59 protein-coding genes, 2 tRNA genes and 1 pseudogene are annotated in these 55,562 nt (G+C 54.7%); 34 read left to right on the plus strand and 28 right to left on the minus strand.

The window, feature by feature from the left end; genetic code table 11:
- Window positions 1-351 precede the first annotated feature (351 nt).
- Together G9X48_RS04130 and G9X48_RS04135 are read left to right on the plus strand one after the other, a co-directional pair.
- A complete protein-coding gene (locus tag G9X48_RS04130) occupies window positions 352-663 on the plus strand; it encodes a type II toxin-antitoxin system HigB family toxin (RefSeq protein WP_007705726.1) in 312 nt (103 codons plus the stop codon).
- The gene (locus G9X48_RS04135) at window positions 660-1,079 is read left to right on the plus strand and encodes a helix-turn-helix domain-containing protein (protein ID WP_007705727.1); all 420 of its coding nucleotides are present in this window, start codon (window positions 660-662) and stop codon (window positions 1,077-1,079) included. The genes G9X48_RS04130 and G9X48_RS04135 overlap by 4 nt, the downstream gene beginning before the upstream one ends.
- A 166-nt stretch (window positions 1,080-1,245) precedes the next feature.
- Here the strand turns inward: G9X48_RS04135 and G9X48_RS04140 are convergent, their stop codons facing one another.
- Together G9X48_RS04140 and G9X48_RS04145 are read right to left on the minus strand one after the other, a co-directional pair.
- Window positions 1,246-1,602, minus strand: coding sequence for a nuclear transport factor 2 family protein (locus G9X48_RS04140; protein WP_007854402.1), 357 nt, complete (start codon window positions 1,600-1,602; stop codon window positions 1,246-1,248).
- A 79-nt stretch (window positions 1,603-1,681) separates the two neighbouring features.
- Window positions 1,682-2,125, minus strand: coding sequence for an NUDIX domain-containing protein (locus tag G9X48_RS04145; protein WP_097641099.1), 444 nt, complete (start codon window positions 2,123-2,125; stop codon window positions 1,682-1,684).
- Between the two features lie 149 nt (window positions 2,126-2,274).
- Between G9X48_RS04145 and G9X48_RS04150 the strand changes: the two genes are divergently transcribed.
- Window positions 2,275-2,760, plus strand: coding sequence for a DinB family protein (locus G9X48_RS04150; RefSeq protein WP_097641100.1), 486 nt, complete (start codon window positions 2,275-2,277; stop codon window positions 2,758-2,760).
- A 40-nt stretch (window positions 2,761-2,800) separates the two neighbouring features.
- On the opposite strand, the gene G9X48_RS04155 is transcribed toward G9X48_RS04150, so the two are convergent.
- A complete protein-coding gene (locus tag G9X48_RS04155; RefSeq protein WP_032989726.1) occupies window positions 2,801-3,712 on the minus strand; it encodes an ABC transporter six-transmembrane domain-containing protein in 912 nt (303 codons plus the stop codon).
- A 100-nt stretch (window positions 3,713-3,812) separates the two neighbouring features.
- Between G9X48_RS04155 and G9X48_RS04160 the strand changes: the two genes are divergently transcribed.
- The 3 genes from G9X48_RS04160 (at window position 3,813) to G9X48_RS04170 (ending at window position 6,775) form a co-directional block, all read left to right on the plus strand.
- Window positions 3,813-4,370, plus strand: a complete 558-nt coding sequence (locus tag G9X48_RS04160; protein WP_081225700.1) for a TetR/AcrR family transcriptional regulator — start codon at window positions 3,813-3,815, stop codon at window positions 4,368-4,370.
- Between the two features lie 298 nt (window positions 4,371-4,668).
- Window positions 4,669-5,976 (plus strand): MFS transporter, encoded by a 1,308-nt coding sequence (locus G9X48_RS04165; RefSeq protein ID WP_007873133.1) that lies wholly within the window; start codon window positions 4,669-4,671, stop codon window positions 5,974-5,976.
- The gene (locus G9X48_RS04170; RefSeq protein WP_097641101.1) at window positions 5,969-6,775 is read left to right on the plus strand and encodes a substrate-binding domain-containing protein; all 807 of its coding nucleotides are present in this window, start codon (window positions 5,969-5,971) and stop codon (window positions 6,773-6,775) included. Before G9X48_RS04165 ends, G9X48_RS04170 begins: the two co-directional genes overlap by 8 nt.
- On the opposite strand, the gene G9X48_RS04175 is transcribed toward G9X48_RS04170, so the two are convergent.
- Together G9X48_RS04175 and G9X48_RS04180 are read right to left on the minus strand one after the other, a co-directional pair.
- A complete protein-coding gene (locus tag G9X48_RS04175; RefSeq protein WP_097641102.1) occupies window positions 6,750-7,649 on the minus strand; it encodes a LysR family transcriptional regulator in 900 nt (299 codons plus the stop codon). The two genes, G9X48_RS04170 and G9X48_RS04175, sit on opposite strands and share 26 nt — an antisense overlap.
- 135 nt (window positions 7,650-7,784) lie before the next feature.
- Window positions 7,785-8,105: a darcynin family protein gene (locus tag G9X48_RS04180; RefSeq protein ID WP_097641103.1), complete on the minus strand. Its 321-nt coding sequence runs from the start codon at window positions 8,103-8,105 to the stop codon at window positions 7,785-7,787.
- 23 nt (window positions 8,106-8,128) lie between these two features.
- On the opposite strand from G9X48_RS04180, the gene G9X48_RS04185 reads away from it, so the two are divergent.
- On the plus strand, window positions 8,129-8,791 hold the full coding sequence (locus tag G9X48_RS04185; protein WP_237728434.1) for a TetR/AcrR family transcriptional regulator: 663 nt from the start codon (window positions 8,129-8,131) through the stop codon (window positions 8,789-8,791).
- 21 nt (window positions 8,792-8,812) lie between these two features.
- Window positions 8,813-9,124 (plus strand): hypothetical protein, encoded by a 312-nt coding sequence (locus tag G9X48_RS04190; RefSeq protein ID WP_007854431.1) that lies wholly within the window; start codon window positions 8,813-8,815, stop codon window positions 9,122-9,124.
- 34 nt (window positions 9,125-9,158) lie between these two features.
- On the opposite strand, the gene G9X48_RS04195 is transcribed toward G9X48_RS04190, so the two are convergent.
- From G9X48_RS04195 to ycgZ, 4 genes are all read right to left on the minus strand, one after another.
- Entirely contained in the window at window positions 9,159-9,899 is a 741-nt protein-coding gene (locus G9X48_RS04195) for a metallophosphoesterase (RefSeq protein WP_097641105.1), read from the minus strand.
- 133 nt (window positions 9,900-10,032) lie between these two features.
- Window positions 10,033-10,299 carry a biofilm development regulator YmgB/AriR family protein gene (locus G9X48_RS04200; RefSeq protein WP_032805870.1) on the minus strand — a complete coding sequence of 89 codons (267 nt, stop codon included), beginning with the start codon at window positions 10,297-10,299 and terminating at the stop codon, window positions 10,033-10,035.
- Window positions 10,300-10,351: 52 nt separating this feature from the next.
- On the minus strand, window positions 10,352-10,651 hold the full coding sequence (locus G9X48_RS04205) for a hypothetical protein (protein WP_038859211.1): 300 nt from the start codon (window positions 10,649-10,651) through the stop codon (window positions 10,352-10,354).
- 169 nt (window positions 10,652-10,820) lie between these two features.
- Window positions 10,821-11,060 (minus strand): regulatory protein YcgZ, encoded by a 240-nt coding sequence (ycgZ, locus tag G9X48_RS04210; RefSeq protein ID WP_007670514.1) that lies wholly within the window; start codon window positions 11,058-11,060, stop codon window positions 10,821-10,823.
- A 400-nt stretch (window positions 11,061-11,460) separates the two neighbouring features.
- Between ycgZ and G9X48_RS04215 the strand changes: the two genes are divergently transcribed.
- Both G9X48_RS04215 and G9X48_RS04220 read left to right on the plus strand, forming a co-directional pair.
- Window positions 11,461-12,678, plus strand: coding sequence for a diguanylate phosphodiesterase (locus tag G9X48_RS04215; RefSeq protein WP_032989718.1), 1,218 nt, complete (start codon window positions 11,461-11,463; stop codon window positions 12,676-12,678).
- Window positions 12,679-12,912: 234 nt separating this feature from the next.
- On the plus strand, window positions 12,913-13,656 hold the full coding sequence (locus G9X48_RS04220) for a MerR family transcriptional regulator (RefSeq protein ID WP_007873161.1): 744 nt from the start codon (window positions 12,913-12,915) through the stop codon (window positions 13,654-13,656).
- 78 nt (window positions 13,657-13,734) lie between these two features.
- On the opposite strand, the gene G9X48_RS04225 is transcribed toward G9X48_RS04220, so the two are convergent.
- Window positions 13,735-15,645 (minus strand): methyl-accepting chemotaxis protein, encoded by a 1,911-nt coding sequence (locus tag G9X48_RS04225; RefSeq protein WP_097641930.1) that lies wholly within the window; start codon window positions 15,643-15,645, stop codon window positions 13,735-13,737.
- A gap of 432 nt (window positions 15,646-16,077) precedes the next feature.
- Here G9X48_RS04225 and G9X48_RS04230 point away from each other — a divergent pair, with 432 nt between their 5' ends.
- Complete coding sequence (locus G9X48_RS04230) at window positions 16,078-16,464, plus strand: hypothetical protein (protein WP_063265859.1); 387 nt, start codon at window positions 16,078-16,080, stop codon at window positions 16,462-16,464.
- Window positions 16,465-16,500: 36 nt separating this feature from the next.
- On the opposite strand, the gene G9X48_RS04235 is transcribed toward G9X48_RS04230, so the two are convergent.
- Window positions 16,501-17,016, minus strand: coding sequence for a GNAT family N-acetyltransferase (locus G9X48_RS04235; protein WP_105629502.1), 516 nt, complete (start codon window positions 17,014-17,016; stop codon window positions 16,501-16,503).
- 101 nt (window positions 17,017-17,117) lie between these two features.
- Between G9X48_RS04235 and G9X48_RS04240 the strand changes: the two genes are divergently transcribed.
- The 4 genes from G9X48_RS04240 to G9X48_RS04255 all read left to right on the plus strand — a co-directional run bounded on the left by G9X48_RS04240 (window position 17,118) and on the right by G9X48_RS04255 (window position 19,433).
- On the plus strand, window positions 17,118-17,441 hold the full coding sequence (locus tag G9X48_RS04240) for an antibiotic biosynthesis monooxygenase (RefSeq protein WP_097641929.1): 324 nt from the start codon (window positions 17,118-17,120) through the stop codon (window positions 17,439-17,441).
- Window positions 17,434-17,832 (plus strand): hypothetical protein, encoded by a 399-nt coding sequence (locus G9X48_RS04245; RefSeq protein WP_007873169.1) that lies wholly within the window; start codon window positions 17,434-17,436, stop codon window positions 17,830-17,832. The genes G9X48_RS04240 and G9X48_RS04245 overlap by 8 nt, the downstream gene beginning before the upstream one ends.
- Window positions 17,805-18,530 (plus strand): winged helix-turn-helix domain-containing protein, encoded by a 726-nt coding sequence (locus tag G9X48_RS04250; protein ID WP_097641928.1) that lies wholly within the window; start codon window positions 17,805-17,807, stop codon window positions 18,528-18,530. Before G9X48_RS04245 ends, G9X48_RS04250 begins: the two co-directional genes overlap by 28 nt.
- 81 nt (window positions 18,531-18,611) lie before the next feature.
- Window positions 18,612-19,433, plus strand: coding sequence for an alpha/beta hydrolase (locus G9X48_RS04255; protein WP_007798787.1), 822 nt, complete (start codon window positions 18,612-18,614; stop codon window positions 19,431-19,433).
- A 46-nt stretch (window positions 19,434-19,479) separates the two neighbouring features.
- On the opposite strand, the gene G9X48_RS04260 is transcribed toward G9X48_RS04255, so the two are convergent.
- Window positions 19,480-20,856, minus strand: a complete 1,377-nt coding sequence (locus G9X48_RS04260) for a PTS transporter subunit EIIC (protein ID WP_097641927.1) — start codon at window positions 20,854-20,856, stop codon at window positions 19,480-19,482.
- Between the two features lie 279 nt (window positions 20,857-21,135).
- Between G9X48_RS04260 and G9X48_RS04265 the strand changes: the two genes are divergently transcribed.
- Complete coding sequence (locus tag G9X48_RS04265) at window positions 21,136-22,335, plus strand: enolase C-terminal domain-like protein (RefSeq protein WP_097641926.1); 1,200 nt, start codon at window positions 21,136-21,138, stop codon at window positions 22,333-22,335.
- Here G9X48_RS04265 and G9X48_RS04270 read toward each other — a convergent pair.
- A complete protein-coding gene (locus G9X48_RS04270) occupies window positions 22,323-23,042 on the minus strand; it encodes a GntR family transcriptional regulator (RefSeq protein WP_007873181.1) in 720 nt (239 codons plus the stop codon). The genes G9X48_RS04265 and G9X48_RS04270 overlap by 13 nt on opposite strands.
- A 197-nt stretch (window positions 23,043-23,239) precedes the next feature.
- Entirely contained in the window at window positions 23,240-23,533 is a 294-nt protein-coding gene (locus G9X48_RS04275) for a TM2 domain-containing protein (protein WP_085662552.1), read from the minus strand.
- A 138-nt stretch (window positions 23,534-23,671) separates the two neighbouring features.
- Between G9X48_RS04275 and G9X48_RS04280 the strand changes: the two genes are divergently transcribed.
- Both G9X48_RS04280 and G9X48_RS04285 read left to right on the plus strand, forming a co-directional pair.
- The gene (locus tag G9X48_RS04280; protein WP_032989705.1) at window positions 23,672-24,019 is read left to right on the plus strand and encodes a DUF4440 domain-containing protein; all 348 of its coding nucleotides are present in this window, start codon (window positions 23,672-23,674) and stop codon (window positions 24,017-24,019) included.
- A gap of 149 nt (window positions 24,020-24,168) precedes the next feature.
- Window positions 24,169-25,746 carry a sensor domain-containing diguanylate cyclase gene (locus G9X48_RS04285; RefSeq protein WP_011998962.1) on the plus strand — a complete coding sequence of 526 codons (1,578 nt, stop codon included), beginning with the start codon at window positions 24,169-24,171 and terminating at the stop codon, window positions 25,744-25,746.
- A gap of 82 nt (window positions 25,747-25,828) precedes the next feature.
- On the opposite strand, the gene G9X48_RS04290 is transcribed toward G9X48_RS04285, so the two are convergent.
- Window positions 25,829-26,644 (minus strand): hypothetical protein, encoded by an 816-nt coding sequence (locus G9X48_RS04290; RefSeq protein ID WP_097641925.1) that lies wholly within the window; start codon window positions 26,642-26,644, stop codon window positions 25,829-25,831.
- Between the two features lie 585 nt (window positions 26,645-27,229).
- Between G9X48_RS04290 and G9X48_RS04295 the strand changes: the two genes are divergently transcribed.
- From G9X48_RS04295 to G9X48_RS04310, 3 genes are all read left to right on the plus strand, one after another.
- Window positions 27,230-27,712 carry a type VI secretion system tube protein Hcp gene (locus tag G9X48_RS04295; RefSeq protein ID WP_015387242.1) on the plus strand — a complete coding sequence of 161 codons (483 nt, stop codon included), beginning with the start codon at window positions 27,230-27,232 and terminating at the stop codon, window positions 27,710-27,712.
- An 18-nt stretch (window positions 27,713-27,730) separates the two neighbouring features.
- Window positions 27,731-28,669 carry a hypothetical protein gene (locus tag G9X48_RS04300; protein WP_097641924.1) on the plus strand — a complete coding sequence of 313 codons (939 nt, stop codon included), beginning with the start codon at window positions 27,731-27,733 and terminating at the stop codon, window positions 28,667-28,669.
- Window positions 28,670-29,108: 439 nt separating this feature from the next.
- Window positions 29,109-30,584: a TrkH family potassium uptake protein gene (locus G9X48_RS04310; RefSeq protein ID WP_097641923.1), complete on the plus strand. Its 1,476-nt coding sequence runs from the start codon at window positions 29,109-29,111 to the stop codon at window positions 30,582-30,584.
- 52 nt (window positions 30,585-30,636) lie between these two features.
- Here the strand turns inward: G9X48_RS04310 and arsC are convergent, their stop codons facing one another.
- From arsC to G9X48_RS04335, 5 genes are all read right to left on the minus strand, one after another.
- Window positions 30,637-31,050 (minus strand): arsenate reductase (glutaredoxin), encoded by a 414-nt coding sequence (gene arsC, locus G9X48_RS04315; protein ID WP_097641922.1) that lies wholly within the window; start codon window positions 31,048-31,050, stop codon window positions 30,637-30,639.
- Between the two features lie 44 nt (window positions 31,051-31,094).
- Window positions 31,095-32,378: an arsenic transporter gene (locus G9X48_RS04320; RefSeq protein ID WP_097641921.1), complete on the minus strand. Its 1,284-nt coding sequence runs from the start codon at window positions 32,376-32,378 to the stop codon at window positions 31,095-31,097.
- 87 nt (window positions 32,379-32,465) lie between these two features.
- On the minus strand, window positions 32,466-32,801 hold the full coding sequence (locus G9X48_RS04325) for a metalloregulator ArsR/SmtB family transcription factor (RefSeq protein WP_097641920.1): 336 nt from the start codon (window positions 32,799-32,801) through the stop codon (window positions 32,466-32,468).
- An 89-nt stretch (window positions 32,802-32,890) separates the two neighbouring features.
- Window positions 32,891-33,778: a dihydrodipicolinate synthase family protein gene (locus G9X48_RS04330; RefSeq protein WP_097641919.1), complete on the minus strand. Its 888-nt coding sequence runs from the start codon at window positions 33,776-33,778 to the stop codon at window positions 32,891-32,893.
- Window positions 33,779-33,802: 24 nt separating this feature from the next.
- Entirely contained in the window at window positions 33,803-34,681 is an 879-nt protein-coding gene (locus G9X48_RS04335; protein WP_097641918.1) for a DMT family transporter, read from the minus strand.
- A gap of 92 nt (window positions 34,682-34,773) precedes the next feature.
- On the opposite strand from G9X48_RS04335, the gene G9X48_RS04340 reads away from it, so the two are divergent.
- The 12 genes and pseudogenes from G9X48_RS04340 (at window position 34,774) to G9X48_RS04390 (ending at window position 45,890) form a co-directional block, all read left to right on the plus strand.
- Window positions 34,774-36,108 (plus strand): PLP-dependent aminotransferase family protein, encoded by a 1,335-nt coding sequence (locus G9X48_RS04340; RefSeq protein WP_069683263.1) that lies wholly within the window; start codon window positions 34,774-34,776, stop codon window positions 36,106-36,108.
- Between the two features lie 693 nt (window positions 36,109-36,801).
- The gene (tssB, locus tag G9X48_RS04345) at window positions 36,802-37,299 is read left to right on the plus strand and encodes a type VI secretion system contractile sheath small subunit (protein ID WP_007849582.1); all 498 of its coding nucleotides are present in this window, start codon (window positions 36,802-36,804) and stop codon (window positions 37,297-37,299) included.
- A gap of 34 nt (window positions 37,300-37,333) precedes the next feature.
- A pseudogene (gene tssC, locus G9X48_RS04350) lies at window positions 37,334-38,593 on the plus strand (type VI secretion system contractile sheath large subunit); the annotation flags it as partial.
- Window positions 38,582-39,256 (plus strand): type VI secretion system baseplate subunit TssG, encoded by a 675-nt coding sequence (locus tag G9X48_RS21410; RefSeq protein ID WP_347877705.1) that lies wholly within the window; start codon window positions 38,582-38,584, stop codon window positions 39,254-39,256. The pseudogene tssC and the gene G9X48_RS21410, both read left to right, overlap by 12 nt.
- A gap of 25 nt (window positions 39,257-39,281) precedes the next feature.
- Window positions 39,282-39,803: a type VI secretion system lipoprotein TssJ gene (gene tssJ / locus G9X48_RS04355; RefSeq protein WP_012124938.1), complete on the plus strand. Its 522-nt coding sequence runs from the start codon at window positions 39,282-39,284 to the stop codon at window positions 39,801-39,803.
- A 3-nt stretch (window positions 39,804-39,806) separates the two neighbouring features.
- Entirely contained in the window at window positions 39,807-42,275 is a 2,469-nt protein-coding gene (gene vgrG, locus G9X48_RS04360; protein ID WP_097641595.1) for a type VI secretion system Vgr family protein, read from the plus strand.
- Window positions 42,276-42,279: 4 nt separating this feature from the next.
- Window positions 42,280-43,281: a DUF6402 family protein gene (locus tag G9X48_RS04365; protein ID WP_166499913.1), complete on the plus strand. Its 1,002-nt coding sequence runs from the start codon at window positions 42,280-42,282 to the stop codon at window positions 43,279-43,281.
- Window positions 43,265-43,654 carry a hypothetical protein gene (locus tag G9X48_RS04370; RefSeq protein ID WP_129560329.1) on the plus strand — a complete coding sequence of 130 codons (390 nt, stop codon included), beginning with the start codon at window positions 43,265-43,267 and terminating at the stop codon, window positions 43,652-43,654. Before G9X48_RS04365 ends, G9X48_RS04370 begins: the two co-directional genes overlap by 17 nt.
- A gap of 323 nt (window positions 43,655-43,977) precedes the next feature.
- Window positions 43,978-44,346 carry a DUF6402 family protein gene (locus G9X48_RS04375; RefSeq protein ID WP_104677365.1) on the plus strand — a complete coding sequence of 123 codons (369 nt, stop codon included), beginning with the start codon at window positions 43,978-43,980 and terminating at the stop codon, window positions 44,344-44,346.
- A 154-nt stretch (window positions 44,347-44,500) separates the two neighbouring features.
- On the plus strand, window positions 44,501-44,839 hold the full coding sequence (locus G9X48_RS04380; protein WP_105551955.1) for a hypothetical protein: 339 nt from the start codon (window positions 44,501-44,503) through the stop codon (window positions 44,837-44,839).
- Window positions 44,840-44,883: 44 nt separating this feature from the next.
- Window positions 44,884-45,174: a Tox-REase-5 domain-containing protein gene (locus G9X48_RS04385; RefSeq protein WP_256130605.1), complete on the plus strand. Its 291-nt coding sequence runs from the start codon at window positions 44,884-44,886 to the stop codon at window positions 45,172-45,174.
- A complete protein-coding gene (locus G9X48_RS04390) occupies window positions 45,171-45,890 on the plus strand; it encodes an Imm52 family immunity protein (protein WP_097641597.1) in 720 nt (239 codons plus the stop codon). The genes G9X48_RS04385 and G9X48_RS04390 overlap by 4 nt, the downstream gene beginning before the upstream one ends.
- A 425-nt stretch (window positions 45,891-46,315) precedes the next feature.
- Here the strand turns inward: G9X48_RS04390 and G9X48_RS04395 are convergent.
- From G9X48_RS04395 to mdtK, 3 genes are all read right to left on the minus strand, one after another.
- A tRNA-Val gene (locus G9X48_RS04395) sits at window positions 46,316-46,392 on the minus strand.
- A 9-nt stretch (window positions 46,393-46,401) separates the two neighbouring features.
- Window positions 46,402-46,478: transfer RNA gene (locus tag G9X48_RS04400), tRNA-Val, on the minus strand.
- A gap of 188 nt (window positions 46,479-46,666) precedes the next feature.
- A complete protein-coding gene (gene mdtK / locus G9X48_RS04405) occupies window positions 46,667-48,040 on the minus strand; it encodes an MdtK family multidrug efflux MATE transporter (RefSeq protein ID WP_014729006.1) in 1,374 nt (457 codons plus the stop codon).
- A gap of 236 nt (window positions 48,041-48,276) precedes the next feature.
- Here mdtK and G9X48_RS04410 point away from each other — a divergent pair, with 236 nt between their 5' ends.
- On the plus strand, window positions 48,277-48,927 hold the full coding sequence (locus tag G9X48_RS04410; protein ID WP_007849599.1) for a riboflavin synthase: 651 nt from the start codon (window positions 48,277-48,279) through the stop codon (window positions 48,925-48,927).
- Between the two features lie 16 nt (window positions 48,928-48,943).
- On the opposite strand, the gene G9X48_RS04415 is transcribed toward G9X48_RS04410, so the two are convergent.
- From G9X48_RS04415 to punC, 5 genes are all read right to left on the minus strand, one after another.
- Window positions 48,944-49,864: a LacI family DNA-binding transcriptional regulator gene (locus tag G9X48_RS04415; protein ID WP_097641598.1), complete on the minus strand. Its 921-nt coding sequence runs from the start codon at window positions 49,862-49,864 to the stop codon at window positions 48,944-48,946.
- 44 nt (window positions 49,865-49,908) lie between these two features.
- Complete coding sequence (locus G9X48_RS04420) at window positions 49,909-51,294, minus strand: glycoside hydrolase family 1 protein (protein ID WP_097641601.1); 1,386 nt, start codon at window positions 51,292-51,294, stop codon at window positions 49,909-49,911.
- Window positions 51,295-51,347: 53 nt separating this feature from the next.
- Window positions 51,348-52,667 (minus strand): PTS sugar transporter subunit IIC, encoded by a 1,320-nt coding sequence (locus tag G9X48_RS04425; protein ID WP_007891828.1) that lies wholly within the window; start codon window positions 52,665-52,667, stop codon window positions 51,348-51,350.
- Window positions 52,668-52,861: 194 nt separating this feature from the next.
- Window positions 52,862-54,010: a cyclopropane fatty acyl phospholipid synthase gene (cfa, locus tag G9X48_RS04430; RefSeq protein ID WP_007891825.1), complete on the minus strand. Its 1,149-nt coding sequence runs from the start codon at window positions 54,008-54,010 to the stop codon at window positions 52,862-52,864.
- A 288-nt stretch (window positions 54,011-54,298) separates the two neighbouring features.
- Entirely contained in the window at window positions 54,299-55,474 is a 1,176-nt protein-coding gene (punC, locus tag G9X48_RS04435; protein ID WP_038880692.1) for a purine nucleoside transporter PunC, read from the minus strand.
- Between the last annotated feature and the right edge of the window lie 88 nt (window positions 55,475-55,562).

The raw sequence follows: 55,562 nt of genomic DNA on the forward strand, positions 1-55,562 counted from the left end.
ACATGACTTTAAATAGACAGTCAGGCAGAAAATATCCGCCATTGTGCTCTCGCCAGGTTAAGAGAACATTAAGCACACGCGCAGCGTCAGCCGCTTGCATGACATCGCGTGTTTTATGTGGTCAATCAGAAGGTATCCGTTACACAGAAGTCGTCTTCTGAGCAGCTTGTGCTGGTTGTCGGTTCGCCAGTGGGGGGCAGGAGGCGGGCTGGGCGACTATCGCGATGAATATGCCCTTAAAGGAGCATTACTATCAGCGACCTCCTCAGCCGCACCATAAGCTGTGTTGTCGACAAGGTTATAGTGCGTTATAGTGTTTACATAATGTGAACGAAAGAAGGGAATCTCTCAATGCACGTCATTTCCAAAGAGCCATTTGAACAAGCGGCACGGCTCTTTCCAAACGACGCCACAGCCATAAAGGCGCTGTTTCGCCTGGTATGCGAAACAGATTTTAAATCGCCTGATGAACTTCGCGCCGCCGTGCCAAGTCTGGACAATTTTAAGTACCGTAACAAATGGTGGGTGTTAGATGTGGGTGGCAACAACCTGAGGGTTATCGCCTACATCAATTTCGTGAATAAACGCTTCTACGTGAAGCATATCGCTACCCACGCCGAATACGATAAGCTGACTCGCTACTATCGGGAGAACAAAGAATGATCGCCGACACCACTAAAGCTATTGAAGCAACAAAACAACTGGTAGCGGCTGTCCCTCTGCTGGGGGGAAGCTCTTCTGAGAAGGACTACCGTGACGCGCTGGCGCTGGTGGATTACCTGATTGACCACGACGACGAAAACCCGCTGATCGACTTACTGGCAGCCAAAATTGCCGATTACGAAGACAACAGCGAACGCTTTGCAGAGTTCAACAAAGAAGTTGCAGAAATGCCGGTGGGCGTCGCGCTGCTGCGCACGCTGATTGACCAGCATAAGCTGTCCTACGCCGATCTGAAGGAAGAAATTGGCTCTAAATCGCTGGTCAGCCAGATCCTTTCCGGTCAGCGCTCCCTGACGATCTCGCACATTAAGGCACTTTCCGCTCGCTTTGGCGTTAAGCCGCAATGGTTTCTGTGATATAGCCATTTCCAGCCCGCGTAACGGCGGGCTTTTTATTGCCACCCACCAAAAGCATTGACTCATGTGAAATGACTTTCGGCAGAATTCTCGCATGCCCGGCGCTGATAAAACGCTTTTGACTTTTCCATGGACGGCACAAGCCCGCGCGCCGGGCAAATGCGCGTCAGAGTAGCGTGGTTTTTAAACCGAGAACCTGCCAGTCACCGTGGCGTTTAACCCAGGTGCGAAAGTGGTGAAACCGACCATTCAGCGGCTCACCGGCGTAAGTGCCGGTGATGACCACGCAGGTATCGATAATAATACAGTGCTCATCTTGCCGGGATTCAAAGGATTCACGCTCGATCGCCTGGATAGTAATGGCACCGCTGCTATGCAGGCCGATATCCTGCGCTTTGGTGACGCGCTGTCCGGCGTGATTGATAAAGAGCAGATCGTCGGCGATTAACGCCGTAAGGGCCGCCACGTCAGAGTTTTTCATGGCGGTAAAGAGCGTATCTTCGAGTTGCAGCGGCAGGTTCATGGCATTTCCCTCAGGTCAGAAGTTACACTAACAGCCTGAGCCTGGCTGTAAACCCGTGGAAATTTGTAGGTAACTGCCTTCAGTGCGCCGCCATTACCTCAAGCAGCAGTTCCCGCGGGTAGATGGTGTCGGTCGTGTTAGTGAGGGCTTCTGCCGACCACCAGCGGTTATCGTGAATGACGCGCTTTTCGCTGGCGGTCCAGCCTGAAAAGTCGGTCTCTTCATGGTCAACGTGAATGATAAAAAAGCGCTCGTCGGCCAGTACCGTTTCGCCATTCGGCAACAGCATCGTAAAGGTGCGCTGCGCCACTTCCGGGCCGGAGGATGTGCGCACAATACCGGTTTCTTCCCGTAATTCACGTATCGCCGCCTCCTGGAAGGACTCTCCGTCTTCGACGCCGCCGCCCGGCGTCGCCCAGTAGGTGCGCCCGGCAAGCGCGTCGTCGCGGTGGGTAAAGTGAAACAGCAATAACCGGTGATCGGGGCTCATAATCAGCAGCCGTGAGGCGGGACGTGTACGCATGACAGGGCCTTTTTATCAAGTGTTAACGCCGCAGCGAGTATACCGGAATGCACACACAGATTTGCCTGAACCCTTAATATTGGCAGCCACGGTCAGCGCAGCGCTGTGTTAATTTAGTGGCATAAGTAAATACTCAACAGGAAAACAGAATGAACAGGGATACGCTGGTTACGTTGCTGAAATATAAGCGTTGGGCCGATGCCGGAACGCTGGCGTCCGTCAAAGCCGTTGACGCCACGGCGCACCCGGAGAAGCGTCGCCTGATGCAGCGGCTGATGAACCATATTTATGTGGTCGACCGCATTTTTCAGGCCAACCTGACGGGACAGGCGCACGGCTATACGGCGCTCAATACCCCGGAAACGCCGGATGTTGAAACGCTGGAAACGACAATGCGCGACTATGTGGACGGGTATATCGCCCACGTGAGCGCGATGAGCGAGGCGGATTTCGATGAGACCATTCGCTTTCGGTTTACCGACGGTAGCCACGGCGAGATGAAAGCGCTTGATATGCTGAACCATATGCTTTTCCACGGCACCTATCACCGGGGCGCGGTCGGCTGGCTCGTCGCGGAGTGCGGCGGCGTCGCGTTTAAGGATGTGCTGACGGTTTTCCTGCGCGATCATGTGTGATCCCAGGCCGCCCAACGGAGCGGCCACAGACTTACCGATGTTATTCAGCGGCCGCGGTTTCCGCCTCTGTCGTCACGCGTTTACCGATATCTTTCAGCTGTGAATACTTTTCCAGCAGTTGCGGCGCATCATCCAGACTCGTGACAAACATCCACATATACGTCATGACCGAATAGATGTGCCCGGCGTTGATCGCGGCTGAGTGCGTCATCATCACCACCGTAAAGCTGAACAGCAGCGCGGCCAGCACGCCAATGGTGAAATATCCCATCGCTTCACGATCCGAAAGCGTGATGCGAAGCCTCGCCAGCAGCTGATAATGCCGCTGCAGGGCGCGCGGCGCGGCGTGCGTCACCATATCGATCTCTTTTTCAAGCCGGTTATTGAGCCTGCCGTAAAGCGCCTCATTGCGCCGGGTAAACCGCGTCAGAAAGCAGGCCAGCACGGCCAGGATGCCGAGACACGCCATCCCCGTCCAGAACTCAATCAGCAGCAGCATCACGGCGGCACCGGCCATGGACGCCACAGAGGTTATCAGCGTCGGCAGATGCAGCTCGAAGAAATCGACAAACTCTCTGGAGAGCGCGACCCGCGCCGCAATCGTCGAATGGTTAAGGCTTTTCTGCCGCTGCGCCAGCACCACCGAGACGGCGAGGCCCGCATAAATACGGGCGAACGTGCGCGTATCGACACTGCGCCGCGTCGCGCCCAGCAGCCAGATAAACAGCACCATCAGCCCGTAGAGCATCGCGTTCCAGACGTTGCCTGCCAGAATCGCGTTAATGCAGATCCCCGCCAGCACCGGGTAGAGCAGGTACGTGACGTTCTCGGCGATCACCAGAAAGAAGGTAAAAAAGAGCTTCTTGCGGTGGCGTCGCGCCAGCGTTTTCAGCGTGCCGGCGGCGCTGGCGGTGGCAGGTGAGGTCGGGATATTTACGCTGTGCGTCTTCATGATTTCTGTTAATCTTCGGTTAGAGCATTTGCTCAAGTGGGGTGGGATGCTATTTGAGCAACTGCTCAAAGTCAACCAGAGAACAGCAGAGCGGGCCTTTGTGAAAGAGAAAATCATTAATGCGGCGATCGCCCTGTTTATTGAACAGGGCATTGAAAACGTCAAAACGCGCGATCTGACGGAGCACCTGGGGATTTCGCGCAGCCATATCTATCACTATTTCAAAAACTGGCAGGCGCTGTGTGTGGAGTCGATTTCCACGTTTCTTGAGAATGAACTGAATGAATTTGTCTTGCGGACGGCATCGTTGCCCGCCCGCGAAAGGCTGAAAGCGTTTATCGAAGGGGTGATTTCCACCACACCGGACCCGACCGCGAAGCTGTACGGCTCGCTGTGGCAGCTCGCGGCCCATAATGCTGAGTATGCACAGTTAATGGAATCGATACTCGCGCGCTGGCATGACGCGCTGGTAGATATTCTCGCGGCGGGCGCGCAGGAAGGCGTGTTTCGCCATATCAATACCGCGCGTTTCGCAAGGCAGCTCGACGCCATGCTGTTCGGCTACAGCGATCATCTCTACACGCTGCCTTCTGATGACGCGCTCCGCCAGGCACAGGACGATATCGACGATTTTATCGGACAGAATTTGCTGGTGTAGCGGTGCCGGTCGCTTTCCATAAGCGGGCCTGAGGGTTGTGAAAACTCGGTAAACATGCCCGTTCACACTCAGGCCTTTGTCACAAAACGGAAAACTGACATTTTTTCATCCGGGCCTGTCCTCGTCCTGGGCGTGATTGTTAAATCTTTGTATATAAAAGCGCTATGGCTAACCGGTAAGCGATTGATGCATAAAACGCATCGGACGATGCGTTTATTACGCTTATTACCTCGATATTTCTGTTCCAGTCTTCAGTAAGAGACGCAACCACAAGCGTTAATGACAACTGGAGACATCAATGCATTCCGCTACCTCACCTGTAAACACCCGTTCCCGGATCGGCGCTATTTTGCGCGTCACGTCCGGCAACTTTCTGGAGCAGTTTGATTTTTTCCTGTTCGGCTTTTATGCCACCTACATCGCGCACACGTTCTTCCCGGCGAGCAGCGAATTCGCCTCGCTGATGATGACGTTCGCGGTGTTTGGCGCAGGCTTTCTGATGCGCCCCATCGGCGCGATAGTGCTGGGCGCGTACATCGATAAAGTGGGCCGCCGCAAAGGTCTGATTATGACGCTCTCTATCATGGCGGCGGGCACCTTTCTGATTGTGCTGATCCCGTCTTATGAGGCCATCGGGCTGTGGGCGCCGCTGTTCGTGCTGATTGGCCGCCTGTTACAGGGCTTTTCTGCCGGTGCGGAGCTCGGCGGCGTGTCGGTGTATCTCGCCGAAATCGCGACGCCGGGGCGCAAAGGCTTTTACACCAGCTGGCAGTCAGGCAGCCAGCAGGTCGCCATTATGGTGGCAGCGGCAATGGGCTTTGCCCTCAACGCGGCGCTGGATCAGTCGGCTATCAGTAGCTGGGGCTGGCGGCTCCCGTTCCTCTTCGGTTGCCTGATTGTGCCGTTTATTTTCGTGCTGCGGCGCAAGCTTGAAGAGACGCAGGAGTTCAGCGCGCGCCGTCACCATCTCGACATGAAACAGGTGTTCCGCATGCTGCTGACCCACTGGCCGGTGGTTGTCGCGGGCATGATGATGGTGGCGATGACCACCACGGCGTTTTATCTCATCACCGTGTATGCGCCCACCTTCGGCAAAAAAGTGCTGATGCTGAGCGCCTCGGACAGCCTGCTGGTGACGCTGCTGGTGGCGATTTCCAACTTCTTCTGGCTGCCGGTGGGTGGCGCGCTTTCTGACCGTTTCGGGCGTAAACCGGTGCTGATTGCCATGACGCTGCTGGCGCTGGCCACCGCGTATCCGGCGCTGATGATGCTGGCAGCGGCACCGGGCTTTTCGATGATGCTGGGCGTACTGCTGTGGCTCTCTTTTCTGTATGGCCTGTACAACGGTGCGATGATTCCGGCGCTTACTGAAATCATGCCCGCCGAGGTGCGTGTCGCTGGTTTCTCGCTCGCCTACAGCCTCGCGACGGCGATTTTCGGCGGCTTTACGCCGGTGATATCGACGGCGCTGATTGAGTACACCGGCGACAAAGCCTCGCCCGGCTACTGGATGAGCTTTGCTGCGCTCTGCGCGCTGCTGGCGACGCTGTACCTTTACCGCCGCAGTACCATGACATTACAGACCGCAGGACGCCGCCATGCATAAGAGAATGACGACATGGATAGCCGCGCTGATGCTCTCGTCGTTAAGCAGTGTGGCGCTGGCGCAGGAAATTACGGTGATGATTTCAGGCGGCTTTAAGGCGGCGCTGGAACAGCTCCGCCCGGGATATGAAAAGCAGAGCGGCAACCAGATTGTGATCGTTCCCGGCCCGTCGATGGGCAAAACGCCGCAGGCGATCCCGAACCGGCTGGCGCGCGGCGAAAAGGCGGATGTGGTGATCATGGTGGGCGACGCCCTGACCAGCCTTGAAAAAGCGGGGCGTACCGCGCCGGGGTCGCGCACGGAGCTTGCGGATTCGCCCATTGGCATGGTGGTAAAGCAGGGCGCGCCGGTGCCCGCAATAAACACCCCGGACGCGCTGCGCCAGACGCTGCTGCAGGCCCGTTCGATTGCCTATTCCGACAGCGCCAGCGGTCGCTATGTCAGTACGACGTTGTTTAAAAAACTGGGGATAGAGGCGCAGGTGGAGACCCGCGCGCGGATGGTGGAGCGCATTCCGGTGGCGTCAGAAGTGGCGAAAGGGAAGTATGCCGTGGGGTTTCAGCAGGTCAGCGAACTGCTGCCGGAGCCCGGCGTGACGTTTGTCGGCGAGTTGCCTGACAGCGTGCAGTACATCACCCGTTTTGCGGGCGCGGTAACGAACAACGCGGCGCATGCCGCCGAAGGCCGCGCGCTGCTGGCGTTTCTGGCGTCACCCGACGCGCAAAAGGTGGTACGCGCCACCGGCATGCGGTCGGTCGCGCAAAAAGCGCCGGTCAGGCTGGTGGATACTGTTCAGTGATGAGCTTTTCGAGTTCCGCTGCCACGTAAGACTGAATACGCCCGCTGCGGCGTATCAGCCCCACGCTGCGTGTGACGACCGGATCGACAAGCCGCAGTGGCACCAGAACGGAGTGCCCCGCCACAGGCATTGACATTGCTGGTACCGCGGCGATGCCAATGCCGGCTTCCACCATGCCAAGCACCGTTGTGACATGGCGGGTTTCACAAATACTTGGACGCGCGGGCGTAATGTGCCCCAGCGCCTGATCGAGCAGGGTACGGTTCCCGGAGACTTTATCCAGACTGATATAATCCTGCTCAAAATAGGCCTTCCAGGTGAGCTGCGCTTTTTTCGCCAGCGGATGATCGCGCCGACAGGCTGCCACGTAGACATCCTCCACCAGCGGGACAAACTCAATGTGCGGCGGCAGATTTCTGCCAAAACAGATGCCGAAATCGGCCTGACCGCTGCTGACGGCGTCGATAACATTGCCGACGCTGCTGTCGATGAGTTTGATGCGCACGCGCGGGTAGCGCGCCTGAAACTGACGGATAATGTCCGGCATAAAGTAATACGCGCCCGACGGCACCGTCGCGACGGTGACAAGCCCCGTGCGTTCCTGGCTCGCCTGCTGGATATCCGCCAGCACCGCTTCGACATTCGCCAGCAGCTGTTCTGAGCGCTCGGCAAAACTCTGCCCGTAGAGCGTTAGCGCCACGCGCCGGGTGGTGCGGTCAAAGAGCCGCGCGCCGAGCGCCGTCTCCAGCTTTTCAATGCGGCGGCTGAGCGCCGATTGCGACAGGCAGATGGACTCCGCCGCGAGCCGGAAACTGCCATACTCCATTAATGCGCGAAACGCATAGATATCGTTCAGGTCAAAGTTTACAGGCATGGCAGCGGCATCCTTTCAGCGTCTCACAGCGACATTATAAAGCGGCGTTTATCATTCACGCCTTTTATCATAGATGACGTGCGGGCGTTTCTGAAAGCCGATACCGTGAGGTGAGCCGCCTCAGCAGGCCATCGCTTACAAATGCTGCGCCTCGACGCCCTGGAGAATTTCTTTGATCTCGAAGAAACCATTCCAGAACGGCGTGTCGCGCAGCGCTTCGGTAAAGCCCTGCCAGACGGCATGGTTTGCGGCCTCCCAGATCCAGATATCGGAAATCCGCGCCGAGTAAAATTCGGTATCGAAATAGCGCAGCCTGAGCGCGCCCTCATATTGCGTGAGTAAAGGCGCAAGATGCGTGGCGATATTACGCTGGCGTTCGTCGGCGCTGGCATCAAGCCAGCTACGGTTGGCTTTCACCAGCATAAACAGCGTGACGGTCTCTGTTGCGGTATTCATAACGCTCTCCCTGAAAACTATTAATGCTTGTAGATGTTGTGTTAAGACGACGCCGTTATGATATCGGGACACGTTATATTCAGGGACTCGCGTTTATGTATGCCATTCAGCCGCCGCTGACACCGCGTAAAGCGCCGCGCCAGGCGCGTTCACGCGCGCTGGTGGAGGCGATTATCGAGGCGACGGCTCGCATTTTCGAGCGCGAGGGTGCGGCGGCCTGCACGACGAATGCCGTCGCGGAAATCGCAGGCGTCAGCATCGGCTCGCTGTATCAGTATTTCCCGAACCGACATGCCTTAACGGCGGCGCTGGTGGCGCGCGAACATGAATCGCTGCTTACGGCCATGCAGCACGCAGCGGCGCGACCCAATCCGGCGGATCGCCTTTCAGGCATGGTTGACGTGGCTGTGGATTATGAGTTTGCACGGCCCGCGCTTGCACGCACGCTGGATCTGCAGGAGGCGGCGCCGGAATTTCAGGCGCATCAGCAGGCGATGCTGACAGCACTTCACCGCTGTGTTGCAACGGCGCTTGAAGAGAGTGAGACCACGGCATGGGATGTCATCGCGCTGGTGCAGGGCATGATCGCGATGGCCATCGCGCGAGGCGAGAGCTCGCCGGCTGCGCTGAAGCGCCGCATTCACCGCGCCGCCTTTGGTTATCTCGGCTGGGCTGCGCCTGATTAAGCACTTAATAAAGGAGAAAACATGATAGTCAGAACCTGGCATGGCTGCGTGCCGCTGGAACACGCCGACGGCTTTGCCGCGCATTTACAGAAAACCGGCGTGGAGCATTCGCAGCGCACCGCCGGTAACCGTGGCGCGTTTGTCCGTCAGGAAATACAGGGCGACCGGGCGCATTTTTTCCTGGCAACCTACTGGGAAGATCTGAACGCCGTTAAGGCGTTTGCAGGTGAGGATTATCAGGTAGCGGTGACCTACCCTGACGATGAACAGTTTGAGCTGCTCTCCGATCCGTGGGTGTTTCAGCATGAAGTTGAGACCATTGCGGCGCTGTAATCCATTCTATTCGCCGCGTTGTACTGATAAGCGGTCAGCGGCCATTCACCGGTGAGACCGCCATAAAATGGCTGGCGAGTGTGCCATTCTCAAGCCGGTGCACCATCAGCGCGGGCGGATCGCAAACCGCAGGCACGTGCGCGCCACCCAGCCATAACGGGTTCGCCGGGCAGACCGAACCGCAGATGTACGCCGGAATACCGGCCAGCATTCCCGCTGCCGGACGGTGAACGTGCCCTGTGGCAATCGCGAGCGGCGTTGCCGGGTGATGGCGCAGCAGTGCGCCGAGCGCCTGCGCGTCGCGGCACGCCGCCGCATCCATCGACGGAATGCCGCTCATAAATACATGATGATGCAGAAACAGCAGCGTCTGTCGCCCGTCTGCTTCATCCAGCTGACGCGCCAGCCAGTCGAGATGTGCGGCCACGCTGCCCGCCGCACTTCCATCCACGGTAGAATCCAGTCCAATCACGCGAAGCGCAGGCGTATCCACAACCGCATGCAGCGGCCCTTCCTGCGCCAGCGAAGGCCAGACCGCGCGCATGGCGGCGCAGTCATCAGAATTTCCCGGCAGGATAAGCGTCCGGCAGGGCAATGTTTCCAGCCGCGCCGCAATGGCGCTATAACCGTCGCGCCAGTGGTCGTCGGTGAGATCGCCGCTTATCACCAGCACATCGGGTTCGAGCGGCGTAAGCCACGCCAGGGCGTTGTCAAAACGCGCCAGATTATCGTTATCCGGTGCGGCGTGAATATCTGAAAGCTGCGCGATTATCAAGAATTGCTCTTCTGTCTTATCGGTTTGGCCGTGAAATGATGATAGAAGAGGGAGGGGAAAGGTGTCACAAAGAAAAAAGCCAGCCGAAGTGAGAGACGGGCTGGCTTTTAAAAGAAGGAATACAACGTCAGGATCAGATGTCGTCTACGGTATGGTCGACAACGATTTCCAGCGTCTTGCGGATCACATCAGCCATCACCACGTCATCGGTGGTTTCCAGCACGCCGATCAGCTGCAAAATAATCGCTTTATGGGTCAGGTGACCATCTGTGGCGAGAATATTGCTCACAACAGCGCCCAGCAGGGCAGATTCCTGCGCCAGCATATCGCCGGCGTTACGGAAGTATTCAGACAGTGCCGTGTCGGGCAGATCTGCCTGCAAATCAATAGGTTTAAGCATCAGCTGGCTCATGTACTGGCACCGTGTTTAGGTTGAAATTTGCTGAATGTAGTCAGTGTTTTTTACTACCATCCGGCGAGGCACTCTCGCCAAACAGTGAATGGACGTTATCGCCGCTCCATTCTTTACGCTCACGCGCGCCATTGCGCCGTCCGGACACCGTGGTCGCGCTGATCTCTGCAATGACGCGGGCAATAGCCTCGCGCCGATGAGGATCAGACTCACTGGTTTCCATCGAGCGCAGACGCGCAATCAGTACCCGCATATTGATCGGGCCTTTTTCTCTCAGCAGAGACAGTACTGCCTCTCCGATGATTTCATCTGTCAGTTGATCTTTTTCACTTCTGTTCATAAATGCGTCTCTGAATGCCGCATGTCCCGCGCCACACGCGCGGGATACAACTTCTTTCCGGTGGCGTCCTGCCACTGAAAATTGTCAGGCTGTGCTAAGGCCTGCAATATCCCTCCGCCACAATTGTCTTAATCATCAGGAAACAGTTCGGTGAAAGAACGCCCTGGTGTTAGCGATCAAAAAGCAGACCGATCAGCGTTTGATAGTGACTTTCTTCTTCAACGCTGGACGCCATTTCAAGACGACTAAGCAATTTGGTGCAAATACTTTTTTTATTCAGGAGACGACCATCGCGCAGGATCTCTACGACGATTTGCCCTAATGTTTCTTGCTGAGTCGGCAGAGCCGCTTTATCAAAGTATCGGGCAATGGCATTAGCTGTATCCGGAATGTAACCGTTCTGACGCATATGTCACTCCTGTTAAAATTTCGTAACTACGCAAGGAATAGTTAGCAGTATACTAATTACGTGAATCTTGTACACCGTTATTGTATAAGTTAGCGATCTTTTTTTGCGCAAATAATAACTAGTTCATTAATTTCATGTGGTTACAGTAAAATTTATTTTTAGCTTTTGGTCTGAAATTGTACTGATTATGCATCCTGGCGTGCAAAATATGCCGTTTTGCCTTGTACAAGGCGGGATGGACGTAACCATTTTGTAAAAACCTGTACAGAAACCCACCTGAGCCTCAGTCGCTAAAATCCTTACCTGACTCATTATTTGTCTCTTTATAGACATCACTGCAAGACGCCCGGCAGGTCATCTGTTAAGGTGGCTGCTTATTCACCTATTCACAGGATGCATGATGCTCACAACCATAATTTATCGCAGCCATATCTGCGACGACGTTCCGGTCACCGTGCTGGAAGAGATGGTGGATGCAGCGAATAACAAAAATGGCCAGGCCGACGTGACCGGCATTCTGCTCTTTAACGGCCGCCACTTTTTCCAGCTGCTGGAAGGCCCGGAAGAAGGGGTTAAAGCTATCTATCGCGCCATTTGCGCGGATACGCGTCATTACAATCTGGTGGAGCTGCTGTGCGACTACGCGCCGTCGCGTCGCTTCGGTAAATCGGGTATGGAACTCTTTGATTTACGGGATTATGAGCGTGACGAAGTGCTCCAGCATGTGCTGGATAAAGGCACCTCGAAATACCAGCTGGTGTACGGCGACCGCGCGCTGCAGTTCTTCCAGACGTTTGTCGAAGCCACTGAAAAAGAAAACTATTTTGAGATCCCGCCGGGTGACAGCTGGGATTTCATCACCGAGGACGACGGCGTTCAGGCGCCCGCGTCTGTCAGCGCGCGTACCGATTGTACCTTCGCGTTTCAGCCGATTATCGACCCGCTCTCCCGCGAAGTGGTCTCGCTGGAGGCGCTGCTGCGTACCCCTGACGGCGCGCCGCCGCAGACGTTTTTTGAAGGTCTGGAAGGCGAAGCGCTGTATGAGGCCGATCTAGAGAGCAAGAAAACGGCGTTTGAAATCGCCGGCGCGCTGAATATTGGCCAGCAGACGCTGTGCGTAAACCTGCAGCCGATGACTCTGGTGAAAATCCCTGGCGCGGTGGAGTTTCTGGTACAGGAGATCCACGCCAACGGGCTGGTGCCGGATCAGGTGATTGTTGAGTTTACCGAAAGCGAAGTGATTTCCCGTCTCGATGAGTTTACCGGTGCGATTCGCCAGCTCAAAGCGGCGGGGCTGCGCGTGGCGATTGACCACTTTGGTGCCGGTTTCGCCGGGCTGTTGCTGCTGGCGCAGTTCCAGCCAGACCGCATTAAAATCAACCGCGAGCTTATTCGCGATGTGCATAAAAGTGGCCCGCGCCAGGCGATTGTGCAGGCGCTGATCAAATGCTGCGCGTCGCTGGAAATCGCGATTTCTGCCGTGGGCGTGGAGAAAGCCGAAGAGTGGATGTGGCTCGAATCCGCAGGCATTACGCTCTTCCAGGGGCATCTTTTCGCAAAACCAGCGCTCGGTGGCATTCCTGCCGTCGCCTGGCCTGAAAAAAAGTTCGGCTTGTAACGGTTTGACCTTCTCTCTGGCGCATGTCAAAGCCGCATGCGCCATCTCTCTGTGATTTAATGCATTTTATGTACACTTTTTTGTTGCCCGCAGCACGTTGAATTCATACCCTTATCAACCAGACGGCTCTTAAATTAACTTCACGGTTGTACAATTATTAAAAATTGTACAAGCTAAGGGGAGTTAACTTTTTGAGAGATTCCTGTGTCGGTTTTGATCGTGAGTGAAGATCCTATGGCGTTTTACAGCATTGGCGAGATAGCAGAACGGTGCGGGATCAACCCCGTGACGCTACGCGCCTGGCAGCGGCGCTATGGCCTGCTAAAACCTCAACGCAGCGAAGGCGGCCACCGCCAGTTTGATGAAGATGACATTCAGCGTATCGAAGAGATTAAACGCTGGATCAAAAGCGGTGTGCCGGTCGGCAAAGTGAAAGCGCTGCTGGATAAAGATGTCGTGGTGGGGCCGGAAGCGTGGAATGTGGTGCAGGAAGAGATGATGGGCGTGGTGCGCCAGGCGCGGCCGGCGACGCTGCGTGCCAAAATTACTGCGCTGGTGCGTGAAAACGCCGTGGACGGGCTTATCGATAACGTCTTTCTGCCGGTACGCCATCGGTTAAGCCTCGATCAATACACCGCACCGTCGATGCGCAGCATGATGGATGGCGCGCTTATCGAATACGCCACGCTGTTTCTGGCCGAAGCGCGCAAAAAAACCACCAAAGAAGCGCTGCTGATGGGCTGGGGCAATGTGGATCGCGCCCGCCTGTGGCTGGAAGCCTGCCGTCTGGCGCACCAGGGCTGGCATATTGATTTACTCGCCGAGCCGCTCGATTTGCCGCACCCGGAGCTCTTTCCCAATCAGCACTTTTTCGTCTGGACTGACGAGCCGCTGAACGCTGAGCAGCAGGAGCGCGCTGCGCACTGGAAGGCGCAGGGTTACGCCATTACTTTCCTGACCGGGAATAAATCCGCGTAACGGTAAACATTTCGGTCATTCACTGAACCGCAAAAAGCCCGGCACCGGCCGGGCTTTTTGTTGCGCTTAGGACAGCGCTCAGAACGTTTCCCAGCTTCCCGCGCCATCGACAGCCAGCGTCCTTGCAGGAACTATCGCCGGTCTCGCGACTGGTTTTTTCACAATGGCGTCGCCCAGTTTGAAGCGCGAGATCAGCTGCGACAGTTCGCCCGCCTGCTGTTCGAGCGACGCGGCGGCGGCAGAAGATTCCTGTACCAGCGCGGCGTTCTGTTGCGTGGTGGAATCCAGCTCGCTGACGGCCTTGCTTATCTGGTCGATACCGCGGCTCTGCTCATCTGAAGCGTGAGAGATTTCCGTCATGATCCCGCTGACGCCCTCGACGGAGGAGACGATATCCTTCATGGTGGCGCCCGCTTTGTTGGCCATTGCGGAGCCAGAACTGACGCGGTCTACCGATTCCTGAATCAGGCTTTCAATCTCTTTCGCCGCCTGCGCGCTGCGGCTCGCCAGCGTTCTGACTTCACCGGCGACCACCGCGAAACCGCGACCCTGTTCGCCCGCCCGGGCGGCTTCCACAGCGGCATTCAGCGCCAGAATATTGGTCTGGAAGGAGATGCCATTGATGACGGTGATGATGTCTTTGATCTTGTTCGAGCTGTCGGTAATGGTCTGCATGGTTTCGACCACATCCCAGACAATTTGCCCGCCGCTGCGCGCATTCTGCGCGGCGGTGTTCGCCAGCGTGCTGGCCTCGCGGGCGTTATCGGCGTTACGTTTCACGGTTGAGGTTAACTCTTCCATGCTGGCCGCAGTTTCCACGACGGCTGCCGACTGCTCTTCGGTACGCGACGCCAGATCGGTGTTGCCGATGGAAATCTGTGAAGACGCCGAGGCGACATACACCACTGACTCTTTAATCTGGGTAATCAGCTCACGCAGTCTCAGGTTCATGGTCGCCATCGCGGCGCTCAGACGGCCCAGTTCATCGGTGGAGCTCGCTTCAATCTCCGCGGTCAGATCGCCTGCGGCGATTCGCTCGGCAACGCTCAGGTTATAGCGGATTTGCGACGTCATCTGACGCGTAATCAGCCAGGCGATGAACAGGCCGATAACCACCGAGCAGAGTGCGACAATCAGCACGATATAGATAACATGGGCGATTTTGGCACTGCTTTTATCCGCCTGAAGCTGCGCCAGCTCTGCGGTGGCGCTATTGAGCTTGTCGGCAACAAGCGTCATGTTATCCGCGCCGCCTTTCGCGTTTTTCAGCGCGAGGCTGTAGGCATTGACCGCGCTGTCGAGTGTACTGAACGCTGACTGCAACGCGGTAACGGAACCCGCGAGAGGGGAGGTGGCGTCACTGTTGAGGCTGGCGAGTAAAGCAAGCGCCTGCTGTGTGTCAGCCGTAAATTGCTGCTGCCCGCTGACGCCGCGTGATGAAACGACAACGCCCGCGTCTGAGCGAATTTTCTCAATAAAATAGAGCAGATTAGCGCTGCTTTTCGACAGTGACTCGCTGTTACGCAAGGTTTTCGTGACTTCATCAAAAACGGGCTGTTGGGCCGCGGCCAGCACGTTTTTGCTCTGCTCAATGCTGGCGCTTTCAAGGCTGATAAAATTGCTGCGCGCCTCGCTGTACTCTTTTACCCGTGAGCCCAGCGCCTCAAATAACACACCAGCGTCTTGTTCCCAGGTAAATTTATCGCCTTCTTTGATTTTTTCCGCCATTTTATTAATGGCAGCCAGATTGGCCTGAGCCGCTTTATCGTCATGGGTTAACTGATAAGTGAGGCGGTTGCGTCTGGCGGTATTGAGATCGTTATTAATCTGATTAACCAGTTGCTCTTTATCAGAATGCTCGCTGATAGCCGAAAGCTGTTTAATATTAATGGCAGAGGAGATGATGATAACGCCAACTAATACTGAAAAACCGCCAAATAATTTCGCTGCTACGGAAAGATTTTTAAAAATACCGGGTTTGCCTGTCATTGTTGATTCCTCAGCTGCTCATCATTCTGATATCACCCGTTCCGACGCCGCCTTTGGGCGCGCCGCAAGCGTGCGCGTGCTTTTAACGCGTCGGGCCAGTTATGGTCTGTTTAATCCATAAGAGTTATCGGCAGGTTATTAGTGTTTATGCAGGATATATCTTTAATCTTTTTTACGTTTCAGATAAATCAATGGTTTGGTTATTTTTCTTATTCTGTGTTTGTGACGAAACTAACAATTTGAGAACGGTGTGGCGTTATTTTTTAATGCTTTTCATAATAACCATAAGCCTGCTCAGAATATTGACTGGTGGCGGATTTATTAGCAGGCTAATTCAGCTGAGAAAACATCCGATAAAAAGCTTTTGAGGACAAATGGCGCTGCGCCTGACGGGTAAACTGGAGACGCATTCATTATTCATTCGAGGTGGATATGTCTTTTACTCATATGCGTATCGCAAGGCCAGTCACCAGCCTGGAAACTTCTTTCCGGCTCTGGTCGCAGGGGCTCGGCCTTGTACGACTGGGAGAATTTACCGATCACGCAGGCTTCAGCGGCGTGATGCTGGGGCGCAAGGATTTGCCCTGGCACCTGGAATTTACGGTATGCCTCGATAGTCCTGTTATACCGTCGCCCGGCCATGAAGATCTGCTGGTGCTCTATTACCCTGAGCACGACGAATGGCAGCGCGTATGCCGCTCGCTTGAAGAAGTTGGGTTTATCCGCACGCCTTCTTTTAACCCTTACTGGGATATCAACGGGCAAACCTGGATGGACCATGATGGTTACCGGGTGGTGGTGCAAAATCAGGCGTGGTAAGCGTTCTGCGCTGTCGCATCAGTAATCAGTCACACACTAAAGCGATAACCTCATGGCGCATCGGCTGTCACGCGCAAAGCCGTGCGCGGCTTCTTCATCAAGCAGACGTGCCAGCGCGTCCGGCATATCTGCTTCTGAAATCACGCTAAACCCCAGACGCGCATAAAACGGCTGATTCCACGGCACGTTCCGGAAGGTGGTAAGCGTCAGCGCGGTGAGCTGTTTTTCCCGTGCATGGCGAATGGCGTCGGCCATCAGCATTTTCCCAAGCCCCATTCCCTGACAGTCTCGCATCACCGCCAAGCCCAGAATATGCAGCGCATCGTCAATATAGTCACCGTTGATAAACCCGACGGGAGCGTCATTCGCATCGACCACTACTGCGGAATAGCCGCGCTCACACAACCGGCGATGTAAATCGTCGGGCTGAACGCCATCGGTCGCCACCCAGGCGAGCGTCGGGATCGTCTCAAAGGCGCTGTCCGCCGAGCGCTCGATGGCTGCCAGGCTTGCGATATCGTTGATTGCGGTCTTTCTGATTCGAAATGTCATTTCGGTCTCCCTGTTTTGCCGTATCCATATTTCGCCCGCGGACGAAGCATCGTTTTTTCATCACTTTACACTGCAACAACATTCCGTGATGGAGAAAGCCCATGATAGCCGTTTTATTTGAAGCGCAGGCGCTGCCAGAGGCGCAACAACGTTATTTTGAACTCGCCGCCGCCCTGAAGCCGCTGCTGGCGGATACGCCGGGTTTTATCGACCTTGAGCGCTTTCAGAGCCTCACCGCGCCCGAGAGAATTCTCTCGCTCTCCTGGTGGGAAAGCGAAGCGGCGGTGCGGGCGTGGAAAGGCAACCTGATGCATCAGGCCGCGCAGCAGGAAGGACGGGAACATATTTTTGCCCATTATCGTATCCGCGTGGCGCAGGTGCTCCGCGACTATTCCTCTGAGACAAAGGATAACTCACATGTATGATATCCACGTGATCATCAGTAACACGCCGGGCGCGCTGGCGACGCTCGGGACGCTGCTTGGTAAAAATGGCGTCGGCCTGGAAGGCGGCGGCGTGTTTTCACTGGCGCAGGAAAGCCATGCGCATTTTCTGGTGGAAGAGGGCGAAACGGCACGGCGCGTGTTGCAGGACGCCGGGTTTACGGTGCAAAACGTCACCCGTCCGCTTATCCGTAAACTGTCGCAGGCACGACCGGGCGAACTTGGCGAGATAGCCCGCGCGCTCGCCGACGGCGGCGTGAATATTCTTGTGCAGTACAGCGATCACGCCAACCGGTTGATTCTTGTCACCGATAACCCTGAACAGGCGGAAAAGGTAACCAGACCATGGGCAATCCCGGACGACACCCCCTGACAGACGCCGACACCGCGCCAGAGCTTGGACAGGCGATGTCGGGCGTCGCGGCGGCAATGGCCGATCCGTCGCGCGTGGCGATGCTGTGCGCGCTGATGGATGGCCAGGCGTGGACCGCGACAGAGCTTAGCGCGGTGGCGGATATCGCGCCGTCCACCGCGAGCGCGCATCTCGCCCGGCTGCTCAGCCACGGTCTGGTGGTCTGCCTTTCTCAGGGGCGGCACCGTTACTACCGGCTGGCGGGACGTGAGATAGCCGGGCTGCTGGAGACGCTGATGGGCGTCTCCATGAATCCACAGCGCCAGCCAGTGTCCAGCACACCGGGGCATTTACGCCAGGCGCGCACCTGCTATGACCATCTGGCGGGCGAGCTCGCCGTGCAGCTCTACGCGTTTATGCTGGAGGAAAAATGGCTGACGCCGGACGGCAATGCGCTCACCGAACACGGGCGCGAGCGCTTTACGGCGCTTGGCGTACCGCTTAATCCGAAACCCAGGCGCAAAGCGTGCTGCCCGTGTCTCGACTGGAGCGAGCGGCGTTATCACCTGGGCGGCGATGCCGGTGCGGCGCTACTGACGCTCTTTTTACAGGAAGGCTGGCTTCTGAGAACGCCAGGCTACCGGGAAGTGACCGTCACTGCCGTCGGGCGCGCTGCGCTGCAACGCGTCTTCGCTGTTAATGGCGCGGTAACAGTCTGAAAACCGCATGATAATTCATCGTCCCGTCATGCAAACACTATACTTATCAGCCCTGGACCATCGCTAAATGAGGAACCACTGATGAGCACGATCAAGACGCAGGACGGCACGCAGATCTATTACAAAGACTGGGGCGCAGGCAAACCGGTGCTGTTCAGCCACGGCTGGCCGCTGGATGCGGATATGTGGGACAGCCAGATGAATTTCCTGGCGGAGCGCGGCTATCGCGTGATTGCGTTTGACCGTCGCGGCTTCGGGCGTTCCGATCAGCCATGGAACGGTTATGACTACGACACTTTTGCGTCTGACATCAACGACCTCATTGAGGCGCTGGATCTTCACGATGTCACGCTGGTGGGCTTCTCCATGGGCGGCGGCGATGTGGCGCGCTATATCGGCAACTACGGCACGTCGCGCATTGCGGCGCTGGTGCTGCTGGGCGCGGTGACGCCGGTGTTCGGTAAAATCGGCGATTACAGCCAGGGCGTGGATCTCTCTGTTTTTGAAGGTATTCGCGACGGCCTGCGCAAAGACCGCGCGCAGTTTATCAGCGATTTCGCCGCGACGTTCTACGGCACTAACGCGGGCCAGACGGTGTCGGAAGGCGTGCTGACCCAGACGCTGAATATCGCGCTGCTGGCCTCGCTGAAAGGGACTATCGACTGCGTGACCGCGTTCTCGGAAACCGACTTCCGCGGCGACCTGCAAAAAGTGGATGTGCCGACGCTGGTTATCCACGGCAGCAACGACCAGGTCGTGCCGTTTGAATCCACCGGTAAAGTGGCGGCGGAAATGATTGCTAACGCGGAACTGAAAGTATACGACAACGGCCCGCACGGCTTTGCCGTGACCCACCAGGACCAGTTGAACGACGATCTGCTGGCGTTCCTGAAATCCCTGTAAAAGCGCTCTGGCTGGCCGGTTTTCCGGCCAGCGTATCACTGCGGCGTTACGCCTCCCCGGAGGCCTCTTTTCCCACCAGCAGCGTGGTTAACACGAACGATATCACCAGCGCCATAACGACGCCTGCCAGCGCAAAGATAAAATACGGGCCGATATAGGCGGGCAGGCTGAAAATACTCGACAGAATGTATCCGTACAGCCGCACGCCAAAGAACGCGATAAAGGCCGAGGCCAGCGAGCTGGCGATAGTTGCGGAGATAAACGCTTTTTTGTAGCGCGTCAGTACGCCAAACAGCGCGGGTTCAGTAATGCCCAGCAGCGCGGAGATGGCCGCGGACAACGTGACGGTTTTCTCGTGGCGTTCTTTATTCAGGCGCCAGATGGCAAATGTCGAGCCAGCAATCGCCATATTCGCCATAAACATCATCGGCATCAGCATGTCATAGCCGCGATCGCTGAAGTTTTGCAGCGCGATTGGCGTCATGGCGTGGTGCATCCCGGTCAGGACGGCGACCGGGCGGATCGCGCCCACAATCAGCCCGGCAAAGCTCGCCGAGACGCTGAACAGCCCTTCGATAAACAGCGCCAGCCCTTTGCCAAGCCAGATACCAATCGGGCCTATCACCACCAGCGCCGCCAGCGCGCCAATAAACAGGGTTAACGTGGGCGTAAATACGGTTTTCAGCACGTCAGGCATGATGCGGTCGACCCAGCGGTAGATGTAGCTCAACGCCAGGACAGAGAAAATCACCGGGATAACGCTTGCCGAATAGTTAAACACCGAGACCGGAATGGCATTGAGCAGCCAGAGCGCGCTGACCGCGCCTTCCTGATGCGTCGCCAGCGCTTTGGCGGCATCAATCAGCGACGGATACATCAGGCATGCGGCGACAGCGGCTGCCAGATACTCGTTGACCTTAAAGATTCTGGCGGCAGAGACGGCAAGGAAAAAGGGCAGAAAGTAAAAGACGCCGCTGGCGATAAGATCGATGATCACGACCGTATCGCTTTTGGCGGAAACCACTTTCAGGGCGACTAAGCCTGCCAGCAAGCCCTTGATCATCCCGGCCCCGGCAATTGCCGGCACAATCGGGCCGAACACGCCAGAGACCGTATCCATAAAGAGCGATACCAGGCCTTTGCGCCCTTTAGCGGGCGTCGTGGCGGCTGCGGGTTTATCGCCCAGCGCGCTGAGCATCTGTTCGTACCAGCTAGTGACCTTCGGCCCGATGATGACCTGAAACTGATCGCTCTGAAGCTGTGCGCCCAGCACGCCGGGGAGCTTTTTAATCGCAGCCTGATCGACTTTTGCATCATCAACTAAATCGAAACGTAGTCGCGTCATACAGTGCCAGACTTTATTAATATTCCCCTGGCCGCCGACCAGACGAATAATATTATTAATGGCTTCTTGCGTCCCCATAATGACTCCTGCCGGGTGTTGTTGTCGTTTTAATGGTCCTGTGAAGAATAATTAAACCTTTTTGACAAAACAAACCAATAAAAGTTGATTCTGCTCACATCTTTGCTTCTGGTGTGGATTGAAAGCAGTGTAATGGTAAAATTGGTACGGTTTATAGATGATTTCAATGCCAAATTACTGACCAAAATAAATAGTCAAAAAAAGGGTTTACCCGCCATTATTTTTAAGGTGATGATATTCGTATTGCGTATTCCCACAGTGCTGTAAAGGAGTTATTTCGTGACGCCTGTGAACATCAAAAATATCGAATGTTTTATTACCCGTCCGGACAGACATAACCTGGTGACGGTCCGCGTGACGACCGACCAGGGCGTGACGGGACACGGCTGCGCCACATTCCAGCAACGGCCGCTCGCTGTTAAAACGATGGTGGAGGAGTATTTACAGCCGCTGCTGACGGGCCGTGATGCGAACAATATCGAAGATCTGTGGCAGATGATGAACGTCAACGCCTACTGGCGTAACGGCCCGGTGATGAACAACGCAATATCGGGCGTGGATATGGCGCTGTGGGATATTAAAAGCCAGCTCGCCGGTATGCCGTTGTATCAGCTTTTCGGCGGTAAATCCCGTGACGCGATCCCGGCATACAGCCACGCCAGCGGCGACACGCTGGAGGCGCTTTTTGCGTCCGTGGATGCGCTCATCGAACAGGGATATCGCCATATTCGCTGCCAGCTCGGTTTTTACGGCGGTACGCCTTCCGCCCTGCACGCGCCGGAAAACCCGACGCCCGGCGCGTGGTTCGATCAGCAGGAATATATGCGCAATACCGTCGATATGTTCCGCGCGCTGCGTGAGAAATATGGCTGGAGCCTGCATTTTCTGCATGATGTTCACGAGCGTCTGTTCCCGCAGCAGGCCATACAGCTTGCGAAACAACTGGAGCCTTACCAGCCCTATTTTATTGAAGATATTCTGCCGCCCCAGCAGAGCGCCTGGCTTGAACAGGTACGCCAGCACAGCTGCGTGCCGCTGGCGATGGGCGAGCTCTTTAATAACCCAAGTGAATGGCATGATCTGATCGTCAATCGCCGTATCGATTTTATCCGCTGTCATGTGTCGCAAATCGGCGGGATCACCCCGGCGCTGAAGCTGGCGCATCTGTGTCAGGCGTTCGGCGTGCGGCTCGCGTGGCATGGTCCGGGCGATATGACCCCGATTGGCGTGGCGGTGAACACGCATTTAAACATTCATCTGCATAACGCGGCGATTCAGGAATTTATTCCGCGCTCTGTGATGACCGATCGGGTTTTCCCCGGCGCGCCGGAGGTGAAAGACGGGTTTATCTATCCGCCGGTCAATGCCGGCATCGGCGTCGGGTTTAACGAGGCGCTGGCGCAGGCGCATCCGGTGATGTATCGCCCGCATGAATGGACGCAAAGCCGCCTGCCGGACGGCACGCTTCACACGCCCTGATGCTGGCGGCGGGTCAGCGTGTCGCGGTTATACGGAATGACATAGGTGCAGGTGTAGTTGATATCAATAATATCGCTCACCTCAAACACGCGACCGCCTTCCAGAATGCCTCGATTGTTAATATGCATCGCCGGGCTGCCTTTCTTGCAGCCCAGCAGTATCGCCTGTTCGCGGCCCACGCTCACGGCGCGGTAGGTGGTCAGCAGGTGCGAAATCGTCAGCCCTTTACTCAGCACATATTGCTGAATGGAATGCTCAATCACCTGTTGGTTAAGGTCAGGAAAATCCGCCGCCGGCATGCAGGAGATTTCCAGCTGAACCGGCGCGTCGTCGACATAGCGCAGGCGGCAAAAATGCCAGATAAAGCTCTCCTCACCAATGCCGAAAATCTGCTGCGCCGCTTTGTCCGGACGCTTTTTATGCAGGCTAATCATCCGGTAGCGAATTTGATCGAAGCGTTTTTCGGTAATCGAGTTATACACCAGCGGATTATTGCGCGCCTGCTCGTTGATCCAGGCGCCTGAGCCCTGAACAATCCGCACCACGCCGATGCTCACCAGCTTTTCCAGCGCCTGGCGAATGGTAAAACGCGAGACGCCATATTCTTCCGCTAACTGCCGTTCCGGCGACAGCTTCCGCGGGCCAGTCGTAGTGTCCTGGTAAATTTTGCTGAGCAGATCCTGAGTCACAAACTCTGTTTTATTCATTATCTTTACCTGCATAACGTCGGCGGGAAGCGCGGGGTTAAGCGTATCATTTAGCGGCGTTTTTTTCAGTCTGCCGGAAGGAAAGCTGTGTGGTGAATCGCTGCGGGTAAGCGTGAGGCAGGGGCTGCCTGGAAGCAAAAAACAGAAAAGTCATTCCACATGAGCGGCATGCGGAATGACTTTAATATCAGGACTTATCAGCCATATTTACGCGCAAAGTTTTCATCGGTATCACACAGGTAAATGATGAACTCGACAAACGCGATAATCGAAGGAATAAAGGTCCAGCAGAAGATGAGATAAAGTAAGCCCTGGCCGATTTTACCTAAATAGAATTTATGTGCTCCGAAACCGCCCAGGAAAAATGCGAGTAACGCGGCGCTGATTCTGTTTTTATCCCCGCCAGTGAACTGCGTCGCACCGCACTGCGGGCAGGCTCTGGCCGATTCATGAATTTCTTTCCCGCACCCGCGGCAAAACACCATCGACATTTTGGTATCCTTATTGTCGTTATTGATTTCTACGAAACGATTGCTGTTCAGCGCAATAATACGCTTTTAGTACATTAAGAGATAACCCTAAATAACGGGCTGAACGGCACTTATTCATTGCGATCGAAAAGAGGCACCATGTTACTGGAAAGGCTCACTACGCTCGAACAAAGCCTGCATGGCGACCAGCGCCGCGACCGCGCCTGGCTTGAATACCTGCTTCACCCGCAGTTTTGCGAGGTGACACGCTCCGGTGTCCTGGTCAGCCGGGATGAAACAATTGATGCGCTGACACAGGAAACCGGCACCGCGTTTATTGTAAGCGATGGTTTTACGCTGCTGTCGGTAAACGCCGGTAGCGCTATTCTGCGCTACCGCACGTGTACGCCCGAAGGCCAGCGTCCGGCATGGCGCGCGTCACATTGGGTGCGTGTGGATGAAACGCGCTGGCAGCTTATTTTTCATCAGGGCACGCCTGCCGTCTGACCATTATCTGGCATGTTACCGTTAACAGTGTGAGTATGTGCTCCGCACGGTTAAATTATTGTCACCAGGCGGGCGCAAGCCCCTCCAGAAACGGCCGCCGATACCGATAACCCCTGAAGCCATGTTGGTGATTTCCGGGGAACCGTGTCGTGACTCTCAGACAGTTTATTTCCTACCGACTTGGGTTGAGCACGTCGCTTGGCCGAAGTCTGGCTGTCTTACTTCTGTTCCTCCTGGTGGGCGGGATCGGCACGAACGTACTGGTGTTTATGCACTCCTGGGATGATGAGATAGCACAGGCCGCCAATAAGGCAGTCAACCTTTCTGTCGCCCAGGTGCGTCAGGCGGAAGATACCTTTATGGCAGTCGGCCAGACGCTTGATGACGTGCGCGCGGCGGTCAGTGCCGGGCAGGCCGCAACGTACCATAGCTATCTGGTGCGCCTGAAAGCGCGTCAGCCGCTGCTCGACGGGCTCTATTTCTACAACGCGCAGGGTGTTATCAAAGGTTCCTCATCCGGCATCAGCGGCATTCCGGGCGATATTACGCATCAGGACTATTTCCAGTTCCATTATGAGAACCGCCAGACCGGTATTCATATCGGGCGCGTGATTAAAAGCCTGGCGTCCGGTGAGCTTGTGATCCCGGTATCGGTGAGAGTTAACGATCTCAGCGGTGGCTTCGCGGGCGTGGTGCTCGCTACCGTTAAGCTTGACTATTTCCGCCGCTTTTACAGCTATTTCGAGCTCGGCCCGCGCGACATGCTGGCACTGCTGCTGACCGACGGTTCGGTGCTCTGTGTGCGACCCTACGATGAAGCGAAAATTGACATGAATATTGCCGGCAGTCCGCTGTTTACCCGCGAGCTGATTCGCGCCGACCGCGGCACCGGCACCTGGGTGGCGTCGCTCGATCATATTGAAAGGGTATTCGGCTTTGCCCGTACGGAAAAACTGCCGCTGGTGGTGGTCGCCGGTTACGATCGCGCCGAAGTACGTATGCACTGGCTGCGTAATAATCTGCCGGGGCTGCTCTCCAACTTTATGCTGCTGCTCGGGTTTCTGCTGTTCAGTTCCGTGGTGTTTCGCAAAGTGCGTGGCAGCATTCGCGATCAGCAGGAGCTCAAACAACTGCGCGACGAGCTTCTCAAAGCAAACCAGACGTTTAAATCGATGGCGATGGCCGACAGCCTGACGGGGCTTGCCAACCGCCGCAAGTTTGATACCACCCTCGCGAAAGTGCTGGCGGACGCCGCGGCTACAGGAAGCCCGGTGTCGCTGATTATGCTCGATATCGATTTCTTCAAGCGCTACAACGACAGCCGCGGCCATGCCGCCGGGGACGCCTGTCTGCGGCTTATCAGCAATACGTTGCAGATGGTGACGCTGCGCACCAGCGATCTGGTGGCGCGTTACGGTGGAGAAGAGTTCGCGATCGTGCTGCCGGATACCACCGGCGAAGAAGCGCTGGCGCTGGCGCAGCGGGCTGTCTGTATGGTCAGGGAAAAACATCTGCCGCACCCGTCGACGGATCTGCCGGAGCAGATCGTCACCATCAGCGCCGGTTGCCATACGGTGCGGGGCAACGGGCGCGAGGACGCATTCAGCGTACTCATTCGTGGTGCCGATACTGCGCTTTATCTTGCGAAAAACCACGGGCGTAATCAGGCATATCGGTTCTCAAATACCATTGCGACCGGCAATGATAAGTCGATTTACGCGGCTTAAGGCGCGTGGAGCAGGGCAAGGCGTGCGTGGGTAAACGACGGGGATTCACCGTCAGGCGCGTTTCCCTGACGGTGTGGGGTCTTTAATGCTTACTGACACGCGCCAGGAACGTGTCCCACTGCGCTTTCAGGGCATCGACATGCGCTTTTTCGAGCTGTTTTACTGGCGTGGGGTCCCGGCTTTCATTCACTTTGCTCATAAAGCCAGAAAACCACTGCGGTGCGCTGGAAGAGCTTGCCGTCACGGCAAGTATATCGTTGCGCGCTTTCTGGGATTCCCCTTTACCGGCCTCCAGCAGGCTAAGCTGATTTTCGTACTGCTTCACGCTCGCCATATCGCCACTCTGTTTGGCGATGTCGATAAACGCCTGCGTCATCGTTTTCATCTCGTCATCCCGCGCGGCGGTTTTCTGTGTCATCCATGCGGTGACGATATCCTGCGCTTTGGCCTGATTCTCCTGCGGCACATACTTCGCCACAAGATAGTTAAGTTTGGCCTGCTGCATGGCGAGATCCATATCGCTGGTCGTTGAGTTGGACGTGCTGGCGGCAGGTGTGTTCAGCGCTTCGGAGAGTAGGCTGCCCATATCCAGAGACGAGAGTGTGGAGAGTTTAGAAAAGTCTGCAAAGTTATCGTTGATTTCACTGTGCAGGACAAGGCCCGGCACACTGCTGTTCGCCTGTTGCTCCAGCACGGCGCGACGCTGTGCCAGCATGTTTTGCAGGCTTTTTTCACGCTCTTCTTTGCTTTGCCCGGCATTGACGGGCGTGTCACTGCCGGACTGCACGGCGCTGGCTTTGTCGGCTGATATAGCGACCGTTTCCGGGGCTTTTTTACGGGTGTAATAATCACTGCTTACGGCGTAGCTGTCCTGCATGGCGGGTACGATGGTGGTCACTTTCCGAACTCCTTCCGGTTGAAATAGCATCAAGGAGCTTATCGGCGGGTGGTTTCATCCCTTTAGGTATGTATCCCTTTCCCCACCTGTTCTGGGAGGTAGGCCTGTGTTTAAGAGGGTTGAATAAGCGCTGAGGTATTTTTCCAGGAAATTAATCACATTATTAATACTTCACTTTCAATCGAATAAGGCCATTTAAGATAAATCGCAGGTACGTGTTTTTGTTTTCAGAAAAGCAATCGTAAAAGCTGTTTGTTTTATAAGATATTCTTACCGTAACTGTTCATGACAAGAGAATATGATAATTTTTCATTATTAAATTTAAAAAATGTCAGTTTGGATTTTCCTACAAATGGTTTGCTAATTTTTGTGAGCTACACCACATTTAATTTGTTCATAAGATTAATGCTCCGGCAATAAAAATGAAACAAATACAGGATATACGCAGAAATAATTCGAATGAGATTCGTCTTAATTTCCGGGGCGGTATTGTTTAGCGTTTTGAATAAACTTACAGTGAAACCGAATTATTTGCCTGCGGGCTTTGCTTATTCTCACCTGCTATCTGATAACACGGAGTATTACATGGCTATTGATATGTTCCTGAAAGTGGAAGGCGTGACTGGCGAATCTAAAGATGCTAATCATGCCAGCTGGATTGATGTTCTTTCTTTTAACTGGGGCGCAGCGCAGCCGGGCAATATGGCGGTCGGCGGTGGTGGCGGTGCCGGTAAAGTTAACTTTCAGGATTTAGCCGTTCAGGCCATTGTGGATAAAGGCACCCCTGCGGTTCTTAAATTCTGCGCCAGCGGTAAACACGTGAATAAAGTTGAGCTTTCTGTCTGTAAAGCCGGTGGTCAGCAGGTAGAATATTCAAAAATCGTTCTTGAAGATGTGCTGGTGACCCGCACGGAATTCACGGGCGTTGGGCAGACAGATACGGTTCTTGTCAGTTACTACTTCCAGGCCGCGAAAGTGAATTTCCATTACTGGGAACAGTCGAACCAGGGTACCAAAGGTGCGGAAACCAAAGCCGGTTGGGATATTAAACAAAATAAAGAGCTCTGATAAGAAAGGAGTGGCAAGATGGCAGAAATTAACTCCATGATAAATGCCCTTCTTTCCGATCGGTCCCACTTTACTGAACAAGAAATACATACCATTATCGACTTCGTGAATGAACTCGATGATGACATGCTGTATCAGTTTGAAAATGCTGAAGAACGCAGCGTAATGTATAGCTATGAGCAATTGCTGGCCAGTTCCAGACCTATTGGCATCAATAATGGCGGGCGCGATATCGAGCTGGGGTTACTTAATTCGGGACCGAATACGACGATTCAGAATAACAGTAATTTTTTCAACCGTTTTAATACTCGCGTACCGCTTTTAGGCCGCCGTGCGGGTAACATTTATAATGAAGCTACCAAAATCTCTTATGATTATGCCGGAAAAGTTATCGCCGGCATTGGTGGGATTTTTGGTGTTTCCGCCGGGGTCACTGCGGTTGTCACAACAGGGAGCGAAGCGGCAAAAGCGGCGTCTACAACCGGGGTTCGTACCGCATTTCTGGTCGCAGGCGGTTTTTGCGGGGTTGTGGGTGGCTTTCTGGTACTCCTGCGCAATACGATGTCAGACAGACAGACGGCGAATAACAAACGCTTTCTGGAAACCGTAAAAAAGGCCGTGAAAATCCGTACCAAAGTGAATAAGTTTTTCGAAGAGACCAATAACAAGGTAGTGAAAGATCCGGCGAAAGCGAAAACACAGCTTGAATCCGGTCTTGCCTCACATCCGGCCCGCTTCGCGGCAGGCCCAGGCGGCTCGACGGTTTACGCCGATTTGTCGCCGATCGAAAAGCTCATCACCGAGGATTTCGCGACACAGCACTATGATATCCGCTCAAAAGTGGTTATCAGCCGTGGCAATCCGTGGCAAATCACACTCACTACGCTGCGTGGCGGCACTAAGCAGTTTACTCAGGAAGAGATGACCGTACTGCAGAATATCGCGAGCCGGTTGTAGCGTTCCCGCATGCGGCGGGCAACCGTCGCTTTGCTCTCCCTTCTCCGGCGGCGGCGTTAGCCCCGCCCGCAACTTTTCTCTCCGGCTCTGGTCATGGTTATGACCTCGGGCAATGCTGAGCGCTTTTTTATACAGATTATTCATAACCAGCCCAAAACATGGCGCAGTCGAATCCTGCCTGACACACTTTTCCTGTGTTTAACCACTACAGGAGAAATCGAATGACGCTACGTTATGCGCAATGTATTGAGGCGTATTACGCCTGCGCGACGGCGTGCGATCGCTGTGCGGCGGCCTGCCATAACATGCGCGCCTGATGGTCTCTGTACAGGGATGTATGGCCGCGCTGCTGCGGTCTGTGCCACTTTTTTTACAACATTTTTATACGCAGGGCAGTTTAATAAGCAGATCTGTCAGTCGATTGTTTTGAGGCCTGGTTTTGCTACAGCTCGCTCCTGCAACGTCTTCGCGTCCCGCCATTGTCATTCATCTGTGTGGTTTTCTGGTATTGCTCTACAGCTTTTCAATGCTGCCTCCCATGCTCGTTGCGCTGTTTTGCAAGGATCGCAGTTATTTTTCTTTTCTGATGACCTTTGTCATTTTTTTTGTGCCGGGCTGCGCTGCATGGCTTGCCACACGCCGCCACATCGCGCCGCTCAAAACCCGTGACGGTTTTCTGATTATCGTGCTGTTCTGGATCCTGTTTTCTCTTATCAGCGCGATGCCGTTCTGGCTCGATAGCGCGCTCGGCCTGAACGCCGCGCAGGCGCTTTTTGAAGGTGTATCCGGCATAACGACAACGGGGGCCACCATCATTAACGATGTGAGCGGGCTTCCGAAGGCTTACCTTTACTACCGGGCGCAGCTTAATTTTATCGGTGGTCTTGGCGTTATTGTTCTCGCGGTTGCCGTGCTGCCGCTACTTGGGATCGGCGGCATGAAACTGTATCAGTCTGAGATGCCCGGGCCTTTTAAGGAAGAGCGCTTAACGCCGCGTCTGGCTGATACGTCGCGCACGCTCTGGTTCACTTATGTTTTGCTGGGCGCAGCCTGCGCTGTGGCTTACCGCATAGCGGGCATGCCGTGGTTTGACGCGCTGTGCCACGGGCTTTCTACGGTTTCTCTCGGCGGATTTTCCACGCGGAATGAAAGCATCGGCTTTTATGACAGTTATCCGGTCGAGCTGGTGGCAGGGCTGTTTTCACTGTTATCTGCCGTGAATTTTACCGTCTGGTTTGTCGCATTCACCCGGCGCACTCTGAAGCCGTTTCGCCGCAACGCGGAGCTGCATTTTTTTCTTCTGGTCACGCTGATTATCGTGCTGCTGACCGCCTGGCAGGTCTGGCATAAAGGGATGTACGATCTGACGGGCAGCCTGGTTCACGCCTTCTTTCTGGCAAGCTCAATGATTACCGATAACGGCCTTGCGACGTCAGACTATGCGAGCTGGCCTGCGCACACTATCGTCATGCTGTTGCTGGCGAGCTTTTTTGGCGGGTGCGTGGGGTCAACCTGTGGGGGGATTAAAGCGCTGCGCTTTCTGATCCTGTTTAAACAAAGCCGTAATGAGGTGCATCAGCTGGCACATCCGAGGGCAATTTTAAGCCTGCATGTCGGACAGAGTGTGGTCAATGAGCGTGTGCTGCGCTCGGTATGCAGCTTTTTCTTCCTCTACATGCTGGTCAGTATTTTGTTTATCTGGGCGCTGACCTTAATGGGCTATGATCTGCTGAGCGCTTTCGGCACGGTGGCCGCCTGCATCAACAATATGGGGCTTGGGTTCGGTGTGACGGCGGCGAGTTTTGACACGCTTAATGACGGCGCAAAATACCTGATGTGCCTGGCGATGATTCTGGGACGCCTTGAGATCTATCCGTTTCTGATCCTGCTGTCGCGGTTTTTCTGGCGTGCGTGAATCTGGCGGTAAGCGGCCCCCTGAACGGGAGCCGTTGCCTGCGCTTTACGCATTACTGACCTTGCACAATGACAACCTCACCATCTTCTTTTGTAAACGGGCCTTGCTGCGGATCGGGCAGAATAGCCAGAACTTCTTCTGAGGGACGGCACAGGCGGGTGCCGAGCGGCGTCACCACAATCGGGCGATTAATTAGAATCGGGTGCGCCAGCATCGCGTCCAGCAGCGCCTCGTCACCGATTTTCTCATCGTCCAGCCCGAGCGCCTGATACGGCTCGACATTTTTGCGCAGCAACGCCCGCACGCTAATGCCCATATCGCTAATCAGCGTTTTCAGCTCGTCGCGCGTCGGCGGCGTTTCCAGATAAAGAATAATGGCCGGCTCCACGCCGCTGTTGCGGATGAGGCCAAGCGTATTGCGTGAGGTGCCGCAGGCCGGGTTATGGTAAATCGTAATCGGGGTCATCAGGGTTCTCCGTCAGGGCGCGTTTTGCCGCGCCCTGGACCAGGTTAAAAGGAAAGGCGCAGGGCGAGGGCCGCAAGCGTTACCAGCAGCACCGGCAGGGTCATCACAATGCCTGCCCGGAAGTAATACCCCCAGCTAATCGCAATATTTTTCTGCGCCAGCACATGCAGCCAGAGTAGTGTGGCGAGACTGCCGATCGGCGTGATTTTTGGGCCCAGATCGCAGCCGATGATATTGGCGTAAATCATGGCTTCTTTAACCACGCCCGTGGCGGCACTGGCCTCAATGGAGAGCGCGCCAACCAGCACCGTCGGCATATTATTCATCACCGAGGAGAGCGCGGCGGTCAGAACGCCCGTACCGAGTGTCGCGCTCCAGATCCCGTGTTGTGCAAAGACGTTAAGCAGGGTAGAGAGATAACCGGTCAGCCCGGCGTTGCGCAGGCCATACACCACCAGATACATGCCCAGCGAGAAAATGACGATTTGCCACGGCGCGCCTTTCAGCACCTTGCGCGTATCGATAACGTGTCCCTGACGCGCGACCAGCCAGAGCAATGCCGCCGCCACGGCGGCGACCAGACTCACCGGCACGCCGAGCGGCTCCAGCGCGAAAAAGCCCACCAGCAGCAACACCAGCACCAGCCAGCCGGTCATGAAGGTGCGCCGATCGCGGATTGCCGTCTGCGGTGCGCTGATTTTTTCACGATCGAATGTCGCCGGGATTGCTTTGCGGAAAAAGAGATGCAGCATCACCAGTGAAGCCGCTACCGAGGCGAGGTTTACCGGCACCATCACAGCGGCGTAATCGCTGAAGCCGAGCGAGAAAAAATCCGCGGTCACGATATTCACCAGATTCGAGACCATCAACGGCAGGCTGGCGGTATCGGCGATAAAACCTGCCGCCATGACAAACGCCAGTGTGGCCCCGCGGCTGAAGCCGAGCGCCAGCAGCATTGCGATAACAATCGGTGTGAGGATCAGCGCCGTGCCGTCATTGGCAAACAGCGCCGCCACCATCGCACCCAGTAAAATTATGCAGGTAAACAGCCGGGCCCCTTTACCGTTGCCCCAGCGTGCCACGTGCAGCGCCGCCCAGCGGAAGAAACCGCACTCATCCAGCAGCAGGCTAATGATAATCACGGCGATAAACGTCGCGGTGGCGTTCCAGACAATATTCCACACCACCGGAATATCGCTGAGGTGTACCACGCCGGTGAGTAGCGCAAGTGCTGCGCCTGCCGACGCGCTCCAGCCGATGCCGAGCCCTTTCGGCTGCCAGATAACCAGAACCAGGGTCAGGATGAAAATCGCACCCGCCAGAAACATACCGCTCTCCTTGACTGAATTTCATGGCTTTGATGCCAGTGAACGACGTAACAAATATGATTATTCATATATGTATTAACAAAATTTTTAGCCGCAGCGTCTGGTGTTTGACGCGTTTTGCGTGGCCAGCGACGCAATCGCTTCACGTTCGCATAAAAACGCCTGCTCAATTATCGCGGCAGCCCAGGCGGGCATATGAGGCGAAAGCCGGTAGTGGATCCACTTACCGTCGCGGCGATCGCAGAGAAGACCGCTGTCGCGCAGCAATGCCAGGTGGCGGGAGATTTTCGGCTGGGAAAGATTCAACGTGGACGTGAGCTCGCAAACGCACAGCTCGCCCTGCGCGCGCAGCAGCAGTGCGAGGCGCAACCGGGTGTCATCAGCCAGTAATTTAAACAGCTGTAGCGGCGTGAGAGACATCATTCACCCTCCATAAAACAGTGGAGGGTAGTGTGGAGCGCTCAAACGCTGACGTCAACAACATATTCGTATTTCCGAATATGTTTAGTGGATTAGTGATATTCCTGTTGTGACAGCACCGCCTGCAACTGCGCGCGCGCTTCGCCCTGCAGACTCAGCAGCGGCTCCGGCAGACAGGGCGCCGCAACGCACCCGCAGAGTTCCGCAGCGGCCGCAATCACCCGCAAACTGCCGTGGCGACGAAATAATTCCCACAGCGGTTCAAACTTCTCGTTCAGCGCCGCGGTCTGTGCCTCGTCACCCTTCAGCGCAGCGTCGGTCAGCGCCCGGATGTCGCGTGGCCATAATCCGGCGACGACAGAATAGAACACGTCGGCCCCGGCCAGCAGCGCACTGGCGGCCTGCGGATCGCCACTGGTGCCCAGGGTGACGGTGGCGGGGATCTCGCGACGCAGGGCAGTGATTTGCGCTGCCGCCTGGTCGCTATCGCGGAACGGACTGAGCTTAATCGAGCCGATATTGGGCAGCCGCGCCACGGCGCACAGTAATTCCTGCGTAAAGGTAAAGCCCGTCGTGGCCGGATTATCATAAATGCACAGCGGTACCGAAACCGCGTGCGCGACACGCTCATAAAGCCGGTAGGCCTCTTCGTGGCTGAGCGGCTGATAGGAGAGCGGCGAGAGCAGCAGGCCGCGCACGCCCGCGCGCTGGGCGTCGTCTGCGATTTGCTGGATATCGTCCAGGCGCAGCGCGCCGATGCTCGTTATGACCGGAATATCCTCTGCGGCCCCGATCGTCAGCGCCGTGATACGGGCGCGTTGCTCCCGGGAGAGATAAGCGTAGCTGCCGGTGGAGCCGAGCGGGGCAATAGTATCCACCCGCGCAGCCGCCAGATTTTCAATCAGCGACACAAAGGTTTTTTCATCCACCCTGCCGTTAATCAGCGGCGTCAGCGGGAAGGCGGCGAGACCTTTAAACATGGTATTTCCTTATTAAATGGCCTGTCAGCGTGCAAATTTCTTCGAGCATGCCACGCAGAGGATCACCCCAAGCGTCACGGCCAGCATCAGCGCGCTGACGTGTTCATTGAGCAGCGACGCGGCGAGCGCGAGGCCGAGAAACGGCTGTAACAGCTGAAGCTGGCCGACGGCGGCGATGCCTCCGGCGGCAAGCCCACGGTACCAGAAGATAAAGCCGACCAGCATACTGAACAGCGATACATATCCGAGAGACACCCAGGCGGCAGGCGCCACCGCGCTGAACGAGGCGGGCCGTGTCAGCCAGGCGGCGCACAGCATCAGCGGCAGCGCGAGGATCAGCGCCCAGCCAATTGTCTGCCAGCCACCGAGCTGGCGCGACAGCGCCGCGCCCTCCGCATAACCTAAACCACAGAGCACTACGGCGGTTAGCATCAACAGATCGCCCTGTAGCGAGATCCGCACATTACCGGTGAGAGCAAACCCTGCCACCAGCATGCTTCCCATTAATGAGAAGATCCAGAAGGCCGGGCGGGGGCGCTCGCCGCCGCGCAACACGCCGAAAAGCGCCGTCGCCAGCGGCAACAGGCCGATAAACACCATCGAATGCGCGGACGTCACATGCTGTAGCGCCAGCGCGGTCAGCAGCGGAAACCCCACCACCACGCCTGCGCAGACGATAGCAAGCGACGCCGCCTGCCGCCGCGTTGGCCGCGTTTCACGTCGCAGCATTATCAGCAGCAGCGCCAGCCCTCCGGCTATCGATGCGCGGGCGAACGTCAGAAAAAAGGGTGAGAAATCGCCAACGGCGACACGCGTGGCAGGCAGCGAACCGCTGAAAATAACCACGCCCAGTAGACCATTCAGCCAGCCTGCCCATGGGCCCGGACGGGACGGATTTTCCATAACACTCTCCTGGTAATATAGCGACCATTGACGCCCGCCATCGTAGAGCGCTAGATTCAGGACAATCAAAAAATTGTCATGGATACATTGCCGTGAAAGCGCGCTACAAAACGCTGGTCGATCGCTATGCATCGGCCATCCGCAGTGGTGAGTTAACCGCAGGCGTTCAGTTACCCACGCACCGGCGGCTGGCGGCGGAACACCATGTCTCGCTTGCCACGGCGACGCGCGTTTACGCCGAGCTGGAGGCGATGGGGCTGGTGAGCGGTGAAACAGGGCGGGGAACCTTTGTAAGGGATATCGCGCTGCCGCCGGGGCTGGGCATTGATCAACATGCCGTGGCGGCCGATGCGCTGGATCTGAGTTTTAACTATCCCGCCCTGCCAGGGCAGGCAGAGCGGTTGCGCGACGCGTTGCGCCAGCTTGCTTCGGCCGGGGATATCGAGGCGCTGTTACGTTATCAGCCGCACGCCGGACGCGCGAAAGACAGAGAGGCTATCGCCGCGTATCTGGCGGGCGCAGGGCTGAAGACCTCGCCGGAGAACGTGCTGGTGGTGAGCGGCGCGCAGCATGGCCTTGCGGTGTCGGTGATGAGCCTGCTGCGCCCCGGCGATGTCGTGGCGGTGGACGCGCTGACTTACCCCGGGTTTAAAGTGGCGGCACAGCTTTGTCATGTTGAGCTGGTGGCGGTGCCGTTTACCCCGCAGGGGCCGGATCTCGTGGCGTTGCAGGCGCTCTGCGAAAAACGACGTGTGCGGGCGGTTTACACGATGCCGACGCTGCACAATCCGATCGGCTGGGTCATGACGCTGCGCCAGCGACGCGCGCTGGTGGCGATTGCCCGGCAATACGATCTGCTACTTATTGAAGACGCGCCATACGCCTGGCTGGTGAAACCCGCGCCCGTGCCGCTCGCGGCGCTGGCACCGGAAAGAACGGTGTATGTGACCGGTTTTTCCAAGAATATCGCGACGGGCCTGCGCGTGGGGGCGATTGTCTGCCCGCTGCGTTTTCGGAGCGCGTTCGAACGAACCATCCGCGCCACCGCCTGGAATACGCCGGCGCTGATGACCACGCTGGTCTGCAACTGGCTGCGTGACGGCACGGTCAACCGGTTTGAGGTGCTGAAGCGTCGCGACGCGCGGGCGCGCCAGCGTCTTGCCAGGCAGGCGCTGGCTCCGCTTGAGGTGATGGGCAATCCGTCATCCTATTTCCTCTGGCTGCCGCTGCGGGAAGGCGTCCGGGCCGAGCAAGTGGCGCAAAAACTGCTGCATAAAAAGATTTCAGTTTCGACCGCCGAGCCGTTCAGCGCATCACTTCATACACCCCACGCGATACGGCTCGCACTCGGCTCTTTACCGCTGGGGACACTACGGCAGGCGCTTGAAACGATCCGGGAAACGATACTGTATGAGGAAAATCTTTAGAAGCCCGGCGAGGCGGCCTGCTGCCAACATCTTTGTTGCTCAGGCCGTAGCTTCGATAATACGCTCCCGGACGGTGTTGTCGTATATTTTGTGTCCTTATGATTAATGCTCTCCAGTATATATATTATTAATTATTCAGCGCTGGCATTTTCCCGAAATAATTCTCGATAATTAAGAAGGGGATTGTTGTTGTCTGGCAGGAGGAAAAATAACGTTACTGAAAGACAAATGGATTTATTCGTGAGGCTGGTGTGGATTTAATATTTTTTATGCCAATTGTTTTCGCGGATTCATTCCTTGGATACATGATATTAGTCCATTTTCTTTTCCTTTTTTAAGGAAAGGATGATAAATTCCGGCGCAATTGTTACGCGCTGGAAATAATATTTTTTTTAATTAAGGCATGAACGCTTTCGGACACGGGTGTACACCCTGATATCGCTAATGACGAAAATAATTTGCCATTAATACAGGTTCGAAAATGGATAGGTTGTCATTTTTTTAGCAAAATTCATTTACATTTGCCGTTGTTCATTGTCTTGTGAATAACCACGATGCGCGTAGCATTTGTCAATGTAACTCTCTGTTTTAAAGCTTCTTGTTCATTGCCGTAAGCGCAGTGAGATGGGGTGGGCGGAGTCTCGCGGCTTCCGGTTCTCCACAACCTGAAACCTTATTGTGAAGGAACACGTCATGTCTGGTTCATTTCAGGAAGAAATTCCTAAAGCCCGTATTAACCTGAAGTTAAATCTGCACACCGGCGGCGCGCAGAAAAAAGTTGAGCTGCCGCTGAAATTACTGGTCACCGGCGATTTCAGTCACGGCCAGGAGCACCGGCCGCTGTCTGAGCGCAAAAAAATCGACATAAACAAAAATAATTTCGACAGCGTGCTTTCGGAATTTTCACCGGCGCTGAATCTCGCCGTGGAAAATACCCTGGCCGGTGACGGGCGCGAAGAAAACGTGCGCCTGACCTTCCGCCAGATGAAAGATTTCGAGCCGGAGCAGGTGGCGCGGCAAATTCCCCAGCTGAAAGCCATGCTCGCGATGCGCAATTTACTGCGCGACCTGAAATCTAATCTCCTTGATAACGCCACCTTCCGCAGGGAGCTGGAAACCATCCTGAAGGATCCGGCGCTGAGCGATGGCTTACGCGCGGAACTGGCGTCGCTGGCCCCGAAACACGCCTGAGGCGCACCGGGTTTATTACGGATTAACGAGAGAAATGCTGATGTCTGTTCAGAACACCCCCACTGCTGCCGGCGCCACGCAGGTACCGGAAACCACCGGCGGCGTTTACGCCTCGCTGTTTGAAAAAATTAACCTTCACCCGGTCGACGCGCTTGATGATATCGACGCCTGGCAGGACAGCCAGCGCCTGGCGGACGCCTCTGCCGATGAGCGCGTGACCGCCGCGGTCCGGGTTTTCCTGGAGCGCCTGAAACAGTCCGGCCAGCAGGTTGAAAAGCTCGACAAAACGCTGCTTGACCACCATATCGCTGAGCTGGACCGGCAAATCAGCCGCCAGCTGGATACGGTGATGCACCATCCGGAGTTTCAGCAGGTGGAATCGCTGTGGCGCGGCCTGAAGCATCTGGTGAACCGCACCGACTACCGCCAGAACGTGCGCACGGAAATTCTCGATATCGCCAAAGAGGATTTGCGCCAGGACTTCGAGGACGCGCCGGAAATTATCCAGAGCGGCCTCTACTGGCACACCTATACGGCGGAATATGACACGCCCGGCGGTGAGCCGGTGGGCGCGGTGATTTCCTCGTATGAGTTTGACGCCAGTGCGCAGGATATGGCGCTGCTGCGTAATATCTCTAAAGTCTCCGCCGCGGCGCACATGCCGTTTATCGGTGCCGTCGGCCCGGAATTTTTCCTCAAGGACACCATGGAAGAGGTGGCGGCGATTAAGGACATCGGCAACTACTTTGACCGCGCCGAATACATCAAGTGGAAATCCTTCCGTGACACCGACGATGCCCGCTATATCGGCCTGACCCTGCCGCGCGTGCTGGGCCGCCTGCCGTACGGCCCGGACACCGTGCCGGTGCGCAGCTTTAACTATGTGGAAGAGGTGAAAGGGCCGGACCACGAAAAATACCTGTGGACCAGCGCGTCGTTTGCCTTCGCGGCCAATATGGTGAAGAGCTTCATTAATAACGGCTGGTGCGTGCAGATCCGCGGCCCGCAGGCGGGCGGTGCGGTGCAGGACCTGCCGATTCATCTCTATGACCTCGGCACCGGCAATCAGGTGAAAATCCCGTCGGAAGTGATGATCCCGGAGACGCGTGAATTTGAGTTCGCGAACCTCGGTTTTATCCCGCTCTCCTACTACAAAAACCGCGACTACGCCTGTTTCTTCTCGGCGAACTCGGCGCAGAAACCGGCGCTGTACGACACGCCGGACGCGACGGCCAACAGCCGCATCAACGCGCGCCTGCCGTACATTTTCCTGCTGTCGCGCATCGCGCACTACCCGGCCACGTTTGAGCCCGGCGGGACAGATGCCACTTCTCAATGCCTGCTAGGGCTGGTCGGACTTGGCATTCCCGGCACGGCAGAACATATCGCTACCCCCGTTTCGCGTTTTCTCGCGCTGCTCGGCGCCATGCGCTTACCGACGCGAAATGCTGAGGGAATACGCGCGCTGGTGACTCTGCTGGCACCAGACACACGGGCAGAGATCCATGAGCGCGATCCTGTAAAAGTGCGGGTGACAAACCGCAGCGGGCTGGGGGGAGGCGAACGAGTACATTTAGCGCAGCGTGCGACACTCGGAAAAATGGCGCGTGATGCAAACAGTCGGGTGCTCATTACATTATTCACCCGCAATCCGCAGGAGGCTGCAGGCTGGCTACCGGGCGGGCAATTGCATACTGATTTGCTGGCGCTGATGCGGGTTTATCTCGGCTATCGCAGTGACGCACGGCTTCGCCTGACAGTGCCGGTACATTTACTCCCTGAACCAAAGCTTGCGAAACATCGGCGCATTCAGCTTGGCCGCACAGGCCTGCTGGGTTTGAAAGGCGGCAAACTCAGTGATAACCGCCAGTGCATCACGGTCAGCCTGGGATGTTATGAAAGCCTGAGTTGCACGGTATTGCCGCTTGCCGCAGAGGGCAGTTACCGCTTCGACTAACCATTTTTCAGAAAGGAATACATTTATGCCAAACAAAGGATGGCATGCGATAACGCTCGCGCTGTGCTGCGTCATGACGGGTTGTGGTCTTACCCAGGCGGTGAAAGACGGGACGGTCAGTATGGCGAAATCGGTGTTTTATAAAAAGATCAAAACACTACATCTCGATTTTTCTGCCCGAGCGGCGCTTAACGTGGATGGTGACCAGACGCCGCTTGCGACCATGGTCAGGGTCTATCAGCTAAAAGATCGTAAAACTCTCGATGCGGCTGATTACGGCTCGTTATTGCAGAATGCGGACACCGTACTGAAAGATGATCTGCTGGCTTCCCGCGAGTTGCTCATTATCCCGAAGGGTAATGTCACGCTTGATATGCCGATGGAAGAAAACGCACAGTTTGTAGCGGTAGTGGGGCTGTTTAACCATCCTGACGTCAAAGACAACCGCTGGCGACTGGTGCTTTCCCGGGAGGATCTTGACCCGGATAAACCAGGAGTGGTGGAGCTGGGTGACGGCTGGCTCAATCTGGTGGAGACAAAGGAATGATCTATGAACACGGATAATGGGGGCAAGCCCCAGGAGAGTCTGTCACGGTATGGGCTGGTGATCCACAACAGTGATATCACACCGGACGTGCTGCGTTTTCGTGGGCGCGAGGCCTTAAGCGAACCGTTTTTCTGGAATATCGAATTTACTACCCCGCAGGCCGATATCCGGCCAGAACAGGCGCTGATGAAATACGCGAGCCTTGGGATGCAGGGCGGCAGAACGGTTTACGGCATCGTCACCCGGTTCGAGTGGTACTCCACCAGTATGGATCAGTCGCACTACAGCGTGACGCTATCTTCAAGACTGGCGCTGCTGTCGCGTACGCGCCAGTGCCGCGTGTTTCTCAACCAGTCGGTGCCCGAAGTGGTGGAGCAGGTACTGCGCGAGCATGGCCTGGAAGGGGCGGATTTTGATTTCCGGCTGGAGCGGGAATACCCGGAGCGTGAGCTTATCACCCAGTGGCGCGAGACTGACCTTGAATTTATTCAGCGGTTGCTGTCAGAAGTGGGGATCTGGTGGCGCACGGAAATGGACAGCCTGCGCGGTCTGGATGTGACGATTTTTGCTGACAGCCAGCTCAATTATCATTTTGACGTCCGCCTGCCGTATCGCGAGCCGTCCGGCCTGCATGACGGCGCGCAGGAAGCGGTCTGGGGCGTGCGCACCTGGCATAACGCCGTCACCGGCAGGGTGCAGACGCGCGACTATTATTACCCCGCCGCCACCACGCCGCTGGACGCCACCGTCAGAGTGCGCAGCGCGGCAGTGACCACCGGCGAGCATTACCGCTACGCGGAGCCGTACCGGGAGCAGGGCGATGACACCGATCCCGAACCGGAAAGCGAAAGCGGGGCGTTTTACGCGCGGATTCACCATGAGCGTGAGCTGAATCACTCGCTGCGGGTGCATCTCTTCAGCAACGCCGGCGCGCTCACGCCGGGGATGGTGCTGGAGCCGCAGGGCGACGTCATCCGCGCGCTGAAAGAAGGGGTGATTATCACGCTCACCACTTTTCGCGCTTCGCGCGATTCGCGCCTGCATGTGTCGGTGTGGGGGATGCCCTACAGTGAACGCTACTGCTACCGCCCGCCAGAAATCCCGCGCCCGGAAATACACGGCACGGTGCCGGCACGGGTGGAAAGCCGGGACCCGAAGGACACGTACGCCTGGCTGGACGAAGCAGGCCGCTACAGGGTGAAGCTGGACATGGACCGCGAGGGCAGCGAGAGCGGCTACAGCTATCTGTGGGTACGCCTGGCGAAGCTGTATGCGGGCGAGACATACGGCTGGCACACGCCGCTACTGGCCGGCACGGAGGTGTCCGTCGCCTTTGACGGCGGCGACCCGGACCGGCCCTATATCGCGCACGCCTTTCATGATTCGGCGCACCCGGATGTGGTGAACCGTGACAACCGCAGCCGGAATATCCTGCGCACACCCGCGCAGAACGAACTGCGCATGGAAGATAAACGGGGCGAAGAGCACATCCACCTGACCACCGAATACGGCAAAACGCAGCTCGGCGAAGGACAACTGGTGGACGGGCAGGATAAACCGCGCGGTGCGGGCTTTGAGCTGCGCACCGATGAATATGGTGTCATTCGCGTGGCGAAGGGGTTGTTCATCAGCGCCGACGGGCAGCAGAAGGCGGCGGGCGAGGTGCTGGACCGGGAAACGGCGCTGAAGGAAATCGACCTGTGCCTGCAGCAGATAGCGCAGCTCTCCGCTTCAGCAGACGCGGCGAACGCGCTGCAGGCAGACATCGCCAGCCAGAGCGCGATGTTCAGCGAGCGGCTGAAACCGCTGAACGAACTGATTCACATGCAGGCCCCGGACGGTATGGCATTCACCAGCGGCGAGCACACGCAGCTTACGGCCACGAAGAATGTGGCGGTGAGTGCGGGTGGCGATATCAGCGTGGGCGTTATGGGCAACATGACTGCACTGGCGGGTGAAAAACTGGGGCTGTTCGCCCGCAGCGGGCCGCTGAGCCTGAAATCAGGCGAGGGCCCGCTGGAGGTGCAGGCACAGAACGGCGGCATGCAGCTCGCGGCAGAGAAGAAAGTCACCCTCACATCGGTGAGCGATATTTCCTTTGCAGGCAAAAAGCGCATCACCTTAATCGGCGGCGGAAGTTATCTGAAGCTGGAAGCCGGGAAAATAGAGTACGGCACACCTCAGGTATATCTGAGGAAGGTGGAAAAAACTTATCTGGGAGCGAGTAAATCCCGGCAGGCTGAATTCCCATATTTGCCCGGCAAGGAGGGTGTTTATAGCAGAGGTTTTATTCTGCTTGATGACAGAACAAATGAGCCGGCCGCAGGAATAGCATATAGACTGACATTATCATCAGGAGAGAAAGTGGAAAATGTTTCTAATAATAAAGGGTGTACTTATATTATGAGCCATAAAGAAAAACATGAAGTTGAGTTAACTATTCTCAGACAAGAATCATTGATAATAGGTTAATATCATGGATGAGATGAAGGTTAAATCCAGCCTCACTGAACAGGAAGATAATCAGCAAAAAGTGTCTGTTCGGCTGTTTAAAATAACAGATATACCTGAGGTAATGGAAAAAATGGGGTGGGTTGTTGCAGCTAAATTCATGAGAAAATGGTTTAACGATCCGCTTTATGAAATGACTATGGAAGAGAAAATAGGTGATAGCGCTATAAAAACAATAGATAAGATACATATTTTATCTGATCTTGATTTTCAATGGTTGTTGAAATCAGAGAGAGTAGCAAAAATATTCAATCAAAACCTCCTAAGTGTTACTTTTGTTCGGGAGTATCATAATTTTCTCGGGAAGAAAACAATAGGGTTAAAAACGTTATCAAATGGACTGAATGTTATCATATCCCGTATTGAACAAAACGGATATTTTGACAGGAACAATTACAAATTTTATGAGTGCAACATTGACTTTACATCACTGCCGGCTATGGATTTAGATTTTAAAGGGCAGTTTAATTTCTTCCGTATAGGTTCAACTTTATGGGAAAAAGGCACTGATGAGCTAGATGATGTATATGGTGCACTAGGGTCTTTTATAATAAAAGTTGCCTTCACTAAATTACGGGTTGAAAAAGCAGAATTTGGTCAATTTGTGATTGTTATTGACGAATTAGGTTGGTATGTGCGGGATACTTACGACTTCATCAATGATGAGTCAGATCAGTTATTAGGTTATTGGGGGTGGGCTGGAGTAAAAAGGCCTAATCTAATAGACTGGTTTAAAGAGCCTTTGTCGATAGAGTCTGGAGGAGAACGATATTATCAAGTCACAAATAACTCATTCTTAGAATATAGAAACAAAATCGGTAGAAATAAAAAGCCTCCTGAAGCTGGTGATTTTTATTTTTATTCAACAATAAAGAGAACTCCTGTATCTATTAAAATTCACCTCGATGATAAAAATATAAGGGAATATATCTCACAGACAAAGGCTAAACATGAAAATAAAAAATAAATTTCTATGCTTTTTTCTATTAGGTTTGTTTTTTTTAACATTGTTAGATATTGTGAGTTGCATAAGCGCAAAGAAAGAAAGTATTTATACTAATAGTTCATCAAGTTGCTATCTGACAGTTTATCACCGTAATTATGATTTTTTATGGCGGACAGGTAGCATTGTAAAAATATTTTCGTCTGATCATTTTTTTATTGTTTATGATAAATTTGGCAATAAATTGAAAAATTCAGCATGGTATTTTTGGGAAGAACAATTTTATGATCTTATCGCACCTAAATGGATGTCAGATACCTATGTTCTTTATCCTACGGCTGATGGCTGGGCTGGGTGGAATATACCTGTCTGTGATAATAAAGACATAACTTACTAATAATGTTAATGATTATATGTTGAGCTAATTTTTTCTGAATAAAACATCTATTATCTGAGATATAATATGCCCCAAAACCCGGTAGCCGAATGGCCTGGTTAACGTATTAAGCGTGCAATTTTGAACCACATGGTTCAGCCATTTCATGTTTACATTGTATTGCCGGTTCATCCCGAAGGTAGGGTTGATGATCCGTCAATATTTGCACAGATACATCTGACACGTCAGTCACTGGTATTCGGTTCTCGCAGCCTTTTAAATCTTGTTCGACGTAGCCTGTGGGTCAGACAGCAACTTGGATTACAGGCGACACCCCGTAAAAAATGGACCAAAAAATAAAAGAACTCGAGGGGCAAAGTGAAAATTATTATACCGATATTCCAATGGATGCGTGTAATCATTATGTTACATTGTTAAATCTTAGTGACCAAATTGTATCTAATGATAAAGACGGTCTTTATAGGATTGAGATTAATCAAATTGGTTTGTATGTGAGAGATACCTATGAGTTTATGAATGATGGGGATGATCAACCTCTTGGTTATTGGGGATGGCATGGTGTAATAAAGCCAAGTTTAATAAATGAGATTTTTGAAAGTAAAGTGGTTAGTAAAAATGGTAATGATTATTATAGAGTTACCAATAATTCATTTATTGAGTATAGAGAAAATGCAAAAAAGAAAACAACATAAAAACCGGGGTTTTTTATTCTAAAGTAAAAAAATACCTGTAGAGGTTATTATTCATATCAGTAAATTAGATTTATTAGAATGCCAAGCAAGGAGTGCTAAAGTTGCTTAATTTATTTAAAAAATGGTTGTATTTTTTTTTGTGGTTTTCTTTATAATGCTGTCTATGCTATTTACCATTAAGATATTAGCTTATAAAACGGCTGCGCCAAGTGGGAAAATATGGAATTACTCGCATTCATGCTATTTTGTTTCATATAGTCCCAACTATGAACCTTTTGGTATCGCTGGTCGTTTTTTAAGGTTTTTTTCTAATCAATCTTTTTTTATTGTTTATAGTAAAGATGGCGATAAGTTAAAAAGTTCCGCATGGTATTTCTGGGAGTATCAGTTCTCTGATATGGTCTCGCCAAAATGGTCTGGGATTGATTTTATTTATCCAACAGATCAAGGTGTGTCAGGATGGACTCTATATGAGTGTGGGAATAAAAGATGATATTGGCTTATTCTTAATAAGAATATTGATTTCAAGTACAAGAGATAGAGGAATATAAATACTGCGGCGTATCGTTTGATGGGTGGAAAGCTCAGCTGTGCCAGTTCTGGGAAGCAAAGGCACGGTATGATCAGTTTTTCAGGGATGATGGTTCGAAGAAACCGTGGTGGACAGGTAACCATAGTGCTATTAATCAAGCATCCCGTCATCAGGCGGTTGCAACAGTAAATCAGCCATTAAAAGTGGTTTGGATATTTATGCAACCTTTAAGTTATGAATATTTCAGAAAGTTGTTTAAAGATTATAAGGATATTATTACGAGGTGGCAACCATGAATGAACTGTTTAATACGTCAATAAATATACATTCTTTGAATGCATACGACATTACAGTAGCTGATTGTGTGAATGAACTATACAGAAGTGCATTGGTCATCAGAAATCTTACGAAAAAAAATCAAACATGGTATTTAACTGGCTACTCAAGAAAAGACGCATTAAAATATGTTATTTTTAATGGTAATGAACCTAATAAAAATATAATGGATATTTTTCAACGCCATTATAAAAAGAACCATCCTTTAGTCAACGAGTCTATATGGAATGGTCAACCCGATGGACTGGCTTGCTCAATATCTCATTTTATGAAGTTTATAGATAACCCTAAAAAATCAAATCTTATAATAGATATTGATCAGATGGTTATGAATACTTCGGACATGATTGATTCCTTGCTCCTGTTAGCTGAAGGAAAAAACAAAACATGGATATCAGTAGACTCAAAAGGTTATTGGTACCATGATCGTAATATTTTTCCTGACAGCATATATGTCGGCTGGATGTTATATTTACCCCACATGGTTTTACCTGAAATAGTACCCGAGGCAGCTAAAGTGGTACCGGTTTTCGACGGTGAAAAGCAAAAAGGAACCATAGTGGTTTCAACCAACGAAATATTTGACGGAAACAACATAGAACACATCCGTAAAGCAAATGATATAGAAATAAGGCTTCTGGATCTTGGTTTGTTACCGTTGATGACAGAGCTTTAATACAGCCTAAAATATGACCTCATGAATCAGTTGTGAGAAGCGGACTTACAGTTCGCCTGGCGTTTACTGTCTTGAGCGGATTTTGACTGCTGCACGCTGGTAGATAGCATCTGGAAAATGAATATATAAATCCTTGCCGACGGCCAGCTTAACTCTCATTTTGACGTCCGCCTGCCGTACCGCGAGCCGTCCGGCCTGTATGACGGCGCACAGGAAGCGGTCTGGGGCGTACGCACCTGGCATAACGCCGTCATCGGCAGGGTACAGGGGCGTATGATGACCTCCATCAGATTGGCCACTGGTTACTACCACAGAATCCGCATAATACGAAATCATGTGCAGGCCCAGTCTGAAAGATTAAGTGAGATGACGTGTATCAGAAGGTTTAGGACGAAACAGAAAGAGGAAACCTGAAGACTACTGAATGGTGCGTCCGAGTGGACTCGAACCACCGACCCCCACCATGTCAAGGTGGTGCTCTAACCAACTGAGCTACGGACGCACATTAGGATGGTGCGTTCAATTGGACTCGAACCAACGACCCCCACCATGTCAAGGTGGTGCTCTAACCAACTGAGCTATGAACGCATTGCTGTGTGACAGCGGGGACGAATATTAACGGCAGCCCCGTCAGCTGGCAAGGGGAAAACGTCAATTTTCTTTCATATTTCACGCGATTGCCGCGTATTTGCGCAGAATGCTGACAAAGTGATCGGCGGGTTGGGCAGGCAGGCGTCAGACGGATAAAAAACGCCGCCCTCGGGGCGGCGTCTGGATTAACGCGCGGCACGCGCCAGTATGGTTTCCGAGGGCTGACGTTGCAGGTAACGCATACGCCACATCATCATGATAGCGGCAGAGGTCAGGCCGAGTATAAAGCCAAACCAGAAGCCCGCCGGGCCCATGGGTTCCACGACCCAGTCGGTCAGCCCCAGAATGTAGCCGCTCGGCAGACCCAGCACCCAGTAGGCGATGAAGGTGATAAAGAAAATCGATCGCGTGTCTTTATAACCACGCAGGACGCCACTGCCGATCACCTGAATCGAATCCGAAATCTGATAAATTGCCGCCAGCAGCATCAGATGCGAGGCGAGAGTGACCACTTCCGGGTTGTCGTTATAGAGCAGGGCGATAGGCTCGCGGAATACCACAGTGAAGAGGGCCGTCAGCACGGCAAGGCAGATGCCGACGATAATGCCTGTCCGTGCTGAGGTCTGTGCCTCAAGCGTCGAACCCTGCCCGAGACGGAAACCGACGCGAATGGTCACCGCGGCGCTCATCGACATCGGCAACACAAACATCAGTGAGCTGAAGTTGAGCGCAATCTGGTGGCCCGCGACATCGACAATCCCGAGCGGTGACACTAACAGCGCCACGACCGCAAACAGCGTGACCTCAAAAAACAGCGCCAGCGCCACCGGCATACCAATCTGCGCGAGACGACGGATAACCGGCCAGTCAAAGCGGCGGCTTGCGGGCTCAGGCCGAATATCACGCATCGAGCCTGCGCGTTTAACCCAGAAGCGCATGCAGAAAAACATCACCCAGTACACCGACGCGGTCGCCACGCCGCAACCGACGCCGCCCAGTTCCGGCATACCAAAATGACCGTAAATGAAGATATAGTTCACCGGAATATTCACCAGCAGGCCGATAAAGCCCATCGCCATGCCCGGCGTGGTTTTGGCGAGCCCTTCACACTGGTTACGCATCACCTGAAAGAAAAGATAACCCGGCGCACCCCACAACAGCGCACGCAGGTAATTCACCGCTTTGTCGGCGAGAACCGGGTCGATATTGTGCATCGCGTGGATGATATAACCGGCGTTCCATAACACCAGCATGATAAGCACAGAGACCAGCCCGGCCAGCACAAAGCCTTGCTGCACCTGATGCGCGATGCGGTCGCGGCGACCGGAGCCGTTAAGCTGAGCGATGACTGGCGTGAGCGCCAGCAGCAGGCCGTGACCAAAGAGGATGGCGGGGAGCCAGATAGAGGTCCCGATGGCAACTGCTGCCATATCGGTGGCGCTGTAGCCACCGGCCATAACGGTATCGACAACCCCCATCGAGGTCTGGGCGATTTGCGCGAAAATCACCGGGATTGCCAGAGCTAATAACTGACGCGCTTCGACAAAATACTTCTGCACGTGAACACCTGTATATTGTTGTTATTTGAGAGACAAAAAAGCCGCCGCAACGGGCAGCAAGAAGAAAATGCAGGGGAATTAGTCAGACTATTGTAGCGAGAGTTCACTATTAAGCCAGTGAAATAATGCGCTTAAGACCGCTCAGGCTGGCAAGGGCATATTCCACCTGTTATTGTTCTGGTTATGAATCTCGCGGCCGCGCGCCGCCATGTTAGCGAATCCAGGAGTGGCAAAATATGTTTACCGGTATTGTTCAGGGCACCGCGAAAGTCGTGGCTATCGATGAAAAACCGAATTTCCGCACCCATGTGGTGGAGCTGCCAGATGAGCTGCTGCCGGGGCTTGAGACGGGCGCATCGGTGGCGCACAACGGCTGCTGCCTGACGGTAACGGAAATTAACGGCAACCGTGTCAGCTTCGATTTAATGAAAGAAACGCTGCGCATTACTAACCTTGGGGATTTACAGACCGGCGATGTGGTCAACATTGAACGCGCCGCGAAATTCAGCGATGAAATTGGCGGGCATTTAATGTCCGGGCATATTATGACCACGGCGGAGGTTGCGAAGATCCTGACGTCGGAAAATAACCGGCAGATCTGGTTTAAAATTCAGGATCCGACGCTGATGAAGTATATCCTGCATAAAGGCTATATCGGCATTGACGGTATCAGCCTGACGGTAGGGGAAGTGACGGCGACGCGGTTCTGCGTTTTCCTGATCCCGGAAACGCTCCAGCGCACCACGCTTGGCACGAAAAAACTGGGCCAGCGGGTGAATATTGAAATCGATCCGCAGACCCAGGCCGTAGTAGATACGGTTGAGCGTGTACTGGCGTCTCGCGAAGCCGCCGCAGCCATTACCGCCCAGCTTCACCCCGCCGAATAATCTATCGCGGGTACGCTCAGGCACTCACCAGCGTTCCGCGTACCCGTTCGCCCGGCGCGCCGCCTGAAAGCAGCGCCACCGCCTGCCGGGCGATACTCTCCAGCGAATACCCGATGGCCGGAACGCTCTCAAGCCCCACACCGCGCCCTGAACTCTCAAGACTGAACACCAGCACCTGCTCCGGCACCGCGAAACGGTATTCGCGCAGCATCGCCACCGCTTCGCGCGCCTGGCTGTCATCGGTCACCAGCAGCGCATTAAATTTCACGCCGCTGTTAATGAGTTTTTGCAGGGCGATACGCAGCACCGGCTCATCTTCAATGACGCGCTGGCGATGAAACGGGATCAGGTGGTTTTCCGCCGCCTGGCGATAGCCCTGTAAGATCTCTGCTGCCGCATCGCCCGCCGGGAAGTTAATCAGCGCGATATCGCGCCGCTGGTGGCTGCATAAATACTGCACCGCCGTCTGCGCGGCAAACAACCAGTCGAACAAAATTCCCTGTGCGGTTGCGGCACTCAGACAGTCCACCAGAATCACGTCGTCATCAAGCGGCGGCAGAGGAAAGCGGGCCCCGACAATCATCAGCGCGTCGCAGAGGCCGGAATCCAGCTCGGCGCGGGCGCGTGTCACCTCTTGCGGGGTACTCGCAAAACGCAGCAGAAGGTGTTTACCGTGCCGGCTGAGCTCTTTTTCCAGCGCCTGTAGCCAGCAGGTAGCCTGCTGAATATGTTCGCTGGCGCAAATCACGCCGATGCAGTGGGTAATCTGGCTTGAGAGCGACTGTGCAATGGCGTTCGGCTGATAGTTCAGCATCTCGGCGGCGCGCAGCACCGCGAGACGGCTCTCTTCCTTGACGCCGCGATTGCCGCTAAGTACGCGGGAAACAGTGGCTTTCGAGACGCGCGCCAGGCGCGCGACATCATTAATGGTGGACATCGTGTTTTCCTGCAAAGCGTGGCGGCGCGAAGGCCGCCACTCGGTTACTCATCAAACCCGTTCTTTGCCGCTACCTGGCGGTACCATTCACCACTCTTTTTGATCGTGCGTTTCTGGCTTTCCAGATCGAGCGATACAAAGCCGTAGCGGTTCTTGTAAGCGTTGCACCAGGACCAGTTGTCAATGAAGGTCCACATGTGATAGCCCAGACAGCGGCTACCTTCGCTGATGCCCTTATGCAGCCATTTCAGGTGGTCGCGCACAAACTCGATGCGGTAATCATCCTGAATCTGTCCGTCGCGCTCGAAGCGCTGCTCATTCTCAACGCCCATGCCGTTTTCTGAGATATAGCAGCGCGGGTTGCCATACTCTACACGCAGGCGTGTGAGGATGTCGTAGACGCCCTTCTCATAAATTTCCCAGCCGCGATACGGGTTCATTTTGCGGCCCGGCATTTCATAAGCGCTGAAGAACCACTCTGGCATGAACGGGCTTTCCTGATTGACCTGCGAATCACGACACTGAATGCGACGCGGCTGATAGTAGTTGATACCGAGCAGATCCACCACACCCGCCGCCAGCAGCTCTTTATCGCCGGGCTGGCACGCAGGGAGTTGATCGTATTGCACCAGCAGCGCGACTAAATCTTCCGGGTAACTGCCGCGCAGCGCCGGATCAAGGAAACTGCGGTTAAACATCAGATCGGCGATGTGCGCCGCTTTCACGTCTGCCGGGTTTTGTGAACGCGGGTAAGAAGGGGTGAGGTTCAGAATAATACCGATTTCGCCGCCGTCGTTACGCTCGTGGTAGGCCTTCACCGCACGGGCATGGGCCAGCATCGTGTGGTAGGCGACGGTCGCGGCGCGGCGGAAATCGACTACGTTCGGGTAGTGGAAGTCATACAGGTAACCGCCTTCTACCGGCACAATCGGCTCGTTGAAGGTAAACCAGTGCGTCACTCTGTCGCCAAACAGTTCAAAGCAGGTGCGGGCATAGGCTTCAAACGCGTCGATAACTTTACGGTTCTCAAAGCCGCCCTGTTCCTGCAGCGCTAACGGCATATCGAAATGGAACAGGTTTATGAATGGCGTAATGCCCTGGCGCAGAAGCTCATCAATTACCTGATTGTAGAAGGCGACGGCTTCCTGATTCACCGCGCCGGTGCCATCGGGGATCAGGCGCGCCCAGGAGATGGACGTGCGGAAGGTGTTGTGATTAAGCGCTTTCAGCAGCGCGATATCTTCTTTCCAGTGCTGATAAAACGTGGAGGTCTGCGCCGGGCCAACGCCGTGGTGGAAACGCTCTGGCTGCAGGCGGAACCAGTGATCCCATGTTGTTGGCGTTTTGCCGTGGCTCAGGCTTTCACCCTCAGTTTGCGGCGCCGAGCTGGCGCTGCCCCACCAGAATCCTTCAGGAAATGAGTAGTGCATATCCATCCTCATAGCGTAGTCAGGCGCCTGCCAACAGGGCAGGCGCGATAAAATCAGGCATTATTCGTGACAGTGTCACCTTCGGTGTTGTCCTGCGCCGCTTCCTGCTTTTGCAGGGTGCGCTCGTAGGCTTTCACAAACGGGTAGTACATTAATGCCGACATCACCATACAAATCAGGCACATGATGACCGGACTGAAAGCCCAGTTCGCAGCCCACGACGCGCCGATGGGCGCGGGCGTGGTCCACGGCGTCAGCGAGACGACCTGCGCCAGCCAGCCGAGTTTGGTCGCGGTCCAGGCAAGAACGGCGTTCACCATCGGCACCAGAATAAACGGCAGGAAAAAGACCGGGTTCATAATGACCGGTGCGCCAAACAGAATCGGTTCGTTGATGTTAAACATACTCGGCACGACGCCCATTTTACCGATGGTACGCAGGTGCACCGCGCGGCTGCGCAGCAGCAGGAACGCCAGCGGGAGAGTAGAGCCGACACCGCCAATCAGCAGGTAGTGATCCCAGAACCCTTGCAGATAGATATGCGGCAGCGCCTGGCCCGCCGCCAGTGCGGCCTGGTTGGCGGAGAGGTTCGCCATCCAGAACGGGTTCATAATGCCGGTGACGATCAGCGCGCCGTGAATACCGGCAAACCACAGGATCTGGCAGATCAAAACGGAAATCAGAATGGCCGGGAGGGAGTCAGACGCCGCGACCAGCGGTGAAAGCAGGTGCATGATCGCTTCCGGCAGGATCATGCCGGTGGTGGATTCAATGATAAGGTTAAGCGGATGAAGCGTAAGGACAATGACCACCACCGGGATCAAAATCTCAAACGAGCGCGCGACGCCGGTCGGCACCTCTTTTGGCAGACGGATAGTAATGTTGTGGCGCTTCAGAAAGGCATACATTTCGCTCGCGTAAATCGCGGTAATAAGCGCGGTGAAAATGCCCTGACCTGAGAAATACTGCGTGGAAATTTGCCCGTCTTTATAGGGCGCTGCCACCAGCAGAAAGGCCATAAACGCCAGCAGGCCGGTCATGATAGGGTCAAGCTTATAGTGCTTGCCAAGACTCGCGCCAATACCGACCGAGATAAAAAACGTCATGACGCCCATGCTGAGATTAAACGGCAGCATCAGCTGCTCGCGATATTTCAGCGAGAGATCGAGCCATGCGCGACAAAACCCAATTTGCGTATCCGGCGAGAAAGGCGGGAAGATAAAAACCAGCAGAAACGAACCGATAATCATAAACGGCAGGGCGGCAAGGAAACCATCCCTGATAGCCACCACGTGACGCTGCGACCCCATCGCACCCGCCAGCGGTGTAATTTTATTTTCAATAACATGGACCATACTCTGGTACAGACTCATGACATGTTTCCTTAATCAGGCAGAGGGAATAGCGCTCAGTTTGAAACAAAACGGAAACCGGTTTCCATGTGTCTGTCACCTGATTGCTGCCGGGATCACTTTTATCGAAGGAAACGTCGCGAAAGCGTGAGAAATATCACAAAGCGAGGAAGAGAGAGTGGCAAAAAGCCCCCGGCATGCGCCGGGGTGAACGCTTAACGGGCGACGCGCAGGCCGTTTTCCACGCCGCGGCTGAAGACCACCTGCCACAGCTGGATGTCCCGCGCGCGGAAGGCACCCGCACAGGCGTTGAGATAATAGGTAAACATGCGTTTAAAACGCTCGGAATAGTTATCCGCAATTTCCGGCCAGGCGGCCAGGAAGCGCGCATACCAGGCCATCAGCGTTTTATCGTAGTCCGCCCCGAAGTTATGCCAGTCTTCCATCACGAAGTGCGGCTCGCTGGCGGCGGCTATCTGACGCGCCGAGGGCAGGCAGCCGTTCGGAAAGATGTACTTATCAATCCACGGGTCTACGTTGTTATCCGTTTTCCGTGAGCCGATGGTATGCAGCAGGAAAAGCCCGTCAGGCTTGAGGTTGCGGTCGGCAACCTCAAAATAGGTGGCGTAGTTTTTCGGGCCAACATGCTCAAACATGCCTACCGAGACGATGCGGTCAAACTGCGAATCGAGATCGCGGTAATCCTGCAACAGAATGGTGACATCCAGCCCCTGGCAGCGTTCCTGCGCCATTTTTTGCTGCTCGGCGGAGATGGTCACGCCGGTGACCGATACGCCATAATGGCGCGCGGCAAACGCTGCCAATCCGCCCCAGCCGCAGCCGATATCCAGCAGCGTCATGCCAGGCTTAAGCTGAAGTTTTTCGCAGATAAGTTTTAACTTCGCCTGCTGGGCGTCTTCCAGGTTGTCCGCCTCTTTCCAGTAGCCGCAGGAGTACTGCATGTATGGGTCGAGCATGCGGCTGAACAGATCGTTACCAAGATCGTAATGTTCTTTGCCGACAATCCAGGCGCGTTTTTTGGTTTGCAGATTGAACAAACGGGCACCAAGAATACGCAGCGTATCTTTCAGGTGACGTGGCAGTTGCTCTTCCAGCCCCGCGCGCAGCACTTTAGTGAAAAAGAGATCGAGCCGCTCGCACTCCCACCAGCCATCCATATAGCTTTCGCCAAGACCGAGGGAACCTTCCTGTAACACCCGTTTAAAAAAGTCAGGATTTTTCACCTGAATGTCGGAAGGAGCAGCGCCGTTAACGGCGATCCCGGCCCGGCTGAGCAGTTCAGTTGCGATGCGATACCAGTGGTTGTCCGGTATGCTGACTTCTTCTATACACGATGAACTCATAGCTTCTCCATCACTGATGTGATCAGAACCTTCAAACAGCGTAGTCGCAATTTTCGGTATGTGAGAAATATCACGGAAAGGTCCGCGAGCCTGATATCCGACGTAGAACAGAGGAAGGGAGATGACCCTTGCCAGAAATGTCATTCCAAATAAAAACGGGAGCCAGCAGCTCCCGTTACTACATAATATTTATGCTAATTATCGTAGAGCCGCGAACCAGTATAGGCCTCGCTTTACGATGATTCAACTGTTGACCGTTAGCAAGCTAATCACAAAAATTTCATATTTTCACGCGGCTGATGATTGCGTAAACCGTTGACGTCCACGCAACCGAAAGCCGAGGCCCGCCAGTACCACTGTCGCCAGCATAACGCTGGTGGTTGACAGCAACGGGGTCGCGACCAGCCACGACACCACCAGGCTTGCCACAAAACAGAGCCCCAGCTGGAGCGTGTTTTGCAGCGCGGCGGCGCGTCCGGTGGCCTGCGGGAACGGCAGCAGCGCGGCGGCGACCACGATAGGGTAAATCGCCCCGTTCGCCATCGCCATCAGGCAGAAGGGAATAAGCAGTGTGGTGAGCGTAACGGCGTCGCTTAACCCCACGAGCCAGGTGGCGAGCACGCTCAGCGCGAAGCCTGCCAGCAGCCACGGCAGCAGCGTTTCGCCATTCCATTTTTGCAGAGCGCTGCGACAGCCGTAGCCGCCAATCAGAAACGCGATAGTTTGCGGCACGTAGCTCAGTCCGATTACCGCCGGGCTGTAACCCATCTCATGCAGAATAAACGGCGAACCGGTGAGCCAGGCGAAGAAACTGGCGGAGCAGGCGGCATAAATCAGCACATTGCCGCTGTAGACGCGCGAGCGCAGCAGCATCATAAAGCTCAGCGGCTCGCCGCCTTTATTGCCCTGAGGCGCGCCGGAGGGCAGACGCAGGGCCGGAATCATCAGCGCCACCGTAATGGCAAACAGCACCAAAAAAATCGCCTGCCAGGAAAAGTGATTCAGGATCCAGCTGCCGAGCAGCGGTGCCAGGGCCGGAGAAAGCCCCACCAGCGGCATAATGGTCGCGAAGATACGACGCGCCTGCTGCGCCGGGTAGCGGTCGGTCACCAGCGCCTGCCAGCTTACCGCAGCGGAACAAACGCCCACGGCCTGAATAAAGCGCAGGGCCAGCAGCGCGCCCGCGCTCTCAACCCAGACGGTGCCAAGACAGCCAAGCGCGAAAATCCCCAGCCCGGCCAGCAAAACCGGACGACGGCCAAAACGGTCAGAAAGCGGGCCCCAGACGAGCTGCGCCAGCGCGAAACCGGCCAGGAAAAGGCTTAGCGAGGCGCTGATAGCCGAAGGTGCTGTGTGCAGATCGGCTTCAATAACGGCGAACGCGGGCAGGTACATGTCGGTCGCCAGAAAACCGAGCACGCTCAGCCCGGCCAGCCAGCAAAGAAATCCTTTATCAGGTCGCATCACATTAACTCACTTCTTATTACGCGAAAGAGCCAGGAGTGTACGGAGTGCAATCCCGCTTGTGAAACGCTAATATTTGCCCATTCCA

Origin of the sequence: Cronobacter sp. HA18006 (assembly GCF_011605445.1) — a bacterium.
In the GTDB taxonomy this organism is placed as follows: domain Bacteria; phylum Pseudomonadota; class Gammaproteobacteria; order Enterobacterales; family Enterobacteriaceae; genus Cronobacter; species Cronobacter sakazakii.

Bases quoted from the DNA above. Each gene is read 5' to 3' on its own strand.
- G9X48_RS04300 (WP_097641924.1), top strand. From the start codon at position 27,731: ATGGCAGAAATTAACTCCATGATAAATGCCCTTCTTTCCGATCGGTCC.
- G9X48_RS04330 (WP_097641919.1), bottom strand. From the start codon at position 33,778: ATGTTTAAAGGTCTCGCCGCCTTCCCGCTGACGCCGCTGATTAACGGC.
- G9X48_RS04260 (WP_097641927.1), bottom strand. From the start codon at position 20,856: ATGGGGACGCAAGAAGCCATTAATAATATTATTCGTCTGGTCGGCGGC.
- G9X48_RS04275 (WP_085662552.1), bottom strand. From the start codon at position 23,533: ATGTCGATGGTGTTTTGCCGCGGGTGCGGGAAAGAAATTCATGAATCG.
- G9X48_RS04180 (WP_097641103.1), bottom strand. From the start codon at position 8,105: ATGAATACCGCAACAGAGACCGTCACGCTGTTTATGCTGGTGAAAGCC.
- G9X48_RS04375 (WP_104677365.1), top strand. From the start codon at position 43,978: ATGGACCAAAAAATAAAAGAACTCGAGGGGCAAAGTGAAAATTATTAT.
- G9X48_RS04280 (WP_032989705.1), top strand. From the start codon at position 23,672: ATGTTACTGGAAAGGCTCACTACGCTCGAACAAAGCCTGCATGGCGAC.
- G9X48_RS04175 (WP_097641102.1), bottom strand. From the start codon at position 7,649: ATGCCTGTAAACTTTGACCTGAACGATATCTATGCGTTTCGCGCATTA.
- G9X48_RS04170 (WP_097641101.1), top strand. From the start codon at position 5,969: ATGCATAAGAGAATGACGACATGGATAGCCGCGCTGATGCTCTCGTCG.
- G9X48_RS04215 (WP_032989718.1), top strand. From the start codon at position 11,461: ATGCTCACAACCATAATTTATCGCAGCCATATCTGCGACGACGTTCCG.
- tssB (WP_007849582.1), top strand. From the start codon at position 36,802: ATGTCTGGTTCATTTCAGGAAGAAATTCCTAAAGCCCGTATTAACCTG.
- G9X48_RS04130 (WP_007705726.1), top strand. From the start codon at position 352: ATGCACGTCATTTCCAAAGAGCCATTTGAACAAGCGGCACGGCTCTTT.
- G9X48_RS04200 (WP_032805870.1), bottom strand. From the start codon at position 10,299: ATGCTTAAACCTATTGATTTGCAGGCAGATCTGCCCGACACGGCACTG.
- G9X48_RS04135 (WP_007705727.1), top strand. From the start codon at position 660: ATGATCGCCGACACCACTAAAGCTATTGAAGCAACAAAACAACTGGTA.
- punC (WP_038880692.1), bottom strand. From the start codon at position 55,474: ATGCGACCTGATAAAGGATTTCTTTGCTGGCTGGCCGGGCTGAGCGTG.
- G9X48_RS04325 (WP_097641920.1), bottom strand. From the start codon at position 32,801: ATGATGTCTCTCACGCCGCTACAGCTGTTTAAATTACTGGCTGATGAC.
- G9X48_RS04320 (WP_097641921.1), bottom strand. From the start codon at position 32,378: ATGTTTCTGGCGGGTGCGATTTTCATCCTGACCCTGGTTCTGGTTATC.
- G9X48_RS04235 (WP_105629502.1), bottom strand. From the start codon at position 17,016: ATGACATTTCGAATCAGAAAGACCGCAATCAACGATATCGCAAGCCTG.
- G9X48_RS04155 (WP_032989726.1), bottom strand. From the start codon at position 3,712: ATGAAGACGCACAGCGTAAATATCCCGACCTCACCTGCCACCGCCAGC.
- G9X48_RS04240 (WP_097641929.1), top strand. From the start codon at position 17,118: ATGATAGCCGTTTTATTTGAAGCGCAGGCGCTGCCAGAGGCGCAACAA.
- G9X48_RS04185 (WP_237728434.1), top strand. From the start codon at position 8,129: ATGCTTGTAGATGTTGTGTTAAGACGACGCCGTTATGATATCGGGACA.
- G9X48_RS04370 (WP_129560329.1), top strand. From the start codon at position 43,265: ATGAAAATAAAAAATAAATTTCTATGCTTTTTTCTATTAGGTTTGTTT.
- G9X48_RS04390 (WP_097641597.1), top strand. From the start codon at position 45,171: ATGAATGAACTGTTTAATACGTCAATAAATATACATTCTTTGAATGCA.
- G9X48_RS04415 (WP_097641598.1), bottom strand. From the start codon at position 49,864: ATGTCCACCATTAATGATGTCGCGCGCCTGGCGCGCGTCTCGAAAGCC.
- G9X48_RS04220 (WP_007873161.1), top strand. From the start codon at position 12,913: ATGGCGTTTTACAGCATTGGCGAGATAGCAGAACGGTGCGGGATCAAC.
- arsC (WP_097641922.1), bottom strand. From the start codon at position 31,050: ATGACCCCGATTACGATTTACCATAACCCGGCCTGCGGCACCTCACGC.
- G9X48_RS04335 (WP_097641918.1), bottom strand. From the start codon at position 34,681: ATGGAAAATCCGTCCCGTCCGGGCCCATGGGCAGGCTGGCTGAATGGT.
- G9X48_RS04140 (WP_007854402.1), bottom strand. From the start codon at position 1,602: ATGAACCTGCCGCTGCAACTCGAAGATACGCTCTTTACCGCCATGAAA.
- G9X48_RS04425 (WP_007891828.1), bottom strand. From the start codon at position 52,667: ATGAGTCTGTACCAGAGTATGGTCCATGTTATTGAAAATAAAATTACA.
- ycgZ (WP_007670514.1), bottom strand. From the start codon at position 11,060: ATGCGTCAGAACGGTTACATTCCGGATACAGCTAATGCCATTGCCCGA.
- G9X48_RS04295 (WP_015387242.1), top strand. From the start codon at position 27,230: ATGGCTATTGATATGTTCCTGAAAGTGGAAGGCGTGACTGGCGAATCT.
- G9X48_RS04255 (WP_007798787.1), top strand. From the start codon at position 18,612: ATGAGCACGATCAAGACGCAGGACGGCACGCAGATCTATTACAAAGAC.
- G9X48_RS04150 (WP_097641100.1), top strand. From the start codon at position 2,275: ATGAACAGGGATACGCTGGTTACGTTGCTGAAATATAAGCGTTGGGCC.
- G9X48_RS04205 (WP_038859211.1), bottom strand. From the start codon at position 10,651: ATGAACAGAAGTGAAAAAGATCAACTGACAGATGAAATCATCGGAGAG.
- G9X48_RS04165 (WP_007873133.1), top strand. From the start codon at position 4,669: ATGCATTCCGCTACCTCACCTGTAAACACCCGTTCCCGGATCGGCGCT.
- cfa (WP_007891825.1), bottom strand. From the start codon at position 54,010: ATGAGTTCATCGTGTATAGAAGAAGTCAGCATACCGGACAACCACTGG.
- vgrG (WP_097641595.1), top strand. From the start codon at position 39,807: ATGAACACGGATAATGGGGGCAAGCCCCAGGAGAGTCTGTCACGGTAT.
- G9X48_RS04410 (WP_007849599.1), top strand. From the start codon at position 48,277: ATGTTTACCGGTATTGTTCAGGGCACCGCGAAAGTCGTGGCTATCGAT.
- G9X48_RS04230 (WP_063265859.1), top strand. From the start codon at position 16,078: ATGTCTTTTACTCATATGCGTATCGCAAGGCCAGTCACCAGCCTGGAA.
- G9X48_RS04245 (WP_007873169.1), top strand. From the start codon at position 17,434: ATGTATGATATCCACGTGATCATCAGTAACACGCCGGGCGCGCTGGCG.
- G9X48_RS04420 (WP_097641601.1), bottom strand. From the start codon at position 51,294: ATGCACTACTCATTTCCTGAAGGATTCTGGTGGGGCAGCGCCAGCTCG.
- G9X48_RS04225 (WP_097641930.1), bottom strand. From the start codon at position 15,645: ATGACAGGCAAACCCGGTATTTTTAAAAATCTTTCCGTAGCAGCGAAA.
- tssJ (WP_012124938.1), top strand. From the start codon at position 39,282: ATGCCAAACAAAGGATGGCATGCGATAACGCTCGCGCTGTGCTGCGTC.
- G9X48_RS04190 (WP_007854431.1), top strand. From the start codon at position 8,813: ATGATAGTCAGAACCTGGCATGGCTGCGTGCCGCTGGAACACGCCGAC.
- G9X48_RS04380 (WP_105551955.1), top strand. From the start codon at position 44,501: ATGCTGTCTATGCTATTTACCATTAAGATATTAGCTTATAAAACGGCT.
- G9X48_RS04365 (WP_166499913.1), top strand. From the start codon at position 42,280: ATGGATGAGATGAAGGTTAAATCCAGCCTCACTGAACAGGAAGATAAT.
- G9X48_RS04145 (WP_097641099.1), bottom strand. From the start codon at position 2,125: ATGCGTACACGTCCCGCCTCACGGCTGCTGATTATGAGCCCCGATCAC.
- G9X48_RS04270 (WP_007873181.1), bottom strand. From the start codon at position 23,042: ATGAATAAAACAGAGTTTGTGACTCAGGATCTGCTCAGCAAAATTTAC.
- G9X48_RS04250 (WP_097641928.1), top strand. From the start codon at position 17,805: ATGGGCAATCCCGGACGACACCCCCTGACAGACGCCGACACCGCGCCA.